General features: G+C 64.7%; 54 protein-coding genes and 1 riboswitch (2 of these 55 only partly in view). Of the genes, 26 read left to right on the top strand and 28 right to left on the bottom strand.

The genetic code is table 11. The features are described from left to right. Positions 1 to 549 carry the 5' portion of a 3-methyl-2-oxobutanoate hydroxymethyltransferase gene (gene panB, locus ACFULT_RS20340; RefSeq protein ID WP_019666000.1) on the bottom strand. Its footprint begins 297 nt before the window's first position, so the window shows 549 of its 846 coding nt (coding positions 1-549); its start codon is at positions 547 to 549; its stop codon lies off the left edge, out of view. A 117-nt stretch (positions 550 to 666) separates the two neighbouring features. Continuing rightward, positions 667 to 2379, bottom strand: coding sequence for an NAD+ synthase (locus ACFULT_RS20335; protein WP_378482246.1), 1713 nt, complete (start codon positions 2377 to 2379; stop codon positions 667 to 669). 58 nt (positions 2380 to 2437) lie between these two features. Here ACFULT_RS20335 and ACFULT_RS20330 point away from each other — a divergent pair, with 58 nt between their 5' ends. The 3 genes from ACFULT_RS20330 (at position 2438) to ACFULT_RS20320 (ending at position 8612) form a co-directional block, all read left to right on the top strand. Continuing rightward, the gene (locus tag ACFULT_RS20330; RefSeq protein WP_378482245.1) at positions 2438 to 4036 is read left to right on the top strand and encodes an alpha/beta hydrolase; all 1599 of its coding nucleotides are present in this window, start codon (positions 2438 to 2440) and stop codon (positions 4034 to 4036) included. Positions 4037 to 4137: 101 nt separating this feature from the next. Next, positions 4138 to 5478: a type I glutamate--ammonia ligase gene (gene glnA / locus ACFULT_RS20325; RefSeq protein ID WP_019665997.1), complete on the top strand. Its 1341-nt coding sequence runs from the start codon at positions 4138 to 4140 to the stop codon at positions 5476 to 5478. 98 nt (positions 5479 to 5576) lie between these two features. Continuing rightward, positions 5577 to 8612: a bifunctional [glutamine synthetase] adenylyltransferase/[glutamine synthetase]-adenylyl-L-tyrosine phosphorylase gene (locus ACFULT_RS20320; protein WP_378482244.1), complete on the top strand. Its 3036-nt coding sequence runs from the start codon at positions 5577 to 5579 to the stop codon at positions 8610 to 8612. Between the two features lie 15 nt (positions 8613 to 8627). Here the strand turns inward: ACFULT_RS20320 and ACFULT_RS20315 are convergent, their stop codons facing one another. The 5 genes from ACFULT_RS20315 to glnA (ACFULT_RS20295) form a co-directional block, all read right to left on the bottom strand. Next, a complete protein-coding gene (locus tag ACFULT_RS20315; protein ID WP_037109224.1) occupies positions 8628 to 9596 on the bottom strand; it encodes a glycine betaine ABC transporter substrate-binding protein in 969 nt (322 codons plus the stop codon). A gap of 32 nt (positions 9597 to 9628) precedes the next feature. Further along, positions 9629 to 10405, bottom strand: a complete 777-nt coding sequence (locus ACFULT_RS20310; protein ID WP_051104930.1) for an ABC transporter permease — start codon at positions 10403 to 10405, stop codon at positions 9629 to 9631. Positions 10406 to 10446: 41 nt separating this feature from the next. Further along, the gene (locus ACFULT_RS20305; RefSeq protein WP_094721440.1) at positions 10447 to 11637 is read right to left on the bottom strand and encodes an ABC transporter ATP-binding protein; all 1191 of its coding nucleotides are present in this window, start codon (positions 11635 to 11637) and stop codon (positions 10447 to 10449) included. Next, positions 11630 to 12280, bottom strand: coding sequence for an ABC transporter permease (locus ACFULT_RS20300; RefSeq protein ID WP_019665992.1), 651 nt, complete (start codon positions 12278 to 12280; stop codon positions 11630 to 11632). The genes ACFULT_RS20305 and ACFULT_RS20300 overlap by 8 nt, the downstream gene beginning before the upstream one ends. A 225-nt stretch (positions 12281 to 12505) precedes the next feature. Continuing rightward, positions 12506 to 13942 (bottom strand): type I glutamate--ammonia ligase, encoded by a 1437-nt coding sequence (glnA, locus tag ACFULT_RS20295; protein ID WP_019665991.1) that lies wholly within the window; start codon positions 13940 to 13942, stop codon positions 12506 to 12508. Between the two features lie 202 nt (positions 13943 to 14144). Between glnA (ACFULT_RS20295) and ACFULT_RS20290 the strand changes: the two genes are divergently transcribed. After that, on the top strand, positions 14145 to 14615 hold the full coding sequence (locus ACFULT_RS20290) for an RDD family protein (RefSeq protein ID WP_378482243.1): 471 nt from the start codon (positions 14145 to 14147) through the stop codon (positions 14613 to 14615). Positions 14616 to 14650: 35 nt separating this feature from the next. On the opposite strand, the gene ACFULT_RS20285 is transcribed toward ACFULT_RS20290, so the two are convergent. The 5 genes from ACFULT_RS20285 to sucB all read right to left on the bottom strand — a co-directional run bounded on the left by ACFULT_RS20285 (position 14651) and on the right by sucB (position 20121). Next, positions 14651 to 15406, bottom strand: coding sequence for a DUF4191 domain-containing protein (locus tag ACFULT_RS20285; protein ID WP_019665989.1), 756 nt, complete (start codon positions 15404 to 15406; stop codon positions 14651 to 14653). Positions 15407 to 15460: 54 nt separating this feature from the next. Then, positions 15461 to 16474 carry a lipoyl synthase gene (lipA, locus tag ACFULT_RS20280; protein ID WP_170945313.1) on the bottom strand — a complete coding sequence of 338 codons (1014 nt, stop codon included), beginning with the start codon at positions 16472 to 16474 and terminating at the stop codon, positions 15461 to 15463. A 10-nt stretch (positions 16475 to 16484) separates the two neighbouring features. Then, the gene (lipB, locus tag ACFULT_RS20275; RefSeq protein WP_037109212.1) at positions 16485 to 17249 is read right to left on the bottom strand and encodes a lipoyl(octanoyl) transferase LipB; all 765 of its coding nucleotides are present in this window, start codon (positions 17247 to 17249) and stop codon (positions 16485 to 16487) included. A 38-nt stretch (positions 17250 to 17287) separates the two neighbouring features. Continuing rightward, positions 17288 to 18178, bottom strand: coding sequence for a TIGR01777 family oxidoreductase (locus tag ACFULT_RS20270; RefSeq protein ID WP_037109210.1), 891 nt, complete (start codon positions 18176 to 18178; stop codon positions 17288 to 17290). Positions 18179 to 18327: 149 nt separating this feature from the next. Beyond that, complete coding sequence (sucB, locus tag ACFULT_RS20265; RefSeq protein ID WP_378482242.1) at positions 18328 to 20121, bottom strand: 2-oxoglutarate dehydrogenase, E2 component, dihydrolipoamide succinyltransferase; 1794 nt, start codon at positions 20119 to 20121, stop codon at positions 18328 to 18330. A gap of 421 nt (positions 20122 to 20542) precedes the next feature. On the opposite strand from sucB, the gene ACFULT_RS20260 reads away from it, so the two are divergent. Continuing rightward, a complete protein-coding gene (locus ACFULT_RS20260; protein ID WP_019665984.1) occupies positions 20543 to 20875 on the top strand; it encodes a hypothetical protein in 333 nt (110 codons plus the stop codon). Between the two features lie 43 nt (positions 20876 to 20918). On the opposite strand, the gene ACFULT_RS20255 is transcribed toward ACFULT_RS20260, so the two are convergent. Next, positions 20919 to 22436, bottom strand: a complete 1518-nt coding sequence (locus ACFULT_RS20255; protein WP_037109205.1) for a leucyl aminopeptidase — start codon at positions 22434 to 22436, stop codon at positions 20919 to 20921. A 108-nt stretch (positions 22437 to 22544) separates the two neighbouring features. Between ACFULT_RS20255 and gcvT the strand changes: the two genes are divergently transcribed. Together gcvT and ACFULT_RS20245 are read left to right on the top strand one after the other, a co-directional pair. Then, entirely contained in the window at positions 22545 to 23645 is a 1101-nt protein-coding gene (gene gcvT, locus ACFULT_RS20250) for a glycine cleavage system aminomethyltransferase GcvT (RefSeq protein WP_378482241.1), read from the top strand. A 34-nt stretch (positions 23646 to 23679) separates the two neighbouring features. Beyond that, positions 23680 to 24783: a branched-chain amino acid aminotransferase gene (locus ACFULT_RS20245; RefSeq protein WP_094721445.1), complete on the top strand. Its 1104-nt coding sequence runs from the start codon at positions 23680 to 23682 to the stop codon at positions 24781 to 24783. A gap of 28 nt (positions 24784 to 24811) precedes the next feature. On the opposite strand, the gene ACFULT_RS20240 is transcribed toward ACFULT_RS20245, so the two are convergent. Genes ACFULT_RS20240 through ACFULT_RS20225 form a run of 4 tightly spaced genes read right to left on the bottom strand, consistent with a single transcriptional unit; the run spans position 24812 to position 27906 of the window. Next, positions 24812 to 25576 carry an adenosylcobinamide-GDP ribazoletransferase gene (locus ACFULT_RS20240; protein WP_378482240.1) on the bottom strand — a complete coding sequence of 255 codons (765 nt, stop codon included), beginning with the start codon at positions 25574 to 25576 and terminating at the stop codon, positions 24812 to 24814. After that, on the bottom strand, positions 25576 to 26688 hold the full coding sequence (gene cobT, locus ACFULT_RS20235; RefSeq protein WP_378482239.1) for a nicotinate-nucleotide--dimethylbenzimidazole phosphoribosyltransferase: 1113 nt from the start codon (positions 26686 to 26688) through the stop codon (positions 25576 to 25578). Before cobT ends, ACFULT_RS20240 begins: the two co-directional genes overlap by 1 nt. Further along, a complete protein-coding gene (cobU, locus tag ACFULT_RS20230; RefSeq protein ID WP_378482238.1) occupies positions 26663 to 27241 on the bottom strand; it encodes a bifunctional adenosylcobinamide kinase/adenosylcobinamide-phosphate guanylyltransferase in 579 nt (192 codons plus the stop codon). The genes cobT and cobU overlap by 26 nt, the downstream gene beginning before the upstream one ends. Positions 27242 to 27255: 14 nt before the next feature. Further along, positions 27256 to 27906 (bottom strand): DUF3043 domain-containing protein, encoded by a 651-nt coding sequence (locus ACFULT_RS20225; RefSeq protein WP_019665977.1) that lies wholly within the window; start codon positions 27904 to 27906, stop codon positions 27256 to 27258. 176 nt (positions 27907 to 28082) lie between these two features. Between ACFULT_RS20225 and ACFULT_RS20220 the strand changes: the two genes are divergently transcribed. Together ACFULT_RS20220 and ACFULT_RS20215 are read left to right on the top strand one after the other, a co-directional pair. Then, positions 28083 to 28433: an iron-sulfur cluster assembly accessory protein gene (locus tag ACFULT_RS20220; RefSeq protein ID WP_019665976.1), complete on the top strand. Its 351-nt coding sequence runs from the start codon at positions 28083 to 28085 to the stop codon at positions 28431 to 28433. A gap of 147 nt (positions 28434 to 28580) precedes the next feature. Then, positions 28581 to 29555 (top strand): carbohydrate kinase family protein, encoded by a 975-nt coding sequence (locus ACFULT_RS20215; protein WP_378482237.1) that lies wholly within the window; start codon positions 28581 to 28583, stop codon positions 29553 to 29555. Positions 29556 to 29663: 108 nt separating this feature from the next. On the opposite strand, the gene asnB is transcribed toward ACFULT_RS20215, so the two are convergent. Continuing rightward, entirely contained in the window at positions 29664 to 31589 is a 1926-nt protein-coding gene (asnB, locus tag ACFULT_RS20210; protein ID WP_378482236.1) for an asparagine synthase (glutamine-hydrolyzing), read from the bottom strand. A gap of 223 nt (positions 31590 to 31812) precedes the next feature. On the opposite strand from asnB, the gene ACFULT_RS20205 reads away from it, so the two are divergent. Next, entirely contained in the window at positions 31813 to 32889 is a 1077-nt protein-coding gene (locus tag ACFULT_RS20205) for a cytochrome c oxidase subunit II (RefSeq protein WP_026347926.1), read from the top strand. Positions 32890 to 32907: 18 nt separating this feature from the next. Then, the gene (locus tag ACFULT_RS20200) at positions 32908 to 33324 is read left to right on the top strand and encodes a cytochrome c oxidase subunit 4 (RefSeq protein ID WP_037109186.1); all 417 of its coding nucleotides are present in this window, start codon (positions 32908 to 32910) and stop codon (positions 33322 to 33324) included. A gap of 163 nt (positions 33325 to 33487) precedes the next feature. On the opposite strand, the gene ACFULT_RS20195 is transcribed toward ACFULT_RS20200, so the two are convergent. The 5 genes from ACFULT_RS20195 to ACFULT_RS20175 all read right to left on the bottom strand — a co-directional run bounded on the left by ACFULT_RS20195 (position 33488) and on the right by ACFULT_RS20175 (position 38634). Beyond that, on the bottom strand, positions 33488 to 33754 hold the full coding sequence (locus ACFULT_RS20195; protein WP_094721452.1) for a helix-turn-helix transcriptional regulator: 267 nt from the start codon (positions 33752 to 33754) through the stop codon (positions 33488 to 33490). A 330-nt stretch (positions 33755 to 34084) separates the two neighbouring features. After that, positions 34085 to 35881, bottom strand: a complete 1797-nt coding sequence (locus ACFULT_RS20190) for a cytochrome bc complex cytochrome b subunit (protein ID WP_378482235.1) — start codon at positions 35879 to 35881, stop codon at positions 34085 to 34087. After that, positions 35878 to 37080 (bottom strand): ubiquinol-cytochrome c reductase iron-sulfur subunit, encoded by a 1203-nt coding sequence (locus ACFULT_RS20185; protein ID WP_378482234.1) that lies wholly within the window; start codon positions 37078 to 37080, stop codon positions 35878 to 35880. The genes ACFULT_RS20190 and ACFULT_RS20185 overlap by 4 nt, the downstream gene beginning before the upstream one ends. Continuing rightward, on the bottom strand, positions 37077 to 37919 hold the full coding sequence (locus ACFULT_RS20180) for a c-type cytochrome (RefSeq protein ID WP_378482233.1): 843 nt from the start codon (positions 37917 to 37919) through the stop codon (positions 37077 to 37079). Before ACFULT_RS20180 ends, ACFULT_RS20185 begins: the two co-directional genes overlap by 4 nt. 103 nt (positions 37920 to 38022) lie before the next feature. Further along, the gene (locus tag ACFULT_RS20175; RefSeq protein WP_026347923.1) at positions 38023 to 38634 is read right to left on the bottom strand and encodes a heme-copper oxidase subunit III; all 612 of its coding nucleotides are present in this window, start codon (positions 38632 to 38634) and stop codon (positions 38023 to 38025) included. Between the two features lie 151 nt (positions 38635 to 38785). On the opposite strand from ACFULT_RS20175, the gene ACFULT_RS20170 reads away from it, so the two are divergent. Next, positions 38786 to 39268 (top strand): hypothetical protein, encoded by a 483-nt coding sequence (locus ACFULT_RS20170; protein ID WP_176460089.1) that lies wholly within the window; start codon positions 38786 to 38788, stop codon positions 39266 to 39268. A gap of 79 nt (positions 39269 to 39347) precedes the next feature. Beyond that, positions 39348 to 40421: an anthranilate phosphoribosyltransferase gene (gene trpD, locus ACFULT_RS20165; RefSeq protein WP_170945315.1), complete on the top strand. Its 1074-nt coding sequence runs from the start codon at positions 39348 to 39350 to the stop codon at positions 40419 to 40421. Positions 40422 to 40443: 22 nt separating this feature from the next. Here the strand turns inward: trpD and ACFULT_RS20160 are convergent, their stop codons facing one another. Both ACFULT_RS20160 and ACFULT_RS20155 read right to left on the bottom strand, forming a co-directional pair. Beyond that, positions 40444 to 40719 carry an Lrp/AsnC family transcriptional regulator gene (locus ACFULT_RS20160; RefSeq protein WP_019665964.1) on the bottom strand — a complete coding sequence of 92 codons (276 nt, stop codon included), beginning with the start codon at positions 40717 to 40719 and terminating at the stop codon, positions 40444 to 40446. A 10-nt stretch (positions 40720 to 40729) separates the two neighbouring features. Further along, positions 40730 to 42481, bottom strand: coding sequence for a DEDD exonuclease domain-containing protein (locus ACFULT_RS20155; RefSeq protein WP_378482232.1), 1752 nt, complete (start codon positions 42479 to 42481; stop codon positions 40730 to 40732). Between the two features lie 126 nt (positions 42482 to 42607). Between ACFULT_RS20155 and ACFULT_RS20150 the strand changes: the two genes are divergently transcribed. From ACFULT_RS20150 to ACFULT_RS20130, 5 genes are all read left to right on the top strand, one after another. Then, positions 42608 to 42889 (top strand): hypothetical protein, encoded by a 282-nt coding sequence (locus ACFULT_RS20150; protein ID WP_378482231.1) that lies wholly within the window; start codon positions 42608 to 42610, stop codon positions 42887 to 42889. 115 nt (positions 42890 to 43004) lie between these two features. After that, a riboswitch (cyclic di-AMP (ydaO/yuaA leader) is annotated at positions 43005 to 43168 on the top strand. 19 nt (positions 43169 to 43187) lie between these two features. Continuing rightward, a complete protein-coding gene (locus tag ACFULT_RS20145; RefSeq protein ID WP_027498846.1) occupies positions 43188 to 43748 on the top strand; it encodes a C40 family peptidase in 561 nt (186 codons plus the stop codon). A 308-nt stretch (positions 43749 to 44056) separates the two neighbouring features. Beyond that, positions 44057 to 45118: a C40 family peptidase gene (locus ACFULT_RS20140; protein ID WP_094721456.1), complete on the top strand. Its 1062-nt coding sequence runs from the start codon at positions 44057 to 44059 to the stop codon at positions 45116 to 45118. A gap of 8 nt (positions 45119 to 45126) precedes the next feature. Next, positions 45127 to 46443 carry a hypothetical protein gene (locus ACFULT_RS20135; RefSeq protein ID WP_378482230.1) on the top strand — a complete coding sequence of 439 codons (1317 nt, stop codon included), beginning with the start codon at positions 45127 to 45129 and terminating at the stop codon, positions 46441 to 46443. A gap of 14 nt (positions 46444 to 46457) precedes the next feature. Then, positions 46458 to 47582, top strand: coding sequence for a glycosyltransferase family 4 protein (locus ACFULT_RS20130; protein ID WP_378482229.1), 1125 nt, complete (start codon positions 46458 to 46460; stop codon positions 47580 to 47582). A gap of 40 nt (positions 47583 to 47622) precedes the next feature. Here the strand turns inward: ACFULT_RS20130 and ACFULT_RS20125 are convergent, their stop codons facing one another. Beyond that, entirely contained in the window at positions 47623 to 49428 is a 1806-nt protein-coding gene (locus tag ACFULT_RS20125) for a long-chain fatty acid--CoA ligase (RefSeq protein ID WP_170945316.1), read from the bottom strand. Positions 49429 to 49554: 126 nt separating this feature from the next. On the opposite strand from ACFULT_RS20125, the gene ACFULT_RS20120 reads away from it, so the two are divergent. The 6 genes from ACFULT_RS20120 to ACFULT_RS20095 all read left to right on the top strand — a co-directional run bounded on the left by ACFULT_RS20120 (position 49555) and on the right by ACFULT_RS20095 (position 54170). Continuing rightward, entirely contained in the window at positions 49555 to 49953 is a 399-nt protein-coding gene (locus ACFULT_RS20120; protein ID WP_170945317.1) for a polyketide cyclase / dehydrase and lipid transport, read from the top strand. Between the two features lie 100 nt (positions 49954 to 50053). Next, complete coding sequence (locus tag ACFULT_RS20115) at positions 50054 to 50491, top strand: SRPBCC family protein (RefSeq protein WP_019665955.1); 438 nt, start codon at positions 50054 to 50056, stop codon at positions 50489 to 50491. Continuing rightward, positions 50488 to 51738 carry an ArsA family ATPase gene (locus ACFULT_RS20110; protein WP_170945323.1) on the top strand — a complete coding sequence of 417 codons (1251 nt, stop codon included), beginning with the start codon at positions 50488 to 50490 and terminating at the stop codon, positions 51736 to 51738. The genes ACFULT_RS20115 and ACFULT_RS20110 overlap by 4 nt, the downstream gene beginning before the upstream one ends. 40 nt (positions 51739 to 51778) lie before the next feature. Beyond that, complete coding sequence (locus ACFULT_RS20105; protein WP_037109300.1) at positions 51779 to 52231, top strand: hypothetical protein; 453 nt, start codon at positions 51779 to 51781, stop codon at positions 52229 to 52231. Between the two features lie 76 nt (positions 52232 to 52307). Next, positions 52308 to 53282 (top strand): ROK family protein, encoded by a 975-nt coding sequence (locus ACFULT_RS20100; protein WP_094721459.1) that lies wholly within the window; start codon positions 52308 to 52310, stop codon positions 53280 to 53282. 162 nt (positions 53283 to 53444) lie between these two features. Next, a complete protein-coding gene (locus ACFULT_RS20095; protein WP_378482228.1) occupies positions 53445 to 54170 on the top strand; it encodes a lysophospholipid acyltransferase family protein in 726 nt (241 codons plus the stop codon). 15 nt (positions 54171 to 54185) lie between these two features. Here ACFULT_RS20095 and ACFULT_RS20090 read toward each other — a convergent pair whose 3' ends face one another. Continuing rightward, positions 54186 to 55493, bottom strand: a complete 1308-nt coding sequence (locus tag ACFULT_RS20090) for a glycosyltransferase 87 family protein (RefSeq protein ID WP_378482227.1) — start codon at positions 55491 to 55493, stop codon at positions 54186 to 54188. 184 nt (positions 55494 to 55677) lie between these two features. Between ACFULT_RS20090 and ACFULT_RS20085 the strand changes: the two genes are divergently transcribed. Both ACFULT_RS20085 and ACFULT_RS20080 read left to right on the top strand, forming a co-directional pair. After that, positions 55678 to 56163, top strand: a complete 486-nt coding sequence (locus ACFULT_RS20085; RefSeq protein ID WP_037109157.1) for a polyadenylate-specific 3'-exoribonuclease AS — start codon at positions 55678 to 55680, stop codon at positions 56161 to 56163. Positions 56164 to 56224: 61 nt separating this feature from the next. Further along, positions 56225 to 57613: a class II 3-deoxy-7-phosphoheptulonate synthase gene (locus ACFULT_RS20080; RefSeq protein WP_019665948.1), complete on the top strand. Its 1389-nt coding sequence runs from the start codon at positions 56225 to 56227 to the stop codon at positions 57611 to 57613. 12 nt (positions 57614 to 57625) lie between these two features. Here the strand turns inward: ACFULT_RS20080 and pknB are convergent, their stop codons facing one another. Then, a protein-coding gene (gene pknB, locus ACFULT_RS20075; RefSeq protein WP_378482226.1) for a Stk1 family PASTA domain-containing Ser/Thr kinase crosses the window boundary here: on the bottom strand, positions 57626 to 57671 show its final stretch. Its footprint extends 1979 nt past the window's final position; the window shows 46 of its 2025 coding nt (coding positions 1980-2025); its start codon lies off the right edge, out of view — the gene reads right to left on this strand; the stop codon is at positions 57626 to 57628.

Raw genomic sequence — 57671 nt, 5'->3', positions numbered from 1 at the left:
GGCGACGAGCTGCTCGGAGCCGTCACCGCGACCCTGAACGCGGAAGCCGCCGAGGCCGTTCACGCTCTGCGGTGTGAAGCCGATGTGCGCCATGACCGGGATACCGGCCGCGGAGATCGCGGCGATCTGATCTGCGACACGTTCGCCACCCTCGAGCTTCACGGCGTGCGCGAGGCCTTCCTTCATGAACCGGGTGGCCGTCGCGAGCGCCTGCTGAGGCGAGGACTCGTAGGTGCCGAACGGGAGGTCGGCGACGACGAGTGCGTTGGGAGCCCCGCGGACGACGCCGCGAACCAGAGGCAGCAGTTCGTCGATGGTGATCGGCACCGTCGTGTCGTAGCCGTAGACGACATTCGCTGCCGAGTCGCCGACGAGGAGGACCGGGATGCCCGCTTCCTCGAAGATGCGGGCGCTCGAGTAGTCGTACGCGGTGAGCATGGCCCACCGCTCGCCGTCGGCCTTCATCTGCAGCAGGTGATGGGTGCGGGTCTTGCGGGTCAAACCGGAGACGGACGCATCGGACGAGCCGTACACAGAATCGTTGGACATCTTTGTCCCTTTCGGTTCCTCGAGGCCCGCTGTGCGGGTCCCCGGGATGGGGTTGATGACGACATCAGTCTGCCACCGGCACGACCGACGCCGAAGCGCACCCGGACGTGCAATTCGTCACACTCTGCGTCGGCCGTCGGTGATCGGCATACGTCGATCCCGCCCGAACGCCTTCGACGTCACCTTGGTGCCGATCGGATACTGCCTGCGTTTGTATTCGGCCGCGTCGACTTTGGCTACGACGTCCGCGACCTCCGCGGGGTCGAAGCCTGCCGCCACGATGTCGTCCTCACCCTGATCGCAGTCGACGTAGCGGAACAGGATCGCGTCGAGCCGGTCGTAATCCGGGAGCGAATCGGAGTCGAGTTGATCCGGGCGCAACTCTGCAGACGGAGGCTTGTCGATGCTCGCCTCCGGAATCGGGGGCACCTCGCCACGTCCGGCCGCTGCGTCGTTGCGCCACCGCGCCAGCTCCCACACCATGGATTTCGGTACGTCCTTGATGGGGGCGAACCCGCCGACGGCGTCGCCGTAGATGGTCGAATAACCAACGGCCAGTTCGGATTTGTTGCCGGTGGCGAGAATCAGATGTCCCGCCGAGTTGGAGAGCGCCATCAGAACTATGCCGCGGCAGCGCGCCTGAACGTTCTCCTCCGCGATGCCGGAAAGGCCGAGCTGATCCGTCACCGACCGCACCATGTCGACGACGGACTCGATTCCGAAATTAAGCCCGGTGCGCGACGCAAGATCGTTCGCGTCCGCAAGCGAGTGATCCGAGGAGTATTGCGACGGCATCGCGACGCCGTGCACGGACTCCGCTCCGAGAGCGTCGACGGCGATCGCCGCGACCACAGCGGAATCGATGCCACCGGACAGGCCCAGCGCCACCGAGGCGAACCCGTTTTTGTGGACGTAATCGCGCAACCCGGTGACGAGTGCCGCCCACGTCGACGCCAGGTCGTCGAGCGGTTCTGCCACCGATCGAGGTAGCCGATCCCAGCCGCGGACGAGGAGATCCGGCACGGTGTTCCGGTCGATGGACCACCCCGGCGGTGGGCCGCCGTCGGGACGCCGCGCGTCGGAGACGTCGAGGTCCACGCACAGCAGGTGCTCGGTGAACGCAGGGGCGAGACCGAGGATGGTTCCATCGGCGGCGACGACCATGCTGCCGCCGTCGAACACGAGCTCGTCCTGACCCCCGACCAGGTTGGCGTAGACGACAGGTACCTCAGCCTCGGCTGCCCGCCGCTGGACCACCGAGAGGCGGACCTCCGCCTTGCCGCGCTCGAACGGACTCGCATTCAGGCACAGCAGCACGTCGACTCCGGCCGCGGCGTACGCGGGAACCGGCCCGCCGGGCTGCCAGATGTCCTCACAGACAACGATTCCCAGGCGAACATCGTTCACCTCGGTGATGCTCAACCGCGTTCCGGGGGCGAAGTATCGGAGCTCGTCGAAGACGCGGTAGGTGGGAAGCGCGTGCTTGTCGTACCGCGACACGACGTCGCCACGGAAGAGAACGGCGGCGCTGTTCCTCGATCCCACCGCGTCGCGGTCGAGGTACCCGACGACGGCGACGACGTCACCGCATCCGGCTCGGTCGAGTGCTTCGGCGAGGTCGTGCAGAGCGTCGCGCGACGCGTGCGCGAAATCCGGTCGAAGCGCGAGGTCCTCCACCGGATAACCGGTCAGGGCCATCTCCGGAAACACCACGACCTGGGCGCATTCCTGCGCGGCGCGCGAAGTCCAGTCGACAATCAGTTCGGAATTCGCGGTGAGGTCACCGACTGTCGGGTTGATCTGGGCAAGGGCTGTTCGCAGTGCCTGCACGACTGGAAACACTAGTGCCGCAGACTGCACCTCGCCCGCTCTGGCACGATTTCACCTCATGAGCGTCTCCTCGGATCCGACAGCACGTACCCGCCACGGACGGCGTCACGGACGAACGGTGGCCACAGCCCTCGGTGCTGTCGCGGTGACGGTGGCTGCCGGCTGCGGGAGCGCCGAAGTCGAATCGGGCACGCCGCAGCCGGAGAACACGGCGTCGCCAGGTGCGGGCGTGATTCCAGCGGGTCTCGAGCGGTACTACACGCAGGAACTCGACTGGGGATCGTGCGACGACTACAACACCGACGGAACCGTGCTCGGCAGTTCCGTCGAGTGCGCCCGTGTGACCGTTCCGCTCGACTACCAGGTTCCGGACGGTCCGACAGCGCAGGTCGCGGTGTCCCGCGTGCAGGCGTCGGGGGAGCGCACCGGATCCATACTGTTCAACCCGGGCGGGCCCGGGTCGTCCGGGTTGTACCTCGCCACCCAGGCCGAGGACACCGCACTCGCGGAGAACTTCGACCGAATCGGCTTCGACCCCCGCGGGATCGGCGCGTCGACGCCCGCAGTTCGGTGCCTCACCGCGGAGGAAACGGACCTCGAACGCGCCGAGCCGGATGTCGACGTCTCGCCCGAGGGCATCGCCGCAGTGGAGAACGATCATCGCGAGTACGCCGCGAAGTGCGTCGAACGAACCGGTGCCGACGTACTCGAACACGTCGGGACCCGTGAGGTCGTGCAGGACATGGACGTCATCCGATCGGTTCTGGGCGACGAGAAGCTCACCTACCTCGGTTATTCGTACGGAACGCGGATCGGCGCCGCCTACGCGGAAGCGTTCCCGGACAGAGTCCGCGCCATGGTTCTCGACGGTGCACTCGATCCCGAGCAGAGCCCCGTCGACGAGGCCGTCGAGCAAGGAGCTGCGTTCCAAGGTGCCTTCGACGCGTTCGCCGAAGACTGCGCACAGAGCGAGGCGTGCCCTCTCGGGTCGGACCCGGCCGCCGCGGACCGGACGTTCCGGGAGCTCGTCGACCCACTGATCCAGACGCCCGCCGCTACCACGGATCCGCGCGGACTCAGTTACGACGACGCGATCACCGGAACGCAGCAAGCCCTGTACTCGCAGAGCCTCTGGCGCATCCTGCGTGGGGGACTGACCGAACTCCGGGAGGGCAGGGGAGACACGCTGCTCCGCCTGGCAGACACCTACAGCGGCCGTCTCGACGACGGTACCTACTCCAATCTGGACGACGCGTTCAACGCCATCCGCTGCGTCGACGATCCGCCGACCACCGACCGCGCCGAGGCCGGAGAAGCCGACCGACGGTATCGGGAAGCTGCTCCGTTCCTCGACGACGGACGCGGAACCGGAAACGCACCGCTCGATGTCTGCGCGTTCTGGCCCGTCCCCAACACCAGCACTCCCTACACGATCTCGGCCGAGGGACTTCCGAAACTGGTCGTGATCTCGACGACCTTCGACCCGGCGACGCCGTACCAGGCAGGCGTCGAACTTGCTCGTCAATTGGACGCAGACCTGATCACGTTCGACGGGGCGCAGCACACCGTCGCGTTCTCCGGTGAGAACTGCGTCGACGAACCGGTGATCGACTACCTCGTCGATCTGACCCCGCCAGGTAACGATTTGGTGTGCTGACGGAATCTCACCAGTGTCCTTTCCCAGGTGAGAGCTATACGCAGTGAGACCGAATTCACGATGTAACACAGATTTAACGCGGTTTGCTTAGTCTCGCGGACATGGATCGCCAAAAGGAATTCGTGCTCCGGACACTGGAGGAGCGGGACATCCGTTTCGTCCGCCTGTGGTTCACCGACGTTCTGGGGTACCTGAAATCCGTCGCGATCGCGCCGGCGGAACTCGAGGGCGCGTTCGACGAAGGCATCGGCTTCGACGGCAGCGCCATCGAGGGCTTCGCGCGCGTCTCGGAGGCAGACACCGTCGCCAAGCCGGATCCGTCGACGTTCCAGATCCTGCCGTGGTCCACGAGCAAGGGTCACCAGCACTCCGCGCGCATGTTCTGCGACATCGCGATGCCCGACGGTTCGCCGTCCTGGGCCGATTCGCGCCACGTGTTGCGCCGTCAGCTGAGCAAGGCCGCCGACCTCGGGTTCAGTTGCTACGTGCACCCCGAGATCGAGTTCTTCCTCCTCAAGGACAGCCCAGAGGACGGGTCTCCGCCCACGCCCGCGGACAACGGCGGTTACTTCGACCAGGCAGTGCACGACTCGGCACCGAACTTCCGTCGCCACGCCATCGATGCGCTCGAGTCGATGGGTATCTCCGTCGAGTTCAGCCACCACGAGGCTGCGCCCGGTCAGCAGGAGATCGATCTCCGCTACGCCGACGCACTGTCGATGGCCGACAACATCATGACGTTCCGCTACGTGGTCAAAGAGGTCGCGATCGAAGAGGGCGTCCGCGCGACGTTCATGCCCAAGCCGTTCAGCGACCAGGCCGGCTCGGCGATGCACACTCACATGAGTCTCTTCGAGGGAGACGCCAACGCATTCCACAACCCGGACGATCCGATGCAGTTGTCGGAGACCGGTAAGTCGTTCATCGCAGGCATTCTCGAGCACGCCAACGAGATCAGTGCCGTGACCAACCAGTGGGTCAACTCCTACAAGCGTCTGGTTCGTGGCGGTGAGGCACCGACGGCAGCGTCGTGGGGCCCGGCAAACCGCTCCGCTCTCATTCGTGTCCCGATGTACACGCCCAACAAAGCGTCCTCGCGTCGCGTCGAGATCCGAAGCCCTGATTCGGCGTGCAACCCGTACCTGGCTTTCGCGGTGTTGCTGGCGGCCGGTCTGCGCGGCATCGAGAAGGGCTACACGTTGCCTCCCGAGGCCGAAGAGGACGTGTGGGCGTTGACGTCCGCCGAACGGCGTGCAATGGGCTACAAGGAGCTTCCGGGCAACCTCGATCAGGCCCTCAACGCGATGGAGAACTCGGAGCTCGTCGCCGAGGCTCTCGGCGAGCACGTCTTCGACTTCTTCCTCCGCAACAAGCGTCGTGAGTGGGAGGAATACCGCAGTCATGTCACCCCGTACGAATTGAAGGCGTACCTGGGGTTGTGAATCGGACGGGCGCCCATGGGTTAGGTTTTACCCGTTCGAGGTAGTTTCCCCCGCGGTGAGGTGAATCAGGTGTCACGCCAGAGTCGAGGTGTTCGCTGATGGTGCGTCCACCGACGTCACGTTCGGTTGTTCCCGGCGCAGGACGGCTGGGTCTGGTCGAATCCACCGCGCCCACCGACCTCCGCACGCTCGGGTGGGTGGACGAGGACAGCCTCGAACTGTTGTGGTCGCTCTCCCGGGCAGCCAACGCCGATCTCGCGCTCCGCACCGTCGTCCGGTTGAACGATGCACTCGGTGGCAAGTTCGCCGAGTTGGACTCCGCACTGCGGACGGACAAGGGTCTTCGCGGTCGGCTCTTCGGGCTGGCGGGTGCGTCGAGCGCCCTGGCGGACCACCTCGTCTCCGATCCGCAGTCGTGGCGCCTGCTCGCCTCTCCCGACGGCAAGTCCACCGGTCGGATAGACCTGCCGAGCAAACAGCAGCTCACCGAACAGTTGCTCGCAGCGGTCCAGGCGAGCCCGGAGACCGGGGAACATGCGTCCCCCGAACTGTATCGAGCGTCCATCACCGGACCGGAAGCCGTTGTCGCGCTGAGGAAGACCTACCGTGATCAGGTGATGGTGCTGGCGGCCGCCGACCTGGCCGCCACCGTCGAGAACGAACCGGTTCTGCCGTACCAACTCGTCGGCAACCAACTCTCGGACATGGCCGACGCCGCCCTCACCGCAGCTCTCGCCGTGGCCATCGCCACCGCCTGCCCGGACAAGCCGTGCCCCAGCCGCATCGCCGTCATCGCGATGGGCAAATGCGGTGCCCGGGAACTGAACTACGTCTCCGACGTCGACGTCGTGTTCGTCGCCGAGCCCGCGGATGCAACCGCCAGCCGGATCGCAGGCGAAATGATGCGAATCGGCTCGTCTGCGTTCTTCGAGGTCGACGCCGCGCTGCGCCCCGAGGGCAAACGCGGCGAACTGGTGCGGACACTGGATTCGCACGTCGCCTACTACAAGCGCTGGGCCAAGACGTGGGAGTTCCAGGCGTTGCTCAAGGCACGTCCGATGACCGGAGACATGGAACTCGGGCACAGCTACGTCGACGCGTTGAATCCGATGGTCTGGTTGGCGTCGCAGCGAGAGGACTTCGTTCCCGAGGTGCGGGCGATGCGCCGTCGGGTCGAGGAAATGGTTCCCCCGGAACTGCGCGAACGAGAGATCAAACTCGGCCGCGGCAGCCTTCGCGACGTCGAGTTCGCCGTCCAATTGCTCCAACTCGTGCACGGCCGCACCGACGAGTCTCTGCGGGTGCTGGGGACGACCGACGCACTGACGGCGTTGACCGACGGCGGATACATCGGCCGCGACGATGCGGCCAATCTCACTGCGTCCTACGAGTTCCTGCGTCTCATCGAGCATCGCCTGCAGCTGCAGCGGATGAAGCGGACGCACACCTTACCTCCACCCGACGACGAGGAAGCGTTGCGGTGGCTGGCACGGGCCGCGCACATGCGGCCCGATGGCAATCGAGATGCGCTCGGTGTGTTGGCCGCGGAGATCAAGCGCAACGCGCAGCGGATCCGCAGGCTCCACGCGAAACTGTTCTACCGGCCGTTGCTCGACTCGGTGGTCCGATTCGACTCCGACACAGTGCGGTTGACGCCCGACGCCGCGATTCGGCAGCTCGCAGCGCTCGGATACGCGGCACCGGAAAATGCACTCGGACACCTTCGCGCGCTCGTCGGTGCGGGAGCGCGGCGCGGTCAGATCCAAGCGGTGCTGTTGCCCACGTTGTTGGAGTGGCTCGCCGACACCCCGGACCCGGACGCTGGGTTGCTCAACTATCGTCGACTGTCCGAGGCAGCGAGCGAGCAGACGTGGTTCCTGCGCACTCTGCGTGACGAGGGTGCTGTCGCGCAGCGTCTGATGATCGTGCTCGGTTCGTCCGCGTACGTTCCGGAACTGCTGATCAAGGCGCCCGAAGTCATCCGTCTGTACGCGGACGGTCCCAGCGGACCCCGTCTGCTCGACGCCGAACCCGAGGAGACGTATCGCGCGATCCTGTCGTCGTCGGGACGCTACGAGGACCCGGTCCGTGCAATCAACGCCGCGCGCGCTCTGCGCCGTCACGAACTCGCTCGCGTCGCGTCCGCGGACATCCTCGGCATGCTCGACGTGCCGCAGGTCTGCCGGGCACTGTCGTCGGTGTGGGCAGCAGTCATCAACGCGGCTCTCGCCGCGGCGATTCGATCCAGCGTCGCCGAGCGAGGCGAGCCGGCACCGGCAACGCTCGCGGTCATCGGAATGGGTCGACTCGGCGGCGGCGAGCTCGGTTACGGCAGCGACGCCGACGTGTTGTTCGTGTGCGAGCCCGCCGAAGGCGCCGACGACAGCGCTGCAGTCAAGTGGGCCAACGGCATTGCGGACAAGATTCGTAAGCTGCTCGGTGCGCCGAGCACCGACCCGCCCCTCGAGGTCGACACCGGTCTTCGTCCCGAAGGTCGCAACGGCCCTGTCGTGCGAACACTTGCGTCGTACGAGGCGTACTACGCTCAGTGGGCGCAGGCATGGGAAGTTCAGGCGCTTCTGCGCGCTCATCAGGTAGCGGGCGACGAGGACCTCGGCATCCGGTTCCTGCTGATGGTGGACAAGATTCGCTATCCGGAAGGCGGGGTGTCGCAGGACGCGGTCCGCGAGATCCGACGAATCAAGGCGCGCATCGACTCCGAGCGTCTTCCCAAGGGGGCCGACCCCGCCACGCACACCAAACTTGGCCGCGGCGGGCTCGCCGACATCGAGTGGACCGTGCAGTTGATCCAGCTGCGGCATGCGCATGACGTGAAGTCACTGCACAACACGTCCACGTTGCAAAGCCTGGACGCCATCGGTGCAGCAGAGCTGATGAGCGAGACCGATGTCGAATTACTGCGCGAAGCATGGATTCTCGCGACGAAGGCCCGTAACGCGCTGGTCCTCGTCCGTGGCAAGCCGACCGACCAGTTGCCGCGACCGGGCCATGTTCTCTCCGCGGTGGCCAAGGTCGCCGGCTGGGACAACGGCGACGCCGGGGCCTTCCTCGACAACTACCTGCGGGTGACGCGTCGCGCCAAGGCAGTGGTGGAGCGGACCTTCGGAGCGTGAAGGCCCGCCCGCCCGTCACTGCGCGGTGACGAAACCTTCGGAAACCAACCAGTCGCGCGCGGCGTCGGCGGGCTCGATGCCCTCGACGTCGACCTGCCGGTTGAGTTCGGTCATCACCTGATCGGTCAATTTCTCCGAGATCGGTGCCATGACCTCGGCGACCTGTGGGTGCGCGTCGGCGAAGGCCTTTTTCATCACCAGGGCCGGGTTGTACTTGGGGAAGAACGCTCGATCGTCCTCGAGCAGAACCAGATCGAGGGCGATGATGCGCCCGTCGGTGGTGAACACCTCACCGAATTTGCACTGTGTCCCGTCGGCGGTGGCCTGGTAGATGATGCCGGTCTGCAGGATCTGGCGTGGCGCAGCGCCGGGGTCGAACTCGTACTTCGCGGCCATGCCCGGATATCCGTCCTGACGGACGTTGAATTCGGTTTCGACGCACGTGGTGGCCGCGGCCGGGTCGGTGCGGACCAACTCCGCGTAATCCGACAGGGTGCGGATTCCGGTCTGCTCGGCTGTCTGCCTGTTCATCGCGAGGGCATAAGTGTTGTTCATCGGGGCGGGCACGGCCCACACCATGTCGTTCGCTTCCAGGTCGGCATCGCGGACGGCTTCGTACTGCTGCTGCGAGTCGGGAAGTGGAGTCTCGTTGCCCAGGTAGTTGATCCATCCGGTTCCGGTGTACTCGTACGTCAGGTCGATTTGACCGGCGAGCTGCGCTTCCCGCGTGCTGTTGGACCCTTGGATGTTGGTGAGGTCGCGGACATCGGCGCCTGCCGCGGACAACGCGAATTCGATGATGTAGCCGAGGGTGATCTGTTCGGTGAAGTCCTTGGATCCGACGGTGACTTTGACGCCGTCCAGCTCCGGGACCGGTTCGATACTGCCGGGGCCGACGGCCAGGGGCAGTGCGCCTCCCGATTCGAGGCCGCACCCGGTCACCAGTGCGCCGCACAGGGCTACGGCAACGGCGGTTCTTCTCATGGACGTTGTTCTTCTCATGGACAGTGTTCTCCTCATCGCAGTCCCCGAGGTCCGAGGAACTGCTCCGCCAGCGCGCCCAACCAGTCGATGAACAAGGCGAGCGATACCGCGAGGACGGCGCCGACGACGAGGGTCACGTTGTCGCGCAACTTGTATCCGGTGTCGATGAGAATTCCCAACCCTCCTGCGCTGACGAGGAAACACAGCGTCGCTGTGCCGACCGCCAAGACCAGCGATGTGCGAAGACCGGCCAGAATGTACGGGACAGCCAACGGGAACTCGATTCTGCGCAGCACCGTCATCGGCGACATGCCTTGGCCACGACCGGCGTCGATCAACGTCCGGTCCACTTCTTGATAACCCAGAATCGTGTTGCGCAGCACCGGAAGCAACGAATAGAAGGCGATGGGGAGCACACCGATCCAGAATCCGGTCTGTCGCGTGGCGAGATAGAACAGGACGAGCAGGCCGATGGCAGGAGCGGCGGCACCGATATTGGCGATGCCGACGAAGAACGGGGCAAGTTTGGTGTACCCCGGTCGCGTGAGCACCGTGCCCAACGGAACTGCCAACGCAACGACGATGACGACCACAGCCGCCGTGATCAGGATGTGCTGCCACGTCAAGGTGAGAATGTTCGAGACGCTGATGCTGCCCTGCTGCGTTGCGGTGAGATCACGACTGAAAGCCCAGATCAGGACGCCTGCGACCAGAACCACGACGAGCGCCGGTTGCACCAGTAGCCGAATGCGCTCGGCGCGTTTGGATGCGCCGCGCTCCGAGGCCCCCTCGTCGGGTTCCGTTTCCATGTCCGGCGCCTCGGGCGTGGACGTCGTCCGTTCTGCCGTGGTCATGACTGGCTGACCTGGTCTTCCTGGTCGTCGTGATCGTGCTCGTGCGCTTCGCGCATCTTCTGCAGATGACCGACGAGCGTGTCGATGGAGATCAGACCGACGTATTCACCGCGTGGGCCGGTGACGACCGTGGACGCCGTGCTCTCGGCGAGCAGCGCTTCCAGTCCGTCCTGCAACGTCGACTGTATGGAGACGAGCTCGCCGATCGGAACGCCGACGCCGCGCAGCGACGATGCCGTGGCCAGATGACCGGGGGAGACCCACCGAAGCGGGCGATTCCGGTCGTCGAGAATCAAGCCCCACTGCCACTTTCGCGAGGAAATCTTGGCGCGTATGTCGTCGACGGGATCGGATTCCCTGGCCGTCGGGCACTGCAGCAAGCGAACGTCACGAATCCTGGTCAGCGTCAGCTGTTTCAGGGAAGCATCCGCACCGACGAACCCGGCGACCGTGTCGTTCGCAGGGTTGGCGAGAATGGCCTCTGGCGTGTCGTACTGCATGATCGACGACTGGTTGCCGAGTACCGCGATCCGGTCTCCGAGTTTGACCGCCTCGTTGAAGTCGTGCGTGACGAACACGATGGTCTTGCCCAATTCGCTCTGCAGACGCATCAACTCGTCCTGCAGCAGACCGCGGGTGATGGGGTCGACCGCTCCGAACGGTTCGTCCATGAGCAGTACCGGGGGGTCGGCGGCCAACGCGCGAGCGACCCCGACACGTTGCTGCTGGCCACCGGACAACTGCCGCGGGTACCTGTTTCGGTACGTGTCCGGGTCGAGCCCCACGAGGTCCAGCATCTCGTCGGTGCGCTGGGAGATGCGCTTCTTGTCCCAGCCGATCAGACCGGGGACTGTCGCGACGTTCTTCGCGATGGTCATGTGTGGAAAGAGACCGGCCTGCTGGATCGAATAGCCGATTCCGCGTCGCAGTTCGTCGGCGTCGATGCTCAAGGCGTCCTTGCCGTCGATGGTGATGGTTCCCGACGACGGCTCGATCAGCCGGTTGATCATCCTCATGGTCGTCGTCTTCCCGCATCCCGACGGACCGACGAACACGACGGTCTCACCGGCGGGAACCGTCAGGGACACGTTGTCGACGGCGGCTGTGTCCTGACCCGGGTACCGCTTGCTGACCGAGTCGAGCACGATGTCGACTCCCGAGACGTGCTGATTGGTTGAGTTAGACACGAAGACCCCTAGAGGTGGTGAGCTTGCCGACCAGGACGAGAATGCCGTCGAGGATCAGAGCAAGGATGACGATCAGGACTGTTCCGACCAGTGCTTGCGGGACCGCGTTGGGGCTGCCGACGCGCGAGAGTCCGGAGAAGATGAGGTTTCCCAGCCCCGGGCCCTTCGCGTACGCGGCGATCGCGAGGATGCCGAAGATCATCTGGGTGCTCACGCGCATACCCGCGAGAATCGACGGCCAGGCCAGTGGCATCTCGATTCGTGCCAGAACGCGCCCACGGTTCAATCCGACGCCCTTGGCGGCGTCGGTGACCGCCGGATCCACCGAAGCGAGCCCGATGATGGTGTTCCTGATGATGGGAAGCAGCGCGTACAACACGAGCGCGGTGATCGTCGGCGCGACGCCGAGGCCCAGAATGGGAATCAACAGGCCCAGGAGGGCGAACGAAGGAATGGTGAGCACGGTGCTCGCCAGTGCTGTGGCGATGGCGGAGCCTGCAGGGGAGCGGTAGACGAGCACACCGATCGCGACCGCAAGAATCGTTGCGATGACGATGGATTGCACCACCGCCGAGACATGTAAGTACGAGTCGGTCAGCAACTGTTGCCGTCTGACCGATACGAAATTCCAGAGCGTGTCCATTGTGGTGCTGCCACCCTCTTTTCCCGTTCACCGACAGTCGGGGGCTTCGCCCCCAACCTCCCCCGGAAGCCTTGACGGACAATCCGACCCATCGAGAATGGCTTGACGAGCGTGATGGCAAACCTTTTTTCAGAAAGTCGTTACCTTCCGTACACACGAAACCGCCCGTCCTGCGTGAAGGCAGGACGGGCGGTTCGGTGTTCGAGACTAGCGCTTACACGCAGATCACACGTCGTAGTAGAGCTGGAACTCGTACGGGTGCGGGCGCAGGTTGACCGGAGCGATTTCCTGCTCGCGCTTCAGCGAGATCCAGGTCTCGATGAGGTCGGTGGTGAAGACGCCACCCTCGGTCAGGTACTCGTGATCGGACTCGAGGCGATCGATGACGGCGTTCAGCGACGTCGGAGCCTGAGGAATGTTCTTGGCCTCCTCGGGCGGCAACTCGTAGAGATCCTTGTCGACGGGAGCGAGCGGCTCGATCTTGTTCTTGATTCCGTCGAGACCGGCCATCATCTGCGCGGCGAAGTTGAGGTACGGGTTGCCCGAGCTGTCCGGTGCACGGAACTCGAGGCGCTTGGCCTTCGGGTTGTTGCCCGTGATCGGGATACGCACGGCGGCGGAGCGGTTGCGCTGGCTGTACACGAGGTTGATGGGAGCCTCGTAACCCGGCACCAGGCGGTGGTAGGAGTTGATCGTCGGGTTGGTGAAGGCCAGCAGCGACGGCGCGTGGTGCAGGATGCCGCCGATGTAGTGGCGAGCCAGGTCCGACAGTCCGGCGTATCCGGCCTCGTCGTGGAACAGCGGCTTGCCGTCCTTCCACAGCGACTGGTGAACGTGCATGCCTGAGCCGTTGTCACCGAAGAGAGGCTTCGGCATGAACGTCGCCGACTTGCCGTGCTTCCAGGCGGTGTTCTTCACGATGTACTTGAACAGCTGCAGGTCGTCTGCGGCTGCGAGCAACGTGTTGAACTTGTAGTTGATCTCGGCCTGGCCGCCGGTGCCGACCTCGTGGTGACCGCGCTCGAGTTCGAAGCCTGCGTTCTGCAGGTTGGTCGAGATCTCGTCGCGCAGGTCGACGTAGTGGTCGTACGGTGCAACGGGGAAGTATCCGCCCTTGGGGCGAACCTTGTAGCCGAGGTTGGGGCTGCCGTCGGCGTTGGCCTCGACACCGGTGTTCCAGGAGCCCGACACCGAATCGAGCTCGTAGAACGCACCATTGATGCCGGAGTCGTAGCGAACCGAGTCGAAGATGTAGAACTCGGCCTCGGCGCCGAAGTAGGCGGTGTCGGCGATGCCGGTGGAGACCAAGTACTCCTCGGCCTTGCGAGCAACGTTGCGTGGGTCGCGGCTGTAGCTCTCACGCGTGAACGGATCGTGCACGAAGAAGTCGATGTTCAGAGTCTTCGCAGCGCGGAACGGATCGACCTGCGCGGTCGTCACGTCGGGGAGAAGCATCATGTCCGACTCGTGGATGGACTGGAAGCCGCGGACGGACGAACCGTCGAAGGCCAGTCCGTCTTCGAAGACATCCTTGTTGAACGCCGACGCCGGGATGGAGAAGTGCTGCTGGGTGCCGGGGAGATCCGTGAAACGGATGTCCACGTACTCGATGTTCTCGTCGGCGATGAACTTGATGACCTCTTCGGCCGTGGTGAACGCCACGCTTTTACTCCTTTGTCGAATTCCGTCGACCTGCACGTTATGGACCTGGTGTTGCCCACCAGTCAAGGCTGTGTTTCGCCCGTGTTACACGTCGTGCTCTTCGCATGTAACCGTGAGGCACGACGCACCGCGTCGCGCTCTTCCGAACACACTACGGTGACGATGTCCGAGTCGGTGCCGCGCGGCGCCTATCCTGGAGTGCATGGCACGAATGACAGGTTCCTGGTTGTCCGGCCCGAACGCGGCGATGCCCGACGACGGAACCGAACAGAACTTCCCCGGGGAACGCCTCGGTCTTCCGCAGGACGGACCCGGTGCGGTAGCGGGACTCGGTCGACGTACTCTCGCGCTCCTGGTCGACTGGTTGATGTCGATGGGCATTTCCGCACTGATCATCAGCGTCACCGGTATCGGACAGTCGATGTCCACCATCACGCTTCTGGTGTGGTTCGTCCTCGGTGTTGCATCCGTCAGCATCTTCTCGTTCACACCGGGACAGCTGATCGTCGGGATTCAGGTGGCCCGCGTCGATGCCCCTGCTCGAGTCGGGTTCGTCCGAGCACTCGTGCGCACGTTCTTTCTCCTGTTCGTGTTCCCGGCCATCATCTCCGACCACGACGGCCGGGGCATGCATGATCGCGCCACAGGAACGGCAATGCTGCGCGGTCGGTGACCGCGCAGCATCGTCTCGGAGAAGTCTTTCGGTTGTCAGCGGCGCTTGATGGTGCGCTGCACGCCCTTCATTTTCGCTCCGCCGGGAATCGGGCCCTTCGGCATCGCCGGTCCGCCCTTCGTTCCCAGCGCCGACAGGCGCGATTCGATGGTGTCCATTCGCTTGCTGTCGATGTTGTTGGGAAGCTTCGCCAAGTACTTCTGCAGACCCGACAGCGGAATCTGATTGTCTCCGTTGCCGATGACGATGTCGTAGATCGGGGTGTCACCGACGAGGCGTGCAGTCTTCTTCTTCTCCTGAGCAAGAAGTGACTTCACGCGCTGAGGTGCACCCTCGGCGACGAGGATGACACCCGGCTTGCCGATCACCCGGTGGACAGCGTCCAACTGGGTGGTTCCGGCGATCGCGTTGGTGACGCGCCACGAGCCACGAAGGTTGTCGAGCGCCCAGGCAGCCGCACCGGCCTGGCCGTCGGCCTTCTTGTACACCGACTTCTGCACACGACGTCCGAAGATGATGAACGCGGCGAGCACGCCCAGGAGCAGACCGAACGGCAGCAGGAACCATTCGATACCGATGATCAAACCGATCAAGAACGCGATGACCGTGATTCCCACGATCGCGCCGATCATCAGCGGAAGAAGAGCCTTGTCTTCCTTCCGCTGCATCTGGAACGCCTGCCACAGCTGACTGCGACGTTCTTTCGACGCCTGCTTCCGAGCGGCCTTCGCTGCTGCTTTCGCTTCTTTGCTGGGCTTACCTGCTTTGCCCGCTTTACTGCCGTTCGCCATGCTTCACAGGATACGTCCCGACTTCCCGTGGTCGTGCATCGCGCCGGGAGTGAATCAGCGCGCCGCCAGACGCGCCATCAGAGAACTGGCTTCCTGCGACGCTTCGCCACCCTCGACCAGGTGCGCCATGCTCGCCGGCAGCTCACGGCCGTGGTGCTGCATGGCCTGCGCGTACAGACGCCCAGCGCGGTACGACGAACGGACCAACGGACCGGCGAGAACACCGGCGAAGCCGACCTCGGTGGCGTAATCGGAGTGCTCGACGAACTCCTCCGGCTTGACCCAACGCTCGACCGGGTGGTGCCGAGGAGAGGGACGCAGGTACTGCGTGATCGTCAGGATGTCGCATCCGGCTTCGTGCAGGTCGCGGATCGCTTCCTGAACTTCTTCCGGGGTCTCACCCATGCCCAGGATCAGGTTGGACTTGGTGACGAGGCCGTCGTTGCGCGCCGCGGTGATGACGTCCATCGACCGCTGGTACCGGAACGCGGGCCTGATTCGCTTGAAGATGCGGGGGACCGTCTCGACGTTGTGCGCGAGCACCTCGGGACGGGAGGAGAACACCTCGGCCAGCTGCTCGGGCCGAGCGTTGAAATCCGGAATCAAGAGTTCGACGCCCGTGTTCGGGTTCAGCTTCTTGATGTAACGGACCGTCTCCGCATACAGCCATGCGCCGCCGTCGGCCAGATCGTCACGAGCCACGCCGGTGATGGTCGAGTACCGCAGACCCATCGCCTGGACGCTTTCCGCGACGCGGCGAGGTTCGTCGCGATCGAGATCCTCCGGCTTGCCGGTGTCGATCTGGCAGAAGTCGCAGCGGCGGGTGCACTGCTCACCGCCGATGAGGAACGTCGCCTCGCGGTCTTCCCAGCATTCGTAGATGTTGGGGCATCCGGCTTCCTCGCACACCGTGTGCAAGCCCTCACGTTTGACCAGGCCCTTGAGCTCGGAATACTCCGGACCCATCTTGGCCTTGGTCTTGATCCAGTTGGGCTTGCGCTCGATCGGGGTCTCCGCGTTTCGGATCTCGAGGCGGAGTAGTTTGCGTCCTTCTGGGGCCACAGTCACGGATTCGATGCTACGCGCCGAACTTCACGGTGGTGAACTGCGGGTTGGTGGAGACTTGTACCACATCGGGACGCGCTACAGGATGTTCGCTGACCAGCAGAGACCCGTCGAGAGCAGCGGTGACCGCGTCCACGACCGCCGGAATGACCTCGTCGACGGTCACCTCGCGGCCCAATTCGCTCGTCAGGGACGTGACGCCTGCGTCGGCAATCCCGCACGGGACGATGGCGTCGAACCCGGACGTCGAGGAATTGCAGTTCAACGAGAACCCATGGAGCGTGACGCCGCGCTGCACGCGAACGCCGATGGCCGCGATCTTGCGTTCGGGCAGGAGAATTCCGTCACGGACCTCGGAGGCGAGCCAGACACCCGATCGGCCGTCGATGCGTCCGCAGTCGATGCCCAGATCCGTGCACACCGCGATCAGAGCCTCCTCGACACGCCGGACGTACCGCACGACGTCGATCGGCTGTGCCAACTTCACGATCGGATAGCCGACGAGTTGACCCGGGCCGTGCCAGGTGATCTTGCCGCCGCGGTCGACCTCGATGACCGGCGTACCGTCTTTCGGACGATCCTCGGGCGACGTGCGGCGTCCCGCCGTGTACACCGACGGATGTTCCAGCAGCAGCAACGTGTCCCGTCCGACACCGTCGGCACGCATGTCCGCGAGTGCCCGCTGACGATCCCACGCGTCGAGATAATCGACCGTTCCGAGCCGGGACACCTCGATGGAATCGGAACTCTCGCGTGCGGACACAACACCTTCGGTCATAAGCGTCGACGTTACGCCGACCCCGCGCGCGAACGGAATCAGCTCCCGACGGCCGCGCGCAGCGCCTCGCCGACAGTGTTGTGTTCGAACGTGAACCCGGTGTCCTCGAGGACCTTCGGGATGGCGCGCGGGCCGGTGAGGATGGCTTCCTCGGCGAACTCGCCGATCACCAGACGAAGCGCGAATCCGGGAACCACCCAGGGTGCCGGTCGCTTGATCGCCCGCGAGAACGCGCTGTTGAACTGAGCATTGGTGACCGGGGCCGGACCCACCATGTTCACCGGACCGCGCACGGCGTCGTTCTCGATGCTGTGGATGATCCCGCCGATCTCGTCCTTCAACGAGATCCACGGAAAGTACTGACGCCCGCTACCCAACCGACCGCCGAGCGCGAGCAGATACAACGGGCGAAGTTTGCCCATCATCCCACCGCGGCGCGACAGCACCACTCCGCTCCGAAGCATCACCGTCCGTACCCCACCGGCGACGGCATCGGCCGTCGCGAGTTCCCAGTCGCGGCACACCTCGGCGAGGAACCCCTCACCGACACCATCCGATTCGTCGACGATGCGATCGCCGGTGTCGCCGTAGAAGTTGATGCCACTGGCGTTGACGAGAGTCGGGATCCCGTGCTCCGCACAGGCACCCGCCAACACCTCGGTGGGCGTGATCCGGCTGTCGCGAACCTCTTGCTTGTACGCACCGGACCACCGCTTGTCACCGATGCCGACTCCACAGAGATTCACCACGGCGTCACATGAGCGAAGTGCACGCTCGTCGACCGTTCCCGCCGGGGGATCCCACTGGAATTCGTCCGGCCCTGCCGGTGCGCGACGCACGAGGCGGGACACCTCGTGACCTCGTCCGCGCAGCGACGCCACGAGGGCGGTACCGATCAATCCCGAAGAACCTGCAATGACGACGCGCATGGTGTTCGACGCCCCTCTCGACGGTTTCGGGGCGCCACCCGCAGTGCGAGTGGCGCCCCGATTGTGTGGTCTACCCCGATTGTTCGAGGACGATCACGTCCGGAATGTCTGGTACCTCACGATACAGACACAGCCGCGCTCGTGTCGGATCAGATACCCAGGTCCGCCTCGAACGAAGCATCTTCCAGACGCTGCTTGATCGTCGTCAGGAAACGACCGGCATCCGCACCGTCGACCAGGCGGTGATCGTAGGTCAGCGGCAGGTAGACCATCGAACGAACACCGATGGACTCGTTGCCCGCGGCATCCTTCACGACGACCGGACGCTTGACGATCGCGCCGGTACCGAGCATCGCCGCCTGCGGCGGAACCAGAATCGGCGTGTCGAACAACGCGCCCTGGCTACCGATGTTGGTGATGGTGAACGTGCCGCCGGAGAGCTCGTCGGGCTTGAGGCCACCGGAGCGTGCACGCGACGCGATGTCGGCGATGGCGCGAGCCAGACCGGCGAGCGACAGGTCACCCGCGTTGTGGATGACGGGGGAGAGCAGACCCTGCTCGGTGTCCACGGCAATGCCGAGGTGGACATCGGCGTGGTAGGTGATCTCCTTCTTGTCCTCGTCGATGCTGGCGTTGACGTTCGGGTGCGCCTTGAGCGCCTCGACGACCGCCTTCGCGAAGAACGGCAGGTAGGTCAGGTTGACGCCTTCGTTCTTGGAGAACGTCGACTTGGCCTTGGTACGCAGCGCAGCGATCGTCGTGACATCGACCTCGAACGTCTGCGTGAGTTGAGCCGTGGTCTGCAGCGACTCACGCGTCTTCTTCGCCGTGATCTGACGGATGCGATTGATCTTCTGAGTCGTACCGCGAAGGTGAGCGAGCTCGGGGCGAACGCCTGCGGTAGCCGGAGCCGCCGGAGCGGACGCGGCAGCGGGAGCCGCGGCCGGCGCCTCGGCCTGAGCGGGAGCCTTCTTCGCTTCCGCTGCGGCGAGCACGTCCTGCTTGCGGATACGTCCACCGACACCGGTGCCCTTGATCTCGGAGAGATCGACATCGTTGTCCGCGGCGAGCTTGCGCACGAGAGGAGTGACGTAGGGAGTCGCGTCACCGGACGGTGCGGACTCCTGCTTCTTCGGAGCTTCCTGCTTGGGAGCTTCGGCCTTCGGTGCTTCCTGTTTGGGAGCTTCCTTGGGTGCTTCCTGCTTGGGTGCTTCCTGCTTGGGTGCTTCCTGCTTGGGTGCTTCCTCGACCGGCTCGGGCTTCTTCTCGGGCTCGGGCTTCTTCTCCGGCTCCGGGGCCTTGTCGGGCTCGGGGGCCTTCTCCGCCGGTGCACCGGAACCGATCACCGCGAGCTGACCACCGATCTCGACGGTGTCGTCTTCCTCGGCGTTGATCTCGAGCAGCGTGCCTGCGACGGGGGACGGAATCTCGGTGTCGACCTTGTCGGTGGAGACCTCGAGGAGTGGCTCGTCGACCGCGACCTCGTCGCCGACTGCCTTCAGCCACCGCGTGACGGTTCCCTCGGTCACGGACTCGCCCAGCTCGGGCATCTTCACCGGGGTGCCGGATCCGCTCGACTCGGACTTCGCCGCGGGAGCAGCGTCCTCTGCCGGTGCCTCTTCCTCGGCCTGGGGCTCGGGCTCGGCGGCCGGTGTGGGCTCTTCCTCGGCGGCCTCGGGCTCTGCAGCGGGCGCGGATTCTTCGCCTGCGTCGCCGATCTGCGCGAGCTCGCCACCGATCTCGACGGTGTCGTCTTCCTGAGCCACGATCTTCGTCAGAACGCCAGCAGCGGGGGACGGGATTTCGGTATCGACTTTGTCCGTCGATACTTCGAGCAACGGTTCGTCGACCTCGACGGTGTCGCCCTCCTGCTTGAGCCACCTCGTGACAGTTCCCTCGGTGACGCTCTCACCAAGAGCTGGCATCTGGACGGAGAAGGCCATGTCTGTTGACTCCTCGACAGTTGTATGCGGGTAAATTCAGTTCCTACGACTTGTGGTCGCAGAACAGTGTGTGGAAACCAGTGCTGAAACTATTGTGCTGGCGCTGCAAGGTTCGCGGACGATACTTGCGTTAATTGCGGCGAGGTAGTCGACGGACGTCCGCGCCAGGGCGCCCGAACCGGATGTGGCGAGACGGTTGGCCGAAGACGATCGGCTGACTCCAGCTGGCACCTCTACGCCCTTCCATCCGCGATCGGCAATCTTTCTCGACAACGAGAGAGTTGAACCCTCTACCTTCATCCTTCCATCCCTCGGCGTCGCATGTTCCCCGAGGGCTGATCTCGGACTGGCAAACTGGTGAGTAACACGAAGTGCGTGATCCGCGACGACAGATTGACGCACCGATGACAGGAGTCAAGCAGTGGGCTTGTTCGATCGTTTCTCTCGACGCGGCACTGGAGGTAGACGAGCCAAGGAGGGCTCGACCGCGCAGTACCTCGCGGACTGGACCGCGGCCAGGATCGGCGTCGAGGCGTACGTGGAACCGAAGACGACAGTGACTCCTGTCACTGTGGTTCTGGTAGCGAACGACGGCGAGTGGACACGCCGCGCCGTCGACGAGCGCGATATCCGAAAGATCGGCCCGGACCTGAAGATTCCCGTCTACGACGTCCGCAAGACCCGCTACCCCCAGCGCATGCGTGACTACGACGCGCGGCAGAAGATCCTGCGCAAGCGAGCCGAAGGTATGTGAGTGGGAATGTAGGCCCTGGCCTACATTCCCACTCACATAAGGGCTAGCCGTTCTCGACGATGTCCTCGAGTACTGCGAACATCGTCCGCACCGGCACGCCCGTGCCGCCCTTGCCGATGTAACCGAACGGCCCACCCGTGTTGTAGGCAGGACCGGCGACGTCGATGTGCGCCCACTCGACACCCTCGGCGACGAACTCCTTCAAGAACAGTGCTGCCGCCAACATGCCGCCCGCGCGACCGTTGGTCACGTTCGCCAGATCCGCGACCTTGGAATCCAGTTCGCGTCGAATCTCCTTCGGCAGCGGCATAGCCCAACCGTCCTCGCCGACAGCCTGCGACAGCGCTGCTACGCGATCGCGGAACGCGTCGGTACCCATGACGCCAGGCGTGCGGTTGCCGAGCGCGACGACCTGCGCGCCGGTCAGCGTCGCCGTGTCGATCAGGTAGTCCGGGTCGTCCTCGCAGGCACGCACGATGGCGTCGGCCAGAACGAGGCGGCCTTCGGCATCGGTGTTGATGACCTCGACGGTGATTCCGCCGTACTGGGTCAACACGTCACCGGGACGCTGCGCGGTCCCGGACGGCATGTTCTCCGCCATCGGAACGGTAGCGACGACGTCGAGCGCGAGACCGACTTTGGCGGCGAGGATGACCGTCGCGATGACGGCGGCGGCGCCGGCCATGTCGGACGTCATGTTCTCCATGCCCGCGGCAGGCTTGATCGAGATGCCGCCGGTGTCGAACGTGATGCCCTTGCCGACGAGTGCGACCTTCTTCGACTTCCGCTTGCCTCCCGAATGGCTCAGCCGGACAAGCCGTGGCAGCCTCGACGAGCCTTTGCCGACGCCGTGGATGCCGCCGTACCCACCCTTTTCCAGCGCTTTGTCGTCGAGAATCTGGACACTCAGACCCGCTGCGGTGCCCAGTTCCTTGGCGCGCGCCGCGAACTCCTCGGGATAGAGGTGGCTCGGGGGAGTGTTGACGAAGTCACGCGCGAGCGCGACGGACTCGGCGATGGCCAGTGACCGCGCCAGCTCCGACTTCGGCTCACGCGCACGAGGATTCGCTACGAGGAGTTCGACCCGAGCGACCGGGCCGGCGTCCGGACCCGGCGCGGAGAGTGCCGACTTGAACTCGGTGAACGTGTACGCGCCGAGGAAGAAACCCTCGGCGGTCGCACCGAGATCGAGCGAGGACAGAGTGGTGGCAACGGTTCCCGTGCCGCTCAGTGCGCGAGCCGCGGTGCCGGCCGATCGCCGGATGCGCTCGTCGTCGATGTCCGCAGACGCGCCGAGGCCTACACCGAGCACACTGGACACGCCCAGTGCGGAGGGCGCGGGAATGCGCGTGAGTTCGTCCGCCTTGCCGGTTGCGCCGACGCTGTCGAACGCGTCGAACAACGTCGTCGCGACGGCGTCGTCGAAGACGTCCTCGTCGGTGTGCAGTTCCAGCCCTTCGTCACTCGTACTCAGGGCGACGACCAGTACGTCGACGTTCTTGCCGATTCGGCCGGCCAGCGCCAGCTCGGGTCCGAGGGTGCGGGATGAAGTCGAGGGCACGTGGCAGCTCCTACAAAGGGATCGATTGTGTCGGTCGGCTTCGATCGTAGTGATCGCCGCGGTGACGATCACCGCCGCGAGGGCTGTTGTCCGCTAGCGTTGGCGACCATGAGTGAAGCCGAGCTCGTCAGAGGTCCCGCGCACACCGTTCACGTAGAACTCGGTGCCACGTTCGCGCCGTTCGGCGGATGGGAGATGCCGGTGTCCTACTCCGGTGTCGTCGCCGAGCACAAAGCAGTTCGAGAATCCGTCGGCGTCTTCGACGTCAGTCACCTCGGTAAGGCTGTCGTCAGCGGACCGGGTGCAGCGCAATTCGTCGACGCGACGTTGACCAACGATCTCGGCCGCATCCGGCCAGGCAAAGCCCAGTACACGTTGTGCTGCACCGAGTCCGGCGGCGTCGTCGACGACCTCATCGCCTACCACGTGAGCGACGAGGAGGTGTTCCTCGTCCCTAACGCGGCCAACACCGCAGCGGTCGTCGCGGCACTGGCGACACAGGCGCCCGCCGGCGTCACCGTCGCCGATCGGCATCGAGACTTCGGAGTGCTCGCCGTGCAGGGACCGGGATCGCGTGCGGTCGTGGAGAGCCTGGGCCTTCCGGCGGACATGGAGTACATGGCGTTCGCGGACGCGACGTGGCGAGGAGCGCCGGTGCGAGTGTGCCGCACCGGTTACACCGGAGAACACGGGTACGAACTCATCCCGGCGTGGTCCGACACGGAAGCCCTCCTACGGGCGCTGGTCGACCAGGTCCGAGGCGTCGGCGGGCAGGTCGCCGGGCTCGGTGCCCGAGACACCTTGCGCACCGAAATGGGTTACCCGCTGCACGGCCACGAACTGTCACTGGACATATCGCCGCTGCAGGCCCGGTGCGGGTGGGCAGTCGGATGGAAGAAGGAACAGTTCTGGGGCAAGGACGCCCTCGTCGCGGAAAAGACTGCCGGTCCCGCGCGTGTGCTGCGCGGGGTCAAAGCACTCGATCGCGGTGTCCTTCGTCCTGGACTCACCGTCACGCACGACGGCAAGTCGATCGGAACCACCACGTCCGGCACGTTCTCACCCTCGCTCGGAGTCGGAATCGCACTAGCATTGCTGGATTCGAGCGCCGAGGTGACGCCAGGGGACACCGTCGAGGTCGACGTCCGCGGCCGCGCCTTGGCGTGCGAGATAGTCGCTCCGCCGTTCGTCTCCGTCAACACCAAGTGAATACCTGGCTGCGCGGAGGATTAAGATTCCTCACATGACAGGCACTCCCGAATTCACCCGCGTGCAGCATCCCTCTCCGGCTCCGTCGGAAGCCAGAGAAGCAGTACTGGCCGCGCCCGGGTTCGGGAAGTTCTTCACAGACCACATGGCGATCATCGACTACACCGCCGAGAAGGGCTGGTACGAGCCGACGATCGCGCCGTACGGTCCCATCGAGCTCGACCCGGCCGCGATGGTTCTCCATTACGGCCAGGCCATCTTCGAAGGCCTGAAAGTGTACCGCCAGCCGAGTGGTGAGTTCGCGTCGTTCCGCGTGCTGTCCAACGCGGAGCGTTTCCGTACGTCGGCGAAGCGGCTCGCGATGCCGGAACTGCCCGATGAACTGTTCCTCGGATCGATCGAGCAACTGCTCGCCGTGGACCACGAGTGGGTTCCCGAGGCCGGCGGCGAAGACGCTCTGTACCTGCGTCCGTACATGTTCTCCACCGAGGCAGGCCTCGGAGTCCGGCCGGCGGACGACTACCGCTACATGCTCATCGCATCACCCGCAGGCGCGTACTTCCCACGCGGTGTCAAGCCCGTCAAGGTGTGGCTCTCGACCGAGTACGTCCGTGCCGCCCCCGGAGGCACCGGCGCGGCCAAGTTCGCGGGCAACTACGCCGCGTCGCTCCTCGCGCAGGCCCAGGCCAGCGACGAAGGCTGCGATCAGGTGGTCTGGCTCGACGCCATCGAGCGACGCTACGTCGAAGAAATGGGCGGAATGAACCTGTTCTTCGTCTTCGGCTCCGGTTCCGACGCCCGGCTCGTCACCCCGTCCCTCTCGGGCTCGCTTCTGCCGGGCATCACGCGCGACTCTCTGCTGACGCTCGCAACCGACTCCGGCATCCCCGTCGAGGAACGTCGGATCTCCACCGAGGAATGGCGCAAGGGTGCCGAATCGGGCGAGATCACCGAGGTCTTCGCATGCGGAACCGCCGCCGTCATCACCCCGGTCGGAACCGTGAAGTCCGCCGAGGGCGAATTCGTCATCGCCGACGGCGAGCCAGGTGAAGTGACCCTCGCGCTGCGAGACACCCTGACCGGCATTCAGCGTGGCACATTCGCGGACACGCACGGTTGGATGACCAAGCTCGGCTGACCAGATCTGCCTTCCGCGGATCGTCCCATCAGGCGGAAGGCAGACCCGCCAGCAACCCCACCACGACGATCGTCGTCGTCATCTCCACAGCTGCGCCCAGAACGTCTCCGCTGACACCGCCGAACCGTCGGACACAGTGTCGAACGCCCAGTGCGGCCGCGCCCAACGCGGCAACGAGCACCACCGGACCCTGCCACCACCGACCGTCGACGGCGAGAGCCGATGCTGCAACAGACAGTACCGCCCACGTGGACACCACGACGCGGGACTGCGAATCCGCAACCAATGCACCGAAACCGGTGTCCGACGCGGGCCGGACGCCGCGTCGGCACGCGAGAACGACGGCGACGCGCCCGGTAGCGACAGCGACGACGACAGACCACCACTGATCGGCCGAGGCGAGAGCGCCGAACCCGGCGGCCTGAACGAGCATCACCAACCCGACGGCCGCGACGCCGAACGGACCTGCGCTTCCGGACCGCATCACTTCACGGGCGCGCTCGGGTGGCCCGTAGCACCCCAGTCCGTCAGCCGTGTCCGCCAGCCCGTCGATGTGCATACCTCGGGTCAGCAACGCGAGCGCCGCGACGCTCAACGCCCCGGCCAGGACGGCAGGCAGAGACGCGGCAACCACGCCGATCCACAGAACGGCCGCCGCCGATACGCCGAGCCCGACTCCCACCAGTGGCGTCCACCCGATCGCGGCACGGGCTTCGTCGCGACCGACCGTCTCCGGGCCGCGCACCGGCACAACCGTCAACCACGACAGTGCCAAACGCGGTCCGACGAGCATTACGTGGTGGTCTCGGTGCTGACCCCCGCTGCAGCGAACGTCGACATCTCGCCGAGAGTGGCCACCGCCGCGTGCACCACATTGAGTGCAACGAGTGCACCCGAGCCTTCGCCGAGACGCATGTCGAGCTCCAGAACAGGCTCGATCCGCAAGTGACGCAGCGCAATCGAGTGAGCAGGTTCGGTCGAGCGATGGCCGGCGATCCACCATTCACGCCCGCCGCGAGCCGACTCCTCCGCCACCAATGCTGCCGCGGTCACGACGAGACCGTCGAGGATCACCGGGGTACGACGGTGCGCTGCCTGCGCGACAAAGCCCGCCATGGCCGCGATGTCGGCGCCGCCGGCGACTCGAAGCAATGCCACCGGATCCTTCACGACCGGCCGTGCCCGACGCATCGCGTCACGGATCGCTGCGGTCTTCCTGATCCAGCCTGCGTCGTCGATCCCGGTACCTCGTCCGACTGCGGCGACGGGTTCGGTGTCGGTGAGTGCAGCGATCAACGTTGTTGCGGGAGTGGTGTTTCCGATTCCCATGTCGCCCGCGATCAGTAGATCGGCACCGCCGTCGACCTCCTCGTCCGCGAGGGCGCGGCCCGCATCGATCGCGGCGAGAACCTCGTCCGAGGTCAGGGCGTCCTCTCGATCGATGGATCCGCTGGAACGACGAACCTTGTACGTGCTCACCGCAGGATCCGTATCGGTGGCGACCGAGATGTCGACGACTCGCACCGACGCCCCGGCGACCCCCGCGAGCGCATTCACCGCGGCGCCGCCGGCAGTGAAGTTGGCGACCATCTGCGCGGTGACCTCTGTCGGGTACGCCGACACCCCGTGAGTAGCCACGCCGTGATCACCCGCGAACACCACCACTCGTGGCCTGACGATCGGCGACGGAGGGCATCGGTCCTGGCAGGCGGACACCCACTCGCCGAGCTCCTCGAGCCGCCCGAGGCTGCCCACGGGCTTGGTCAGCGATCGCTGCAGCTCCGAAGCCTGCACTCGCGACTCCGCCGACGGAGGTGCCACGGGACGCAGGGGCGTCGAGAAGTCCTCGGACTCCGAAGGGGCTGTCACAGGCGACCTTTCATCGAAAATCGGAACCGCTGTCATCGTCGGTCTTCGGGTTGTCGGACTTCAGTGGCAGCGGGAGGCCGGCGACGACGAGAACGACCGTCTCGCACGTGGCGGCCAGTCGGGAATTGAGGGTACCCATCTCGTCCTGGAACAGCCTGCCCGAACGGGTCGCGGGAACCACACCCCACCCCACCTCGGGGCTGACGAGAACCAGATCGCCCCGGTACTGCTGCACGGCCGCACACAGTGCGTCGGTGGCTGGGGCGACGGTTCCTCGCGGCAGATCCCAGGCATCGGCGTCGTCGAGGGCGCCGGTCAACCAGGTGCCGAGATCGTCGACGATCGTCGTACCCGGATGTGCTTCGTGCAGCGTCACCGCAAGCCCGTCCGACGATTCCACGGTGGACCACTCCGACGGACGACGCGCGCGGTGCGCGTCCAGACGAGCATCCCAATCGGCGTCGCCGACGATGCGGCGTCCCGTCGCGACATATCGAACAACAAGCGCCTCGGCGGCAAGAGCTTCCGCGTACGCAGACTTACCCGACCGCGTACCCCCGAGGACAAGCGTGCGCCGCACGATACTCACGTGGGCCGCAGCGGTCAGACTGCTGCGCCGCGCTCGACGCGTGGCTTCGGCGCGCGCATCTTGCGCAACTGCGACGCGCGGACGAATGCGTACCAACCGAGGCGGAAGCCACCGTCGGTGGTGTCCGGGAAACGCTCACGCACCCGATTGTTGATCTGACGGCCGATGAAGATGCCCTCGATCACCATGAACAGCATCATCACGAACATCGCGAGAGTCACGAACGCCTGAACGGCCGGGCTGAGGAACAACGCGAAGATCAGGAGCAACGCCAACGGCATGAACAAGCCGACGAGGTTGCGTCGTGCATCCACCAGATCGCGCGCAAAGGCCCGAACCGGCCCCTTGTCGCGGGGGAGCAGGTACTTGTCCTCACCGGCCAGCATCCGTTCACGACGCTCAGCAGAGGCCGCGCGCCGCTCGGCCGCGGCTTTCTTCCGGTCGTCCTTGGAGCCCCGGTTCGCCTTCCTGCGCTCGCGGGCTTCCTTGCTCGTCATCGGCGGTGGGGCGACCGGACCGCGGCGCCGCGCCTCGGCTTCCCGACGCTTCGGCGTCGGCCGACCCTTGCCGACGGCAGGAGCCGTCTGGTCCGTGGCGGGGGACTCGACGGACTTCGAATCGTCCCCGTCCGAATTGTCAGAGTTTCCGCGGCGTAGCAACTTCACCCTCCCAGGTTATGGGATGACGACGAAGTCCTGAACACCGGCCGCGTCGCACACGTCCGAAGTCCGGGGTTTCCACGCTCGAATCGGTCTTCGACGCCCGTGGCTCGTGAGGAATAAGCGGGAGCGGAGTACGGTTGAGGCGTTCACGGGTTTGGTACGACTGACAGGGAGAGCCCATGACCGTCTCGAACGAGACCATCACGCACAAGGTCACGATGACAGAAGCCGCGTCGTCGAAGGCCAAGGCGTTGCTGGATCAAGAAGGCCGCGACGACCTCGCACTGCGCATTGCTGTGCAGCCCGGTGGTTGCGCAGGTCTGCGCTATCAGCTCTTCTTCGACGATCGAAGCCTCGACGGCGACCTCGCGGTCGACTTCAACGGCGTCACGCTCGCCGTGGACCGGATGAGTGCTCCGTACGTCGAAGGTGCGTCCATCGATTTCGTGGACACCATCGAGAAGCAGGGCTTCACGATCGACAACCCGAATGCCACAGGCTCGTGCGCCTGCGGTGATTCGTTCAACTGAGTTTTCAGCACAACCTCTGACCGGTACTCGCTCGCGGGTACCGGTCAGAGGTCTGTTCACACCCAACCGCTGGGTGAGTGGGAATGTAGCCCAGGGGGCACATTTCCACTCACCTAGCCCGTCTCGCCAACCGAAAGGCCCATCCACGTGACACTCGCGGTATCGGGATCGATAGCCACCGATCACCTCATGCGATTTCCGGGCAAGTTCGCCGAGCAGATCGTTGCCGATCAGCTGTCGAACATCTCGCTCAGCTTCCTCGTCGACGATCTGGTGATCCGCAAAGGCGGAGTCGGCGGGAACATCGCATACGCACTCGGTGTCCTCGGCGGATCACCGCTACTCGTGGGAGCCGTCGGACCGGACTTCGGCGAGTACCGCGCGTGGTTGGAAGCCAACGGCGTCGACTGCGGGGGCGTGCGGGTCTCGGAGTCCGCACACACCGCTCGATTCGTGTGCACGACCGACGAGGACATGGCTCAGATTGCCTCGTTCTACCCCGGTGCGATGAGCGAAGCTCGTGACATCACGATCGACGGATTGGAGTCCTCGAGTCCCATCGAACTCGTTCTCATCGGCGCCAACGATCCCGACGCGATGATCGCCCATACCGACCAGTGCCGTGCGAGCGGAATTCCGTTCGCAGCTGATCCGTCGCAGCAGCTGGCGCGACTGACCGGCGAGCAGGCAATCGCCCTCGTCGATGGCGCGACCTACTTGTTCACGAACGAATACGAGTGGGGACTGCTGCGTCAGAAAACCGGACTGTCCGAAACGGAGATCGCCGCGAAGGTCGGACTGCGAGTCACCACGCTCGGCAAATCCGGTGTGGAAATCGTCGCAGCCGACGGTACGAGGACACACGTCGAGGTCGTACCGGAAACAAGCAAGGTCGACCCGACCGGCGTCGGCGACGGATTCCGCGCGGGATTCCTCCTGGCACACCGCGCCGGTGCGACGGTCGAACGCGCCGCACAACTCGGCTCGCTCGTCGCGGTTCTCGTGCTCGAGACCACCGGTACCCAGGAATGGACCTTCGTGCGCGACGATGCACTGAAGCGTCTCGGCGCGGCCTACGGGTCCGTCGCGGCCGAGGAGATCGGCGCACTCCTGCCGTCATAGGTCGCTCGGTATCGCAGTCCTCACGTCGATGGCCCGCACGCAACAGTCGAGATCGTTGCGTGCGGGCCATCTGAGTTCAGGTGGAGATTCAGACGAGCCTGTGTCCCGTCAGAGGTCCACCGGGTACGTCGGCTCCGCGATCTCCGGGACGATCCGCTTCTCCACGAAGATGCCGTGCCACACCATGAAGATCAGGACAGTCCACAGCCGTCGGCTGTGATCGGACTTGCCGTCGCGGTGCTCGTTCAGCATCGCGGTGATGGCTGCCTTGTTCAGGATGTGATCGGTCTCCGACGCAGCGATCTGCTCGTGCGCCCAATCGAACAATTCGGTTCCGCGCAGCCAGTGCCGAAGAGGAACCGGGAAACCGAGCTTCGCGCGATGCAAAACGTGGCCGGGCACGATTCCTTCGAGCGCCTGCCGCAGCGCGTACTTGGTGGTGTCCTTCGTGATCTTCTGCTCCAACGGCAGCTTCTCGGCTACCGCGAACACCTCGTTGTCGAGGAACGGGACACGTAGTTCGAGGGAATTCGCCATGGTTATCTTGTCCGCCTTGACCAGAATGTCGCCGCGCAACCACGTGAACAGATCGAGGTGCTGCATTCTCGCCACGGGATCCCAGCCCTGCGACTGCGCATAGATCGGCGCAGTGACGTCCGTGTGCGTCCACTCCGGACGGAAATCGCGCAGCACCGCCCTCAGCTGAGCGTCACCGAAACTGCGTGCATTGCCGTAGTAGCGCTCCTCGAGCGACATGGATCCGCGGTGCAGCAGACTCTTGCCCCGCGTACCGTCGGGAATCCTCTCGCTCAGAGCGCCCGCCGCGCGACGCAGACCCTTCGGCAAATATTCGAACGGTTTGAGCGACAGTGGCTCTCGATAGATGGTGTACCCACCGAAGAGCTCGTCGGCGCCTTCACCCGACAACACGACCTTGACGTGCTTGCGTGCTTCCTTCGCCACGAAGTAGAGCGGCACCAGCGCCGGATCCGCGACCGGATCGTCGAGATACCAGACGATCTCCGGAATCGACGCTGCGAACTCCTCGGGCCCGACGACCTTGACGACATGGCGAGCCCCGATCGCGGCGGCCGACTCCGCGGCCACATCGACCTCCGAGTAGCCCTCACGCTCGAAGCCGGTGGTGAACGTGATCAGGTTCGGATTGTGGCGCATCGCCAGAGCCGCGATTGCCGTCGAGTCGATGCCGCCCGACAGGAACGATCCGACGGTGACATCGGCTCGCATGTGCTTTGCGACCGAATCCTCCAGCGCCTCCGCGATCTCCTTGTAGCGAGCCGCTTCGGAACCTGCCGCGAACGGCTTCACCGGGAACTTCGGCGTGAAGTACCGAGTGACCACTGGAGTCCCACCGGGGGAGAGGGTCGCGTAGCAACCGGACTCGAGGCGTCGGATCTCGCGGTGCAGCGTCTCCGGCTCGGGTACGTACTGCAACACGGTGTAGTGCTCGGTTGCCCTCGGGTCGAGGTCTGTGCCGATACCCACCAGGTCCGTCAGCTCCAGCAGGCTCTTCTTCTCGCTACCGAACGCGGTACCGCCCGGGCCGGTCGCCATGAACAGAGGCTTGATGCCGAACGGATCACGAGCCAGAAACAGTTCGCGCGTCTCGGTGTCCCAGATGGCGAACCCGAACATGCCACGCAATCGCCGCACAGCCGTCGGGCCCCAGTAGTGGAAAGCCGCCACGATGGACTCGCCGTCGCCCTCGGTGAAGAACTCGGCGCCGTGATCGCGAGAGAGTTCCTCCCTCAGTTCGAGGTAGTTGTAGATTTCGCCGTTGAACGTCAGTGCGTAACGCGTCGGGTTCTCGGGCGGCCCCCACCGAAGCGGCTGATGTGAATGAGCGATGTCGATGATCGACAGACGATTGAATCCGTAGATGATGTCGTCGTCGTGCCACGTGCCCGGTTCGTCCGGTCCGCGGTGGCGCATGCAGTGCATGGCGGAGGACACGAGGTCGACTCCCGCAGCATCGGTGCCGGTCGACGTCAGTACACCGAGTAGTCCACACACAGCGTCTGCTACCTCGTTTCGCAGTTGGGGATTGGTCCGCTGCCACGGCGTCAGCATCCTGACGCCCCAGGCGGCACGGAAACCTCGAGTATGCCGCAGACACGGTACGCGCAACGCGGGCGACCCAAGAGTGGTGATGCGACGGCTTTGGTCTACGCTGCGTAGTACTAGGGCATCCGCATGTGGAAGCCCTCATTCTTCAGTGGTGAGCGATCAGGAAGGCGTGAACGTGGCGCAGAGTCGGATCCTTCGGCGAGCTGGGCTAACAGTATTTCTCGGCTTGGCCGCGTTGCTGTTGTCGGGTTGTTCCATCGACAACGATGTTCTGCGCTTCGGCTTTCCGTCGGGCATTACTCCCCAGGGCAAGTCGATTCGAGAATTGTGGACATGGTCCGTGGTGGCAGCCCTGATCATGGGCATCATCGTGTGGGCCCTGATCTTCTGGGTGGTCATCTTCCACCGCAAGAAGAAGGACTCGCCCGAGTTCCCGCGTCAGACGGCATACAACGTGCCCCTGGAGCTGTTCTACACCGCAGTTCCCTTCGTCATCATCGCGGTGCTGTTCTACTTCACCGTCGTCGTGCAGAACTACGTCGACGAGAAGGAGCCGAATCCCGATGTGACGGTCGACGTAACGGCGTACCAGTGGAACTGGAAGTTCGGCTACCAGACGGTCGACTTGAAGGACGGCGTCGTGAAGTACGACGGCACCGACCTCGAAGCGCAGGCCGCTGCCGAGGCCGCCGCCGATCCGGGTGAAGGCGCCGAAGGTAGCGAGGACGGCGAATTCGTGCCCGGTGCGATCCACGGTGCAAGCCCGCAGGATCTGTCGTACCTGCACTACAACAAGATCGAGACCGTCGGCACCAGCAACGAGATTCCGGTTCTGGTCCTCCCGACCGGTAAGCGCATCGAGTTCGTTCTCGCCTCCTCCGACGTCATCCACGGCTTCTGGGTTCCCGAGTTCCTCTTCAAGCGAGACGTCCTCCCGAACCCGAAGGAAAATCACTCGGACAACGTCTTCCAGATCTCCGAGATCGAACGCGAAGGCGCCTTCGTCGGCCGCTGCACCGAAATGTGCGGCACGTTCCACGCCATGATGAACTTCGAGGTGCGCGCAGTATCCCCGGACGACTTCCAGGAATACATCGAGCTTCGCAAGCCAGAGTCCGACGGCGGAGAAGGCCTCACCAACGCTCAGGCACTGGAAGCAATCGGGCAGTCTCCGATCGCCACCAGCACCATCCCGTTCACTACGGACCGCTCGCAGAAGTCCGAATCCGTCGCCGAAGGCAACTGACCCAGGAAGAATGCTGAAATGAAAATCGAAGCCAAGATCTTCGAGATCCTGACTGTCTTCTTTCTTCTCGTCGGGATCGTGTACGCCCTCTTCACCGGATTCTCGCGGACCGGCGTCGAATGGGCCGGTGTCACGGCCATCGCGCTGTCGGTCGGTCTGACACTCATCATCGGAACGTACTTCCGATTCGTCGCACGACGTCTCGACACCCGTCCCGAGGACTTCGACGACGCAGAGATCAGCGACGGTGCAGGCGATCTGGGCTTCTTCAGCCCCGGTAGCTTCTGGCCGATCCTGCTCGCCGGCGCCGCATCGGTCACCGCCATCGGATTCGCGTTCTTCCTCTGGTGGCTCATCGCATTCGGTGTCGTGCTCATCCTGGCAGCGGCCGCAGGCCTGGTGTTCGAGTACCACCTCGGACCAGAGAAGCACTAGTTCCGCACAGCTCACACAACGACTGACGCCGACTCCCGATTGGGGGTCGGCGTCAGTCGTTTCTGTGTGTCGTGCAGCGGCGACGAAAGGGTGATTTGCCCGATGACTCCGCACAGTGGGTTCAGGCGTGACCCACATGCTCGGACGGGCGTGAGAGAGCCCCTCAGGACGCGTCGGCCTGACGGTCGGCGTCGGCAAGGGTGGCTGCGACCTGATCGAGCGACAAACCCAGCGTCCGGCACAGCGCCGCAACAGTGAAGAACGCAGGCGTCGGAATCCGGCCCGTCTCGATCTTGCGCAGCGTCTCCACCGAAATCCCCGCATGCGCCGCAACATCCGTCATCGTCCTCGACCCGCGGGTGGCGCGAAGCAACTCACCCAAGCGAAGACCTCTCGACAGCTCCTCAGGGGACAACGGGATGCGAACCATGGGACCAATAGTAATACCGGCCGACACCTACCGGGACCTCCGCCTCGCTGGCGAGCGGCGCTCGCAGTCGCACCGAACGTCGCGTTCGGTCACTCAGAGTGACTGGACGGCACATTCGGTCCTGCAGGTGGGGTTCCGAGGTGACCGAATGTCACGTTCAGTCACTTGGAGTGACCGAACGCCACGTTCGGTCCGGGGGAGACGGGAGTCGGTCGGGGAGGAGGGGTGTGTGGACGCGAGAGGGTGGGGGAGGGGAGGGGTGGTGGGTGTACGACATACGACGAGGGCGGCACCGGATCGGTGCCGCCCTCGTCGTGGTTCTACGTGTAGCTAGTGCTCGCTGTCGCTTTCCTGGCGTGCGGGCGAGTGATCCCCGTTGCCGTTCGAAGCGTGGCCGTTCGAGCCGTTGCCGTTGTGGCCGTTGGCTCCGTTGCCATTGTGGCCGTTGCCGTTGTGGCCATTGTGGCCGTTGCCGTTGTGGCCGTTGTGGCCGTTGCCGTTGGATCCGTTGCCGTACAGCGATGTCTGGTAGTCCGTCAGCATCTTCAGCTGCTCGAGTTCGCCGTGGTGCAGTGCTTCCTCGAGTGCCTTGCTTTCGGAGACAGGGTCGGGACGGAAGAGCGATCCGGATCCGGGCTTGCCGGCCGAGCCGAGCTTGCTCATCTTCTTCGGGACGGCTGCGCCCTGGTAAGGCAGAGCGATGGGGTGTCCGTGGTCGTCGACAGGTCCGAGCGGCTGGTGCACCTCCACGTACTGACCGTGGGGGAGACGCTTGATGATGCCGGTCTCGATTCCGTGATCGAGTACTGCGCGGTCACTGCGCTGCAAGCCGATGCAGAAGCGGTAGGCCACGAAGTAGGCGATGGGCGGCAACACCAGGATGCCGATGCGGCCGATCCACGTCATTGCGTTCAGGGAGATGTCCAGCTTGTACGCAATGATGTCGTTGATGCAGGAGAGCGTTGCCACCACGTAGAACGCCAGTGCCATGGCACCGATCGCGGTACGGACCGGTACGTCGCGGGGACGCTGCAGCAAGTTGTGGTGAGCATTGTCCCCGGTGAGGCGCTTCTCGATCCACGGGTACGCGATCATCACGGTGAAGACGAGTCCCATGATCAGGGCCACTGCGAACACTGCTGGGATCGTGTAGCGGTTGGCGATGTAGATGTCCCATGCCGGCCACAGTCGAGCCAGTCCGTCCGTCCACATCATGTAGAAGTCGGGCTGCGAGCCCGCGGACACCTGAGCCGGGTTGTACGGGCCGAGGTTCCAGACCGGGTTGATCTGCAGCAGACCACCCATGAGTGCGAGTACACCGAACGTGACGGCGAAGAACGCACCGGACTTGACGGCGAAGACCGGGAGGATGCGAACGCCGACGACGTTCTTCTCGGTGCGGCCGGGTCCGGGGAACTGCGTGTGCTTCTGGTACCAGACGAGTGCCAGGTGTGCCGCGATCAGCGCGAGGATGATGGCGGGTAGCAGTAGAACGTGAGCGACGTACAGGCGCGGGATGATGATCGTGCCGGGGAAGTCGCCGTCGAAGATCAGCCAGTGCAGCCACGTTCCGACGATCGGGACGCTCATCGTGATGCCGGAGAACGCGGCGCGGAGGCCGGTGCCGGAGAGCAGGTCGTCGGGGAGGGAGTATCCGAAGAAGCCTTCGAACATGGCCAGGATCAGCAGCAGGCAGCCGATGACCCAGTTGGCCTCACGCGGGCGACGGAACGCACCGGTGAAGAAGATGCGCAGCATGTGCACGATGATCGAGCACGCGAACATCAACGCAGCCCAGTGATGGATCTGTCGCATGAACAATCCGCCGCGGACCTCGAACGAGATGTCGAGCGTCGTCGCGTATGCCCGGGACATGGTGACACCGCGAAGCGGTTCGTAGATGCCGTTGTACTCGACCTCGCTGAGCGAGGGGTCGAAGAACAGTGTCAGGAAGACACCGGACAGCAACAGGATGATGAAGCTGTACAGCGCGATCTCGCCGAGAAGGAACGACCAGTGCGTCGGGAACACCTTGTTGATCTGACGGCGCAGACCCGGTGCGAGGTGGTACCGACTGTCTACGTCGTCTGCCTGCTTCGCTGCGAGTGTCTGCAGTGAAGGACTCATGATTCACTCTCCGCTTCGCGGTTCGGACGCTCCCAGAAGGCAGGTCCGAGGGCTTCTATGAAGTCCCCGTTGGCAACGAGGAAGCCTTCTTCGTTCACGGTGATCGGCAGCTGTGGCAATGCGCGAGCGGCAGGGCCGAAGATCGGCTTGCCGTATTCCAGCGCGTTGAACTGCGACTGGTGGCACGGGCACAGAATGCGGTTCGTCTGCTGCTCGAACAACGAAGTCGGGCAACCCAAATGCGTGCAGATCTTGGAGTAGGCGAAGTAATCGCCGTAGTTGAAGCTCTCCTGGCCCTTGCGCTTGATGGCCGTCTCCGCGTCCTCGGTACGAAGACGAATAAGCATCACGGAGTTACGAATTCCGCGCAGCGACGCGAGAAGCGCGTGGTCGTCGTCGCGATCGGCCTCGCGGAACGGGAACACAGTTTCCATGGCTCCGGCATCCATATCCTCGGGGCGGACCAGAACGACGTCGTGTGGCCGTCCGGTATCGCGCCTGAGATAGATCGTCTCTCCAGGGTAGCGCGGCGTCCAGCCGGACACCCAGAGCGGAGATTCATCGCCTTCGGCCCATGGATTCTTGACGAGGCCACCGAGGGGCAACAGCGCCATGATTCCGAGTGCGCCACCGCCGAAGAACAGTGAACGCTTGATGACCTTGCGACGACCGATCGTCGACGTCGCGAGCGAGTCACCGAGCTCGGCGACTACCGTCCTTCGGTCGACCTCGGACGAACCACCGTCGTGGCGGTCCTGAATGGACACCTCTTCGGGGATGAACTTCTTGGTGAACTGGACTGCGCCGACGCCGACACCGAGGATCGCCAGACCCATGGTGAGGCCGATCAGAGGGGTGTACAGCGAGTAGGCGCCGTAGTTCTCTTCTCCCATGCCGGCGTACTGCCAGGGCCAGAACAGGTAGATCGCGATGAACGCGACCGCGGACACGCCGGCGAGAGTGAACCAGGCAGCAACGCTGCGCTCGGCCCGCTTCTCCGCGCGGGTTCCCTTCACAGCCCAACGGTCGCGGCGGTACGCGACGTCCACGTGATCGAGGTTGGTGCCGAGTTCGACCAACTGCTCACGTGTCATACCGGCGAGTTCCTCGTCGGTGTACTTCTTGTTCAGATCCACCTTGTCGACCTTCGCGCTGTCATCGTGGCCAGGGCTTGTGCGTTCGGGATCGGCTTCGCTCATGACCGTGATCCGATCCACATCGTCGCGCCGACGACGGCAGCGATTCCGACAACCCAGATAGCAATCATTTCCGTGCCGGGTCCGAAGCCGCCGAGTCCCCATCCGCCGGGAGCCCGCGTGTCCTGAGCGGACTTCACGTACGAGATGATGTCGATCTTCTCTTCCTGCGTCAGCTGACGGTCGGAGAATTTCGGCATGTTCTGTGGGCCACTGATCATGGCCGCGTAGATCTCCTGCTCCGACGCAGGGCCGAGCGGGGGAGCGAACTTGCCGGAGGACAGAGCGCCACCCTCACCGGTGAAGTTGTGGCACGACGCGCAGTTCAGGCGGAACAGTTCGCTACCGCGGGCGATATCGCCGCTGGCGAGCGAGGACTGCGCGATTTCGCCGTTGCTGTCGCGGATGACCGTGGGGCCTCCACCGTTCTCCTGAATGTACGCACCGAGAGCGTCGATCTGCTTGTCGTCGAACTTCGGTGGCTTACGGATCGCCTGAGCTTCGTTACGTACGGCAGGCATACGTCCCGAGGAGACCTGGAAGTAGACGGCGGCTTCACCGACGCCGATGAGGCTCGGGCCGCGGTCCTGCACACCCTGCAGGTTGACGCCGTGGCACGTGACGCACGAGGTGTCGTACAACTGCTTGCCTTCGCGGATCAGAGCGGCCGAATCCTGATCGGCCGTCGCGACCTGCGGTGTGGGGGTCAGAGCCGATGCGAGAAATCCTGCACTCAGGAGTCCCATCATCAGCACGAGCGCACCGGTCACACGGCGACGAGTCTTGCGCTTGCGCCTGTTCTTGGCTGCGGCATCGGATGCTGCTGGGGGAGATGAACTCATCTTCTATCCCTTGTCGTGTCGGGACGGACCGAACGGCCTGGGGCTGATACAGGTCGTTCGCTGCGGTTGGCGAAGTGAAAACACTTGATCTGCTTTATGTCTACTAGCGGATGAAGTAAATGGTGGCGAACAACGCGATCCACACGATGTCGACGAAGTGCCAGTAGTAGGACACGACGATCGCGGCGGTGGCCTGTGCCGGCGTGAACTTACTGACAAGCGTTCGAGTGATGAGGAAGACGAATGCGATCAGACCGCCGATGACGTGCAGTCCGTGGAATCCGGTCGTGATGTAGAAGACCGATCCGTAGACGCTCGAGGAGAGCGTCGTGCCTTCGTGAACCATGTGGTAGTACTCGTAGCCCTGTCCGGCCACGAAGAAGATGCCCATCGCCAGGGTGATGACGTACCAGCGTCGCAGTCCGAAGACGTCACCGCGCTCGGCGGCGAAGACCCCGAGCTGGCAGGTGAACGACGACGCGATCAGCACGGCGGTGACCGGAACGGCGAGCGCGAGGTTGAGCTCGGTCGGTTCCGGTGGCCAGTTTCCGTTTGCCTGCGCCCTCGCGACGAAGTACATCGCAAAAAGTCCAGCGAAGAACATGAGTTCGCTCGACAGCCACACGATGGTGCCGACGCTGACCATATTGGGACGGTTCAGCGAGTGCACGCGTTGGGTGATTGCCGATCCTTGAGTCCCTACAGCGCTCGTCACAGAAAGAAGTATGACTGCTCGTAGTACCGGAGGCATACTCGGGTCCGGTCTTGGCGCGTCGCCGACGCAGGGGCGATGGCCGGCTCCCGCGTATGGCCAGGTCAAGGGCATCGACCACGCTGCGCATAGGTTGTCGTGCAAGGCTCGCCTCATGGCAACGAACGGTGGCGCATCATGGTTCCGGCGGTTGTTCGGAGGGGCGAAGACTGTTCCTCTCGACCCCGCCAGGGACGATTTGGTGGTAGTGGCATTTTCCTTCGTCGACGCCGAATCGTGTTCGACGGCGCTCGGTCGCGGAGCGGCTGCGGGATGGGTCGACACAGCGGAGGCGGTGTTCCGACATCACCTGGTGTTGCCGCCGGACCAGATCGAGGACGCGACGGCCGTCGCCGCGCAGGACGGGTACGAGCCGGTGATGGATCCGCGCCCGCGCCCGGAGATTCCGACCACCGGTTACCGCCCGAGTGTCGAGGGCGGTGTCGGCCTGACGCTGCAGCGGGTGCAGGTGATCGACGCGTTGCACTGCTCACAGGAACGCTCGCGAATGGCCGGCCTCGCGCAGCGGCGAGGTGGTGTGGTCGAGGGGTGGGATGCGCTGCAACCTGGAGGGGCGTCTCCGGCCGGTGCTGACTAGGCTTTCGGTCGCACGTCGCGGACTGCCGATCGAGGGCGTCGAGCTCTGGAACGGCCGAGGAAGGTATGGGGAGTAGTCGATGACAGATGCGAGCAACGGTGTGCCGAGCAGGACCTGGAAGGCCGTACTCGGTGCGCTGACGTCGAACGTCGATCTCTCCGCCGACGACACGGCCTGGGCGATGGACGAGATCATGTCCGACAACGCCACCGCCGCTCAGATCGCGGCCTTCGGTGTCGCTCTGAAGATGAAGGGTCCGACTCCGGAGGAAGTGAGCGGACTGGCGAACTCGATGTTGGGCCATGCGACGTTGGTCGACAGCGAACCGAATGCCGTCGACGTCGTCGGTACGGGTGGCGACGGCGCCGACACGGTCAACATCTCGACGATGGCAGCCCTCGTCGTGGCGTCGGCCGGAGCTCCGGTGGTCAAACACGGTAACCGAGCCGCGTCTTCGCGAAGTGGGACCACGGATGTGCTCGAGGCCCTCGGGGTGAAGTTCGGGCTCGGAGCGGACGGTGTCGCGACCACGGTCCGAGACGTGGGAATCGGGTTCTGTTTCGCGCCTGTCTACCATCCGGCGCTGCGTTTCGCGGGCCCTCCGCGGAAGGAGATCGGGATCCCGACGGTCTTCAACGTGCTCGGTCCCCTGACCAACCCGGGGCGACCGAGGGCGGGCCTGATCGGCTGTGCGTTCGACTCGTTGCTCCCCGTCGTGGCCCGAGTGTTCGCCGGCCGCGGCACCAGTGCGTTGGTCGTTCGTGGTGACGACGGCCTCGACGAGATAACGCTGTCCACGACGACGACAGTGCACATCGTGTCGGGTGGCGACGTGACGGTGGCCAGGATCGACCCGAGGGACTTCGGGTTCGACCTCGTCGACATCGACGCGCTCCGCGGAGGCGACGCTGCCTTCAACGCGCAGGTGGCTCGGGAGGTGTTCGCCGGCAAGCACGGTGCGGTGCGCGATGCAGTCCTGCTGAACGCCGCTGCGGCACTGACGGCGTACGACGGGATCACATCCGGGATCGTCGCCGACGACTTGACCGGTCTGCTGAAGCGCGGTGTCGAGCGTGCTGCTGCCGCTGTCGATTCCGGAGCAACCGCAGGCCTGCTCGATCGATGGATCGCACGGTCCAACGAACTCGATTGACGGGGTCGCTGCGCCCGGACGACTACTCGCCGATGGAGAAGCCCGCTTCTATGTCCGCGCTGGAGTAGGACTGGAACGCGATGTGGGTGGCGGTGTTCACGACACCGGGCACCTTGTTGATGTGCTGCGTGATCACGTCGGCGATCTGTGCGTGGTCCCTGACCTTGACGATCGCGATGAGGTCCACGTCCCCTGCACACGAGTAGACCTCGGTGACGCCGTCGACGTCCGCGACCGCCTGTGCGGTCTCCGGGATTGCGTGCGACTCGGCATCGATCATGACGATTGCGTTGATCATGCTGCCGAGTTTAGAGCGCCGCACGAAGGTGGGCGCCGATGCCGGTGTCCTCCACTGGTGTGACGGCCATCGAGCGTTCGCGCCTGGACACGGTGCGAGCGGTGGTGCACCACTGCCGCCACCCTCCGGCTCCGTGGACGGGCTCCGCGTATCCATCGGTGGTCCGGACGATCCTGACGCCGTCGGATTCGAGCCAGCGGCCGACGAGGGCTACTTCCTCCGGTGATGCGCCGCGAAAGGGCGTGGAGTCCGGCACGACGGTTTCCGCGGCCGCCACGATCGCTTCCACGACGGGCATCGGGTGCACTCGCCGCGCGGTGACGGCCGATGCAGCGAGCCGGCCGTGGCGGACGACGGCAAGTTCCCACCCTCCGTCCGGCGCACGTCGGGCGACGATCAACTCGGCGATCGCCGCGATGGCCGCGAGCCGGTGCATCCGACGCAGAACGTCTGCGAGCGAGGCGAGCCTGTCTCGGAGCCTGGCCGCCGACTCGAACAGCTCGGCAACGGACAGCGCGGAGATTCGATCCCGGGCGGCCTGGAGCGCACGGTCGTCGCGCCCGTGTGCGAGCTCGACGAACCGGCCCGGCAGGACTGCGTACTCGTCGGGCGTGAGTGGCGTGGGACCACCCGCGGCGCACCCGCCGACAGCTTCGGCCGGACACGCGTGCAGGGAGGTGCGGGGGATACGGCGAGTGCAGGTACGGATACCGAGTACCTCGGAGACGAGCGCAGCGGCGTCGGCGGCATCACCGCGGGCGGCGAACGGGCCGATCGAGTTCTCCGTCGGTGAGCGGACGACGGAGAGGCGTGGAAACGCCTCCGTGGTCGTCGTGATCCACCAACCCTTCTTGGGGAATTTGGAGCGGCGGTTGTACGGGGGGATGTGGGCGCACAGAAGTCGAAGCTCGCGCACTCCGGCTTCGAGGGCATGGGCGCATTCGACGTGGTCGACGCCGACGGCGAGGCCCACCATTTCCTTCATGCGGCCACGCGTCTCGGACCCGGTGAAGTAATTGCGCACGCGTCGTTGCAGATTGTTCGACGTGCCGACGTACAGCACCTCGTTGCCCGGTCCCTTGAAGAGATAGACGCCCGGGGTGCGGGGTAGGTGAGAAGCGAGTGAGCGTTTGGCTCTTTGCCCGGCCGACACAGCAGGCAGGTAGTCGACGAGTTCCGCATAGCTGTGGACACCCTGATTACCTACTCGCTCGATCAATGCGTGCAGTACGTCGACCGTTGCTCGTGCATCGTCGAGGGCGCGGTGGGTGGGCACGGTGCTGACCTGGAAGAGCGAGGACAGTGCCGACAGTTTCACCGAGGGTGCCTCGTCGCGGGTGAGTACTCGCCGGGCGAGTTTGACCGTGCAGAGCACCTGGAACTTGGGCCAGGCGATGTCCAGGCGTGACGCGGCCGCCCTGAGGAAAGCAGTGTCGAAACGGGCGTTGTGTGCGACGAGGACCGAGCCGCGCGCGAACTCGAGAAAGCTCGGCAGCACTCGGTCGATCCGAGGGGCGCCGATCAGCATGGCAGTGGTGATCCCGGTGAGCTCGACGATGTACGGCGGAATGGATCGGCCCGGGTCCACCAGCGTCGCGAACTCGGCGATGACCTCGCCGCCCCGAATCTTCACTGCCCCGATCTCGGTGATCGCTTCGGTGTCCGGGCTGCCACCTGTGGTCTCCAGGTCGACCACGACGAACGTCGTGTCGTGCAACGGAGTGTCGAGCTCGTCGAAGCTCAGCTGAATCGGGACGCTCACGAGTGCAGACGGTAGCGACAGGCACCGACAGCAATGTCGATCTTGCTCGGGACGCTGAACGTGTCGGAGTGGATCGCTAGGTTTCGCCGTGAAGGGTCGACCGAACGGGAAAGAGATGGAGATCACATGATCGTCGATTGCAGTGATTGCAAGGTCCGTGACATCGCGTGCGCAGACTGTGTCGTGACGGTGTTGCTCGGACCGCCCGGTATGGCCCCGGGGCGTCCGGTGGACGTCGGGATGCCGCACCCTCGGATAGCTCTCGACCAGGAAGAACTGGGGGCCATGGACGTTCTTGCCGAGGGTGGTCTCGTGCCGAAACTACGTCTCGTAGTCGACCCGGAACAGGGTCCGTCCGAGGGGTCGTTACCGGCTCGTGACACAAGCGGGGATCGACGCGCGATCTAGCGTCGAATCGACTTCTACGCCTCGCTTCGGCGAGTTGGGGTCGACACAGGGGTATGCCGTTTCGTAATCTTCCTGAGACCTTGCGGAGTCTCGCCAATCCAAACCGGAGCGGCGTCGCAAGTCACCGCCTAATCGGGATGCTCGCGAGAGCGCCCGTACCGGGAACCCGATTTCCATTGGGGTGAATCCTGCTTCGGCCGCTACCAGCGTCCGGGTGGGTAGGGCTGATCTTCCCAGCCCGAACCCGTCAGCTAACTCGGTCGGCGGATGAGTGGAAGAAACGGAGCAACCCTTTCTCGTGGCGTCACATACTTCAACCCGCCAATTGCGTCGAATCCTCGTAGCCGGCGCGATCACTGCCGGTGCGGTCGTTCTGCCCGCAGCCCCCGCAATGGCGGCCCCCATCACCATCCCCGGAGTCGGTACCTTCGAGATTCCGGAAATCCCAGGTCTTCCGCCGCTGCCGACCGAGATCCCCGGTCTGCCTGCGGCCCCCGCACCGCTCGCACCACAGGTCACCCCGGCTGCCAAGGCAGTTCAGGCCGCCGAGTCGAAGATCGGTTCGCCGTACGTCTACGGCGCTTCGGGACCCGACTCGTTCGACTGCTCCGGACTCGTTCAGTGGGCGTACAAGCAGGCCGGCATCAGCTTGCCGCGTACCAGCTACGACCAGGCCGCGGCAGGCACCCCCGTGTCGCAGTCCGACCTGCAGCCGGGCGATGTCGTCTCGTTCTACGGCGGATCGCACTCGGGAATCTACGCGGGTAACGGCAACGTCATCCACGCGTCGACGTCGGGTGTTCCCGTCAAGGTCGCGCCCGTCTCGTCGATGCCGTTCGACGGAGCGCGTCGCTACTGATTCGATGATCGTGTGTAAGGACAGCACCAGGAGTGAGCCCCACGGGCTCGCCTGGTGCTGTTTTTCGTCAGGCACCGGTGCGCGGAGCCTGCAAGGACGCCGAATGGACTCGTCGGCCGCCGGACCGTAACCTGTTCGAGACCGTCGACCTCGGTGGAGCGGGAGTCGAGTTCCGAAAAAGTCCGAAATTCCGGTCTCGTTCCACGCCCGCGGCCACCTACTCATGGGTAGGGTTTGTTTCTTCGCCGAAAGTCTGATTTCGGCGCACCCCTCGGACTACGAACTGCAAGAACGGAGAGTCACCTTCCGTGGCGACACCGATTGTCAAGCGCGTCACCCGCTCGAAGAAGGGCATTCTCGCGGCGGCCATTCTCGCGGCCTGCCTCGTCGTCTCGCCGACGGCCGTAGCCAACGCGCAGCCGGGTGTCGACAGTGCATCCGACGCTCAGACACGTCTTGCGGACCTGTCACGAGAATCCGAGCAGACGACGGAGGCAATGCACAACGCCCAGATCGATCTGGATGCGAAGACAGCCGTGCAACGCGACGCTGAGGCCGCAGTGGGGGCACACCAGGCCGAGTTGGATAGTGCGCAGGAGGCCCTGGCGCAGGTGAAGCCGGCCGTCGACAAGGTCGCCAACGCCAACTATCAAGGCGGCCGGACCAATCGTCTGTTCGCTGTGATGGTCAGTGACTCTCCACAGCAACTCCTCGACCAGATGTCTGCGCTCGACGTCATTTCCGCTGAGACGGCGCGTCAGGTGGAGCAGTTCAAGCAGGCCAGCGCCGATGCAGCGGCGGCGGATCAGGCAGCACGTGCCGCGGCCGACGCCGCGCGCGCGGCAGCAGAGCAAGCCAAGGTCGTCAGCGACGATCTTCAGGCCAAGCAGAGCGAGCTCCAGAGTCAGATGGCCGAGGTCATCGCCAGCTTCAACGCACTGTCCGGAGCGGAGCAGGCCGAGCTCGCGGGTTCGCCTCTGCCGCCTGGGTTCGATCTGTCCAAGATTCTGTCCAACCTCATCCCCGGGTCGGGTTCCGGTGCCCTGCAGGCTGGGCTCACCCAGATCGGTAAGCCCTACGTGTGGGGCGCGACCGGACCGGACGGATTCGACTGTTCGGGCTTGGTCGTGTGGGCGTACAAGCAGGTGGGAAAGACCCTGCCCCGGTCCAGTCAGGCTCAGGCCGCGGGCGGCACTCCCGTCGATCAGAAGGACCTGCAGCCCGGAGACGTCGTGCTCTTCTACCCCGACGCGTCGCACGTCGGCCTGTACGCGGGTAACGGCAACGTTCTGCACGCCTCCACGTTCGGCGTCCCGGTGAAGGTGCAGTCCATGGCGTCGTTCCCGTTCTACGGCGCACGTCGCTACTGATCTCCGTCGTGCGAGCACGGGCACTTCGAGCGTCGTTCGCGTTGTTGTGTGCAGTATCCGTGCTCGGTTCCTGCGCGTCCGGGGCAACTACGACGCCACCGCCTGACTCACCGCAGTCCACGACTGTCTCGAACCCCTACGAGGACGGTCGGCGGAACGGCGTCGAGGAGCTGCTGCAGAAATGGGCGGACGCACTCCGCACCAACGACGTCGACGCGTTGGAGCAGGTCGTCGATCCCGCGGCGGATCCCGAGTTTCTGCAGGCCCAGGTCCGTCGAGCGAACGACATGTCCGCAGTCCCGTTCTCGGACTGGGGATACGAACTGGTCGACGAGCCGGAGATTCCGGTTCCCTCGGCGATCGCGTCGCCGCTGAACGCCGCCGATGTCTGGGCGCCGTCCGTGGTGTTGCGCTACGGAGTGTCCGGACCCGACGCCGAATCGACACGTCGACCGGTTTCCCTGGTGGTGGCGCGGCGTGATGACGAGTGGCGCATCGTGTCGGACGCGCCGGTGCCGGGAACGGATCGGACGACGTGGCGAGGACCGTGGGACTTCGGGCCCGTTATCGCGCGATCGGTTGCCACCGCGGGTGGTACCTCCGTCGTGCTCGGCCATCCGGACCAGAGCGCACTCGTCGACGCGGTCGTTGCCGAGCTACCCTCGGCCGTCGATGCCGTCACCAGCTTCTACGGCGACGACTGGCCGCAGTCGGCGTTGATCTTCACTTCCGGATCGGCAGCGGAATTCGCGGCATCGGCCGGAGACGCCACCGCGGAGTCCGACGTCGCCGCCGTGACGGTGTCGGATGCGGTGCGCCAGGACCGGCCGGTGACCGGACAACGAGTCGTGTTCGGGCCCGGAGCCCCTGCTCGGCTCACCGATGTCACGACTCGAACCGTTCTGCGCCACGAGCTCACCCATGTCGCGGCAAGATCCGACACCGTCGACGGTTCACCCATGTGGGTGCTCGAGGGGTTCGCGGACTATTCGGGCTATCGCGAATCGGATATCGAGTTCGCCCGCATTGCACCGACTTTGAGTGCTGTGGTGGCGCAGGGGGGTTCACCGACGGTGCTCCCGGAGGATTCCGACTTCTCAGCGGGGGGAGTGCGCACCACCCTCGCGTACGAGTCCGCCTGGTCTGTCTTCGCCTTCGTGGCAGCCACGTTCGGCGAACCGTCACAGCGCCGGTTGTACATGCAACTCGCGGATGGCCCGAAGACTGCAGCCGAGACAGCGGGGGGCGTCGCCTCCGCTCTGGGAATCGGCATGGACGAGTTCGTGGACCAATGGGGGTCGTGGGTTCTCGAGCAGTCCCGCTGACCTACGGTGATCACATGCCTAGGACTCTGCTGGTGACGAACGACTTTCCACCACGCCCCGGCGGCATCCAGTCCTACTTGCACAGTTTCGCCACGCGGTTCCCTGCGGACGAGTTGGTGGTCTATGCGCCGCGGTGGCGCGGAGACAGTCATGTGAAGTTCGACGAACGTCAGCCGTTCGAGGTGGTTCGGCACCCGACGACACTGATGCTTCCCACTCCGCTGGTGGCGCGGCGGGCGGCGCAGCTGGTGCGGACGCACGGGTGCGATTCGGTGTGGTTCGGTGCGGCGGCACCGCTCGCGGTGATGGCCCCTGCGGTGCGACGCGCCGGAGCGGAGACAATCGTCGCAAGTACTCACGGTCACGAGGTGGGGTGGTCGATGGTTCCCGGTGGGCGAGGCACCCTGCGCATCATCGGCAACTCCGTCGATACGGTGACCTACGTCAGCAAGTACACCCGCGGCAGATTCGCCGCGGCATTCGGTCCACGTGCAGCCCTCGAACACGTTCCGTCCGGAGTGGACACCGACCGATTCAAACCGGACGACGCGGCGCGAACCGAGCTTCGGGCGCGGTACGGACTCGGGGATCGTCCGACGGTTCTGTGTCTGTCCCGGCTGGTACCGCGGAAAGGGCAGGACTACCTGATCCGATCGATCGAGGGCATCCGGGCGGAGGTGAACGGCGCCGTCCTGGTGATCGTCGGAGGCGGTCCCTACGAAGGAACTCTGCGCGCCTTGGCGCGCAAGGCCGGTGTCGAGGAGCATGTGATCTTCACCGGCACCGTCCCTTCCGCCGAGCTGGCGGCACATCACACGATTGCCGACGTGTTCGCGATGCCCAGCCGGACGCGAGGCGCCGGTCTCGACGTCGAAGGTCTCGGCATCGTCTACCTCGAAGCGTCCGCGACCGGAGTCCCCGTCGTCGCCGGAATGTCCGGTGGCGCACCCGAAACCGTCCTCGAAGGCAAGACCGGCTTGGTGGTCGACGGCACGTCCGTCGATGCGATCACCGACGCCGTCGTACGGATTCTCTCCGATCGAGCGCTCGCGACGACGATGGGAAACGCAGGTCGCTCCTGGGTCCGAGCCGAATGGCAGTGGGACGCATTGGCAGCGAAGCTTCGACGCTTGCTGTGATGGAAGCCGGGAAAGTCTCGGCTTCCATCACAGGCGACGTTCACTTGGAGTAGATGGCCTCGATGTCCTTGGCGTACGACGCCGTGATGACGTTGCGCTTGAGTTTCATGGTCGGCGTCATCTCACCGGCGTCCTCGGTGAAATCGCTTGGAAGTACGCGGTACTTCTTGATCGCTTCGGCATGCGAGACAGTGGTGTTGGCGTCCGCCACAGCCGCATCGAGGTCGGCGATGAGGTCGGGGTCGGTCGCGAGATCCGCAGCCGTCGCGTCGGCGGCTTTGCCGTGTGCGTCCTTCCATCCGGACAGTGCGTCCTCGTCGAGCGTGACGAGCGCACCGATGAACGGCTTCTGATCGCCGACGACGATGGCCTGACTGACGAGTGGGTGCGCGCGCAACCGGTCCTCCAGCCCCGCAGGCGACACGTTCTTTCCACCCGCGGTGACGATGAGTTCCTTCTTGCGACCCGTGATTGTGATGTACCCGTCGCCGTCCACCGAACCCAGATCGCCTGTACGGAACCAGCCTTCGTCGAGTGACTCGGCCGATGCCTCGTCGTTACGCCAGTAGCCGTCGAACACCACTGGGCCGCGAAGCTGGATCTCGCCGTCTTCGGCAATGCGAACCGTATTGCCGGGCAGTGGTCGTCCGACGCTGCCCACGCGCTGGTGGCCGATCGTGTTGACCGCGAATGCTGCACTGGTCTCGGTAAGTCCGTAGCCCTCGAAGATCGGTACTCCGATACCTCGGTAGAAGTGGCCGAGGCGTGCACCGAGCGGCGCGCCACCGGAGATCGCGAGTTGGCACTGCCCGCCGAGCGCAGCGCGCAACTTCGAGTAAACGAGCTTGTCGAACACAGCGTGCTTGATCCGCAACACCAGACCTGCGCCTGTGTCCTGCGCTTCGCTCCACGCCACGGCCGTGTCCGCGGCTGCGTCGAAGATCTTGCCCTTGCCGTCCGCGTGTGCCTTCTGCTTGGCGGTGTTGTAGACCTTCTCGAACACACGGGGCACCGAGAGTATGAAGTCCGGGCGGAAGGAACCGAACGTCGCGACGAGATTGGGGATGTCGCTCGTGTGCCCGACGGCCGTGCCTGCGTCGAACGCGGCGATCGTGACCGCGCGAGCGAGAACGTGCGCCAACGGTAGGAACATCAACGTCCGGCTGCCGGGCCGCAGCAACTCCTTCAAAGAAGTTTCGCGAATTCCACGAGACTCGGCGACGAGGTTCGCGTGCGTCAACTGCACACCTTTGGGACGCCCCGTGGTGCCGGAGGTGTAGATGAGCGTCGCTGGATCCGAGGAGCGCAGGGCGTCGACGCGTGTGCGTACGGCGTTGTCCTCGACGGTTGCACCCAGTTCGGTCAACCGAGCAACAGCACCGTTGTCGTCGTTGCCTGCGTCGATTCGGAAGGTCGTCCGCACCGATTCTGCGGCGGCCACCACGTCCGCGGTTTCGGTTACGTGTTTCTCGGTCTCGAGGATCAGCAGAACAGGTTGGGCGTCGGACAGGATCCATTCCACCTGACCTGCCGACGACGTTTCGTAGATCGGGACCGTGACTCCGCCCGAGGCCCAGATCGCGTAGTCCACGACCGTCCATTCGTACCGGGTGGACGACATCAGCCCGACTCGGTCACCCTGCTCGACGCCTGCGGCGATCAAACCCTTCGCGACGGCGTTCACCTCCGTGGCGAACTGCTCGGCGGTGACATCCGACCAGGAACCGTTCGCGAACCGGCGAAATGCGACCGACCGAGGTTCGGAGACCGACCGAGCGAACACGGTGTCCACGACCGACGCAGATTCTTCGACGACAAAAGCGGCGGGAGATGTGAACTCGCGCACGGTTACCTCCAATGAACGTTAGCTCTACTCACGAGTAGTCGGATTCGTCTCACTGTAGACCCGGCCGCGCGGCCGGTTCGACCGCCTCGTGCGCGCGCTGAAGTCCCGATGTGTGAAGCTCATCTCATGAGCAGTGTCCAAGTAGCCGATCAGACGTTCGTCGCTGCGCCGGGTTCCGCCGTGGCGGAGTCGCTGGGGCATCCGAGGCGTTGGCGCCGATGGTGGCCGGACCTCCGCATCGACGTCACCGACGATCGCGCCGACAAAGGCTTCAGGTGGTCCGTCGAGGGCGCCCTGACAGGAACGATGGAGGTCTGGCTCGAGCCCGTTCCGAAGCTCGACGGCGTCGTACTCCATTACTTTCTGCACGCGGAGCCCGCCGTCCGGACATCCATCGACCTCGCCGCGGAGAATCAACGGCGACGGGTAGCAGGCAAGGCAATGGCGTTCGAAGTGAAACGAGAGCTCGAGGCGGGACGCGCGGCAGGTGAGCGGCCGTTGTGCGAGCCGCCTGCCATCGTGTGAGATGAGGGACGGCAGTGCTCCCCGGCACGGGTGACGTACGTACCTGCCGATGACGTGAACAAGTGCGGCGTGAGAACAGAAGGGACACCGAGTAACCACGATGGCCGAGAGAACTCAGAGGTCGATCACAGTCGATGCTCCGTCCGCGCAGGTGATGGACGTGATCGCGGACTTCGATGCCTACCCGTCCTGGGTGTCGGCGGCGAAGTCCGTCGAGGTCGTCGCGGCCGGATCCGACGGTCGCGCCGAGCGGGTGAAGTTCGTACTGGACGCGGGCATGGTCAAGGACACCTACGAGCTGAGTTACCAGTGGGCAGCGGACGGAAAGTCCGTGTCCTGGGAACTGGTGTCGGGTGAGATGCAGAAATCGCAGAACGGCTCGTACACGTTGAAGGACAACGCAGCCGGCGGTACCGAGGTCACGTACGAACTCGCCGTGGACCTGAACATTCCGATGATCGGTCTGTTCAAGCGGAAGGCAGAGAAAGTCATCACCGACACTGCACTCAAAGAACTGAAGAAGCGAGTCGAAGGCTGACCGAGGCCCGTTCCGATGCCCGCACTGCAGTCCGGCTGTTCGTCGGTAAAGGCGGTGCGGGCAAAACGACGTTTGCGCTGAAGTCGGCTGCCGACGACGTACGAGCGGGAGCACGAGCTCTCGTCGTCTCGTTCGATCAAGCGCATTCGGTGACTGACGTGCTCGGCGTGAACAACGGCCGCGCGGGGGCCGAGCCCACGGCGGTCGAGCCTGGATTGGACGTTCTCGAACTGGACACTCTGGCCCTGGTGGCGACGAAATACGCCGCGTTGACCTCCATCCTGTCCATGGCCGGCGCCGGCCACGAACACGGAGTCCGGTTCGGTGCGGTCGATCCCGAGGAGATCATCGGCGCTCCAGGGGTACAGGAACTCGTCGGTCTCGATCGGCTGGTCGACCTCGTCGACCAATCCCGCTGGGACACTGTGTTCGTCGACCTTCCGGCCACCGCGGACGCATTGCGCATTCTTCAACTGCCGGACCTCGTTGCCGGGTATCTCGAACGGCTCTGGCCGCGCCACGACCGGATCGTCGCCGGAACCGGCACGGACCCGAGACTGACCCTCGTCGTCGCGATGCTGGAGAACATCGTCACCGCGGCGGAACGTATCAGGGAACTGTTCCTCGACCACTCTCGAACATCGATGACGGTGGTGCTCACCCCGGACCGAGTCGGTGTCGCCGAGGCCAGGCGGACGCTGTCCGCGGCTGCGCTGACGGGTCTGGCCGTGGACACGATCGTCGTCAACAAAGTTCTGCCGCTGCTCAATTCGTCGTCGATCGGCTTGGTCGGAGCGCACCCCGCCGTATTCTGGTTCGAAGGGTGGCGGTCCGCTCAACAGGAGGTGCTCGGAGAGGTATCCGACCTCGCTGCAGGTACGGCCGTCGTCGTCGTGGAACAGGCATCCCAGGAGCCGGTAGGGTTGGGCTCTCTTGCTGCACTGAACACGCAACGGACCACCGACACGACGGACGAGCGACCGGGAACGGACACGCCGACCGTCGCGCACGAGTCAGGAACAGGGTTGGAGTCGATCTACGCGATGACGATGGTTCTGCCGCTCGTCGATCCGTCGACCCTCACTCTCGGACGCGTGGACGACGACGTGATCATCGGGGCCGACGGCGTTCGCAGGCGCGTCCGGCTCGCTTCCGTCCTGAGGCGATGCATCGTGCTCGGCGCGGAGTTCGATGCCGGGCGCCTCGTCATCCGTTTCCGTCCCGACCCGGCGGTGTGGCCGGCATGAAGGTAAGTGCGCGGGACGCTCGTCGAGGCGTGTGTTCGACGTGAACGAGCGCCATTCGGATGTCGCGGCTGAATTGTGGTCGCTCGCGGAGACGGTGCTGACGAGGTTGGAACCTGTTCTCCGTCAAGCTGTCGAGGAGCAGAGCGAACGACCGAAGCAGGGATGCAGTTGGTGCCCGGTCTGCGCGTTGGCTGCCTTGTTGCGAGGGGAGCAGCACGACCTGTTGACGCTGCTCGCCTCCGAGGGCGCGACGGTTCTGGCGTTGCTGAGGCAGATCATGGCCGAGCACGCGGGCGGCCCTGCTCCTGGTGGGGGCTACGCCGGTGCGCGCGACACCGCGGCGTCGTCGGCGGAAGACATCTCCGGTGACATGCCTCACGGCGAGGACAGCACTGTCGGGCACGACACGGAAGACCCGATAGTTCGACGAGCGAAGTTCGTACCTATTACGGTTACCTTGAAAGATGCGGCCACCGAGAAGCCCGGGAACTGACGGACAGCCGTTCCAGGGGTGGCCGAAGCGCGGAAGCTCGAGATAGCCGTTGGGGGCGGCCGAGAAAGGTCGGACAATGAAACGGCAGCGTCAATCACTCACGATCGGTATCGACGTCGGTGGCACCAGTTTGCGTGCGTCCGTAGTCGACGCGTCCGGTCAGGTCATCGATTCCACCCAGTCGCCGACGCCGCACACCGCTGCTGCCCTCGAGCGCGGGTTGGAGCGTGTCGTCCGCGAACTCGCGACTCGGCACCCCGTGGAGGCAGTCGGTCTGGCGGTCGCGGGTTTCCTCGATTCCGATCGGACGTCGGTCCGATTCGCCCCGCATCTCCCGTGGGTGGGTAGCCCGGTAGCCAAACGGATGAGCGACCGTATCGGCTTGCCCGTCGTGCTGGAGCACGACGCCAACTCGGCGGCGTGGGCCGAGTACCGATTCGGTGCTGCAGCCGACGGCCGCAACGTCGTGATGGTCGCCATCGGAACGGGTATCGGTGCCGCGCTTCTGATCGACGGCAAGATCTATCGCGGAAGTTACGGTGTTGCACCGGAACTCGGGCACATCCAAGTAGTCCCGGACGGTCGTGCCTGCCCCTGCGGCAAGCGAGGATGCTGGGAACGGTACTGCAGCGGAACGGCATTGGTGGACACTGCCGTCGAATTTCTTGCCGCAGATCAGGGTTCGTCGACGATTCTGGCGCGCGAGGTCTTTCTCGATCCCGGTTCGCTGACGGGACGGAGGATCGCCTCGGCGGCCCAGGACGGCGACGAGATCGGTATCCGCACCATGCACGAGTTCTCGCGATGGCTCGGCGTCGGGCTGTCGATGGTGAGCGATGTCTACGATCCCGATCTGATCGTGATCGCCGGCGGAGTGGCGACGTCGTCCAGCCAATTCCTCAACGAGGCGACCGAGCATTGTGCGCGCCTGGTGACGGGTGCGGGGCACCGCCCACTCGCGACCATCCGCGCCACCCAGCTGGGCGAGGCCGCCGGAATGATCGGTGCGGCCGACCTTGCGCGAAGCGCGTTCTCGACAATGTCACGCTGACGCACGCGAGGCCTTGCGCCGACTGTCCGGATGCGACCTCACGGTCCGGTTCTGTGATGCTTCTCCCGTGTGCGCACTATCTGTGGCTGGCGTCATAAACGATAGGTACAGTTTCCTCTGCACCCGATACTCGACATCGTTGGTCTCACCAGGAAGGACGCCATGTGGTATTGGCTGTTCAAGTACGTCCTCATCGGTCCGCTTCTGGTTGCACTGGGTAGGCCGACGATAGAGGGCCTCGAGAACATTCCTGCGCGAGGACCGATGATCCTCGCCAGCAACCATCAGGCGGTTCTCGACTCGTTCTACCTGCCGCTGAAAGTGCAGCGGCGCATCACGTTCCTCGCGAAGAGCGAGTACTTCACCGGACACGGGCTCAAGGGCGCATTCCAGAAGTGGTTCTTCACCGCGGTCGGTCAAGTCCCCATCGACCGGACCGGAGCGGATGCTGCGCAGGACGCGTTGAATGCAGGCGCGCGAGTCATCGGCAAGGGCAAGCTCCTCGGTATCTACCCCGAGGGCACCCGTTCGCCCGACGGTCGTCTGTACAAGGGCAAGACAGGTATGGCGCGGCTTGCTCTGCAGACCGGTGTTCAGGTTGTTCCCGTCGCGATGATCGGCACCGACAAGATGAACCCCATCGGTTCCAAGATGTGGCGTCCGGCGAAGATCACCATCAAGATCGGTAAGCCCATCGACTTCTCGCGCTTCGACGGTATGGCGGGCAACCGCTTCGTCGAGCGCGCGGTCACCGACGAGGTCATGTACGACCTGATGCTGCTGTCCGGTCAGGAGTACGTGGACGTGTACGCGGCGTCGATGAAGAAGAAGCCCGAGGACTCCGCCGTCGCAGGTTCCGAGCGAATCCCGGATACCCGCGCGAGCTGAGTGTTCTGCGGGTCGTCAGGACGCAGAAGGGGTTCGACCGACTCCGGGCGAGCGCAGCAGCGCGAAGACGACGACGAGAGCAGCGGCTCCCCAAAGGACGTACGACGACGCCGCTACCTGGTCCCACAGCGGCCACCCGAGCCCCGAGTAGCGGCCGGGTGCCAGTCGCCAGTGCGGCGCGAAGTGCATCAACACAATGCCGACGCCGACGAGCGCGAACGTCAGGTAGCTACGCCTGCGGTAGGCGAGTGCAGTCAGGGCCATCATGAACGGGACCACCCACACCCAGTGGTGAGACCAGGACACCGGGGACACGAGCAGACCGAAGATCGCGTTCACTCCCAGGGCCAGTGCGCCTTGCCCGGCCGAGAAGGCTCGTCGCATCGCAAGCGCCGCTACCGCGAGGACACAGCAGGACAGTGCGATCCAGAGAACCGAGCGAAGCGAATCGTCGAGTCCGAAGCGCGCGAGCACACCGGTGATGCTTTGATTCGCGGGGTACGCGGGCCGACCGATTCGGTCGGAATCGATCAATGTGTCGGTCCAGTAGGTCACCGAGTCCGAGAACGTGATCAGGAATCCGAGTGCAGTGAACGCGGCAAAGCTGACACCGGCCACGACGGCGGCACGAAAGTCCTTGCGGAGCAGGAAGTACAGGACGAAAACGGCAGGTGTCAGCTTCACCGCGGCGACGAAGCCGATGAGGAGTCCGCGCGGCCACGGAGTCTTACGAAGCAGGCAGTCGGCGGTGACGAACGCCATCAACAGGATGTTGATCTGCCCGTAGTCGAGAGTCGAGAACACCGGTTCGAGCAGAAGCGCAGCAGCGAAGACGGCGACGGCGGACCACAGCAGAACATGGCTCGGCAGTTTCTGTTCTCTCCACGCCGACATCGAGGCAGGCACGCCGAGCGACCTCAACGTCAGCACGATGGTGGCGAACAGCAACACCAGCGACACACTCGTCACGATGATGTTCGCCCAGTACAGACTGACAGCGGACAACGGACTGAACAGAACAGCGGCAATAGGCGGGTACGTGAAGGGAAGAGTATTTCCCAGCGCAGTCGGAGGCATCTGCCCGTACAACGGCGAACCGGAAGCGAACACGCCGCCACCGATTCGATAGACGTCGAGGTCGATGCGGTAATAATTCCCGAGCGGAGTCAGGCCACGCAGCCCCGGCAAGCCGAGAATGTTGTACGCGATGCCTGCCAACGCTGCGACGGCAATGATCACGCACACTACGACGATCGACGGCGACGGACGACGTCGCGTCGATCCCGCCGACAAATCCGCGTCGATCTCTGGTGTTTCCAGCATCGTGTTCCTTCTGCGTGCTCGATATCGATTCTCGACGGTGTGTGGCACCCACCCCGATTCATTCCGCAGGCTCCACTCACTGCTGAGCCTGGTTCATTCCGCAGGCTCCACTCACTGCTGAGCCTGGTTCATTCCACAGGCTCCACTCACGCCGACCCTGTGGCTGCCCGATAGTCTTCGAAGCGTGCGCTACTTCTACGACACCGAGTTCATCGAGGATGGTCGCACAATCGAGCTGGTCTCGATCGCTGTGGTCTCCGAGGACGGACGTGAGTTCTACGCCGTGTCCTCCGAGTTCGATCCCGAGCGGGCGGGCAAGTGGGTCCGCCGGAACGTCCTCCCCAAGCTGCCACCGTACTCGTCGCCGCTGTGGAAGAGTCGCGCGAGAATCCGCGACGAGCTGCTGGAATTTCTGGTGCCTCACCCGGGTGCCGAGGTGGAACTGTGGGCGTGGGTCGCCGCATACGACCATGTCGCGCTGTGCCAACTCTGGGGATCGATGACCGAGCTGCCTCGATCGCTGCCGCGATTCACTCGTGAGCTTCGTCAACATTGGGAGGACAGAGGTAGTCCGTATCTGCCTCCCGCTCCCGACGATGCACACGACGCATTGGCCGACGCCCGACACAATCTCGCCAAATACAGGGCCGTCGAGGACGCGTCGAACTGACACGGCGGCGGACAGGGGAGCCCGACGCCGGCACCGGTATCGGTGCGAATATCCTGTACCGGTGAACTGGACTGTCGACGTACCCATCGACCGCTTGCCCGACCTGCCGCCCTTGCCGTCGACGTTGCGCCAGCAACTCGACGACGCGCTCGCACGGCCGGCGGCGCAGCAGCCGTCGTGGGATTCGGCGCAGGCAGCCGACATGCGGAAAGTGCTCGAGAGCGTTCCCCCGATCACCGTCGCCGGCGAGGTCGAGTCCTTGTCGGACCAGCTGGCCGCGGTCGCGCGGGGTGAGGCCTTCCTGCTGCAGGGTGGTGATTGTGCGGAGACGTTCGTCGACAACACGGAGCCGCACATCAAGGGCAACATCCGCACCTTGCTGCAGATGGCGGTCGTTCTGACGTACGGCGCAAGCCTGCCGGTGGTCAAGGTAGGCAGGATCGCCGGCCAGTACGCCAAGCCCAGGTCGGCCGATGTCGACGCGCTGGGGCTCAAGTCCTACCGCGGTGACATGGTCAACTCCCTCGTCGCGGACGAGGCTGTCCGCCAGCACGATCCGTCCCGTCTGGTGCGCGCGTACGCCAACGCGAGCGCTGCGATGAACCTCGTGCGCGCCCTGACCGGCGCAGGTATGGCAGATCTGCACAAGGTGCACGATTGGAACCGCGAGTTCGTCCAGAACTCGCCTGCCGGTGCCCGGTACGAGGCGTTGGCGGGGGAGATCGATCGCGGTCTGCGGTTCATGGACGCCTGTGGTGTCAAGGATCCCAACCTGGAAACCGCGCAGATCTTCGCCAGTCACGAGGCACTGGTACTGGATTACGAGCGCGCGATGCTGCGGCTGGACAACGCGGACGCCGAGCATCCCAAGCTGTACGACCTGTCCGCGCACTTCCTGTGGATCGGCGACCGGACCCGTCAGCTCGACGGGGCGCACATCGCGCTCGCAGAGTTGATCAACAATCCCATCGGGCTGAAGATCGGGCCGTCCACCACGCCGGACATGGCCGTGGAATACGTGGAACGCCTCGACCCGACGAACAAGCCCGGCCGGCTCACCCTGATCTCGCGGATGGGCAACGGCAAGGTCCGTGAGCTACTGCCGCCCATTATCGAGAAGGTGCAGGCCACCGGACACCAGGTCATCTGGCAGTGCGACCCGATGCACGGCAACACGCACGAGGCGTCGACGGGATACAAGACTCGACACTTCGACCGAATCGTCGACGAGGTTCAGGGCTTCTTCGAGATCCACCGCGCGCTCGGAACGCATCCGGGTGGACTGCACGTCGAGTTGACCGGGGACAACGTCACCGAGTGCCTCGGTGGCGCTCAGGAGATCTCGGATCTGGATCTGGCCGGGCGCTACGAGACAGCGTGCGACCCCAGGCTCAACACTCAGCAGTCGCTCGAACTCGCCTTCCTGGTCGCGGAGATGCTGCGCGGCTGAACTACCGCCGCATCAGGGCAACGACACGACGGTGACCGTCGACCCCGGGGCCACTCTG

The organism is Rhodococcus sp. NPDC057297, from assembly GCF_042667435.1.
In the GTDB taxonomy this organism is placed as follows: Bacteria; Actinomycetota; Actinomycetes; order Mycobacteriales; family Mycobacteriaceae; genus Rhodococcoides.
The sequence above is the reverse complement of the archived record's forward strand: the minus strand, read 5'-3'. Positions and strand labels throughout refer to the sequence as shown.

Excerpts from the sequence above, each read along its gene's own strand:
- ACFULT_RS20200 (WP_037109186.1), top strand. The coding sequence starts at position 32,908 with ATGAAAATCGAAGCCAAGATCTTCGAGATCCTGACTGTCTTCTTTCTT.
- ACFULT_RS20180 (WP_378482233.1), bottom strand. The coding sequence starts at position 37,919 with ATGAGTTCATCTCCCCCAGCAGCATCCGATGCCGCAGCCAAGAACAGG.
- ACFULT_RS20130 (WP_378482229.1), top strand. The coding sequence starts at position 46,458 with ATGCCTAGGACTCTGCTGGTGACGAACGACTTTCCACCACGCCCCGGC.
- ACFULT_RS20100 (WP_094721459.1), top strand. The coding sequence starts at position 52,308 with ATGAAACGGCAGCGTCAATCACTCACGATCGGTATCGACGTCGGTGGC.
- ACFULT_RS20170 (WP_176460089.1), top strand. The coding sequence starts at position 38,786 with ATGGCAACGAACGGTGGCGCATCATGGTTCCGGCGGTTGTTCGGAGGG.
- ACFULT_RS20195 (WP_094721452.1), bottom strand. The coding sequence starts at position 33,754 with ATGGTTCGCATCCCGTTGTCCCCTGAGGAGCTGTCGAGAGGTCTTCGC.
- ACFULT_RS20160 (WP_019665964.1), bottom strand. The coding sequence starts at position 40,719 with ATGATCAACGCAATCGTCATGATCGATGCCGAGTCGCACGCAATCCCG.
- ACFULT_RS20095 (WP_378482228.1), top strand. The coding sequence starts at position 53,445 with ATGTGGTATTGGCTGTTCAAGTACGTCCTCATCGGTCCGCTTCTGGTT.
- ACFULT_RS20300 (WP_019665992.1), bottom strand. The coding sequence starts at position 12,280 with ATGGACACGCTCTGGAATTTCGTATCGGTCAGACGGCAACAGTTGCTG.
- ACFULT_RS20120 (WP_170945317.1), top strand. The coding sequence starts at position 49,555 with ATGAGCAGTGTCCAAGTAGCCGATCAGACGTTCGTCGCTGCGCCGGGT.
- ACFULT_RS20245 (WP_094721445.1), top strand. The coding sequence starts at position 23,680 with ATGACAGGCACTCCCGAATTCACCCGCGTGCAGCATCCCTCTCCGGCT.
- glnA (WP_019665997.1), top strand. The coding sequence starts at position 4,138 with ATGGATCGCCAAAAGGAATTCGTGCTCCGGACACTGGAGGAGCGGGAC.
- gcvT (WP_378482241.1), top strand. The coding sequence starts at position 22,545 with ATGAGTGAAGCCGAGCTCGTCAGAGGTCCCGCGCACACCGTTCACGTA.
- ACFULT_RS20220 (WP_019665976.1), top strand. The coding sequence starts at position 28,083 with ATGACCGTCTCGAACGAGACCATCACGCACAAGGTCACGATGACAGAA.
- ACFULT_RS20190 (WP_378482235.1), bottom strand. The coding sequence starts at position 35,881 with ATGAGTCCTTCACTGCAGACACTCGCAGCGAAGCAGGCAGACGACGTA.
- ACFULT_RS20115 (WP_019665955.1), top strand. The coding sequence starts at position 50,054 with ATGGCCGAGAGAACTCAGAGGTCGATCACAGTCGATGCTCCGTCCGCG.
- cobT (WP_378482239.1), bottom strand. The coding sequence starts at position 26,688 with ATGACAGCGGTTCCGATTTTCGATGAAAGGTCGCCTGTGACAGCCCCT.
- trpD (WP_170945315.1), top strand. The coding sequence starts at position 39,348 with ATGACAGATGCGAGCAACGGTGTGCCGAGCAGGACCTGGAAGGCCGTA.
- ACFULT_RS20185 (WP_378482234.1), bottom strand. The coding sequence starts at position 37,080 with ATGAGCGAAGCCGATCCCGAACGCACAAGCCCTGGCCACGATGACAGC.
- ACFULT_RS20320 (WP_378482244.1), top strand. The coding sequence starts at position 5,577 with ATGGTGCGTCCACCGACGTCACGTTCGGTTGTTCCCGGCGCAGGACGG.
- ACFULT_RS20150 (WP_378482231.1), top strand. The coding sequence starts at position 42,608 with ATGATCGTCGATTGCAGTGATTGCAAGGTCCGTGACATCGCGTGCGCA.
- ACFULT_RS20330 (WP_378482245.1), top strand. The coding sequence starts at position 2,438 with ATGAGCGTCTCCTCGGATCCGACAGCACGTACCCGCCACGGACGGCGT.
- ACFULT_RS20240 (WP_378482240.1), bottom strand. The coding sequence starts at position 25,576 with ATGCTCGTCGGACCGCGTTTGGCACTGTCGTGGTTGACGGTTGTGCCG.
- ACFULT_RS20285 (WP_019665989.1), bottom strand. The coding sequence starts at position 15,406 with ATGGCGAACGGCAGTAAAGCGGGCAAAGCAGGTAAGCCCAGCAAAGAA.
- ACFULT_RS20090 (WP_378482227.1), bottom strand. The coding sequence starts at position 55,493 with ATGCTGGAAACACCAGAGATCGACGCGGATTTGTCGGCGGGATCGACG.
- ACFULT_RS20270 (WP_037109210.1), bottom strand. The coding sequence starts at position 18,178 with ATGCGCGTCGTCATTGCAGGTTCTTCGGGATTGATCGGTACCGCCCTC.
- ACFULT_RS20315 (WP_037109224.1), bottom strand. The coding sequence starts at position 9,596 with ATGAGAAGAACCGCCGTTGCCGTAGCCCTGTGCGGCGCACTGGTGACC.
- lipB (WP_037109212.1), bottom strand. The coding sequence starts at position 17,249 with ATGACCGAAGGTGTTGTGTCCGCACGCGAGAGTTCCGATTCCATCGAG.
- ACFULT_RS20310 (WP_051104930.1), bottom strand. The coding sequence starts at position 10,405 with ATGGAAACGGAACCCGACGAGGGGGCCTCGGAGCGCGGCGCATCCAAA.
- sucB (WP_378482242.1), bottom strand. The coding sequence starts at position 20,121 with ATGGCCTTCTCCGTCCAGATGCCAGCTCTTGGTGAGAGCGTCACCGAG.
- ACFULT_RS20290 (WP_378482243.1), top strand. The coding sequence starts at position 14,145 with ATGGCACGAATGACAGGTTCCTGGTTGTCCGGCCCGAACGCGGCGATG.